This window comes from Ligilactobacillus pobuzihii E100301 = KCTC 13174 (assembly GCF_000349725.1).
GTDB lineage: Bacteria > Bacillota > Bacilli > Lactobacillales > Lactobacillaceae > Ligilactobacillus > Ligilactobacillus pobuzihii.
In genome coordinates, this window is the sequence record NZ_KB714693.1 from 279,770 (window position 1) to 337,440 (window position 57,671).

At 37.3% G+C, this 57,671-nt stretch carries 39 protein-coding genes and 1 pseudogene (1 of these 40 cut by a window edge); 30 read left to right on the forward strand and 10 right to left on the reverse strand.

What is annotated here, in order from left to right; all coding sequences use genetic code 11:
* The 5 genes from LACPOB_RS13025 to LACPOB_RS11795 form a co-directional block, all read left to right on the forward strand.
* Window positions 1–994 (forward strand): MFS transporter (locus LACPOB_RS13025; RefSeq protein WP_040532805.1); only part of this gene is annotated, 994 nt, incomplete at its 5' end.
* On the forward strand, window positions 995–1,504 hold the full coding sequence (locus LACPOB_RS0105405) for a DUF4811 domain-containing protein (protein ID WP_017867815.1): 510 nt from the start codon (window positions 995–997) through the stop codon (window positions 1,502–1,504).
* 452 nt (window positions 1,505–1,956) lie between these two features.
* Window positions 1,957–5,703, forward strand: a complete 3,747-nt coding sequence (locus tag LACPOB_RS0105410) for a PHP domain-containing protein (RefSeq protein WP_017867816.1) — start codon at window positions 1,957–1,959, stop codon at window positions 5,701–5,703.
* A 198-nt stretch (window positions 5,704–5,901) separates the two neighbouring features.
* Complete coding sequence (locus LACPOB_RS0105415; protein ID WP_017867817.1) at window positions 5,902–6,873, forward strand: S66 family peptidase; 972 nt, start codon at window positions 5,902–5,904, stop codon at window positions 6,871–6,873.
* 501 nt (window positions 6,874–7,374) lie between these two features.
* Window positions 7,375–10,218 carry a hydrophobe/amphiphile efflux-3 (HAE3) family transporter gene (locus tag LACPOB_RS11795; protein WP_017867818.1) on the forward strand — a complete coding sequence of 948 codons (2,844 nt, stop codon included), beginning with the start codon at window positions 7,375–7,377 and terminating at the stop codon, window positions 10,216–10,218.
* Window positions 10,219–10,467: 249 nt separating this feature from the next.
* Here the strand turns inward: LACPOB_RS11795 and LACPOB_RS12275 are convergent, their stop codons facing one another.
* From LACPOB_RS12275 to LACPOB_RS0105440, 3 genes are all read right to left on the reverse strand, one after another.
* The gene (locus LACPOB_RS12275) at window positions 10,468–11,013 is read right to left on the reverse strand and encodes a TetR/AcrR family transcriptional regulator (RefSeq protein ID WP_017867819.1); all 546 of its coding nucleotides are present in this window, start codon (window positions 11,011–11,013) and stop codon (window positions 10,468–10,470) included.
* A 113-nt stretch (window positions 11,014–11,126) separates the two neighbouring features.
* Window positions 11,127–11,771 carry a TetR/AcrR family transcriptional regulator gene (locus LACPOB_RS0105430; RefSeq protein WP_017867820.1) on the reverse strand — a complete coding sequence of 215 codons (645 nt, stop codon included), beginning with the start codon at window positions 11,769–11,771 and terminating at the stop codon, window positions 11,127–11,129.
* Window positions 11,772–12,238: 467 nt separating this feature from the next.
* Window positions 12,239–12,517, reverse strand: coding sequence for a hypothetical protein (locus LACPOB_RS0105440; protein WP_017867822.1), 279 nt, complete (start codon window positions 12,515–12,517; stop codon window positions 12,239–12,241).
* Between the two features lie 458 nt (window positions 12,518–12,975).
* Here LACPOB_RS0105440 and LACPOB_RS11805 point away from each other — a divergent pair.
* A pseudogene (locus LACPOB_RS11805) lies at window positions 12,976–14,069 on the forward strand (DmpA family aminopeptidase).
* Between the two features lie 124 nt (window positions 14,070–14,193).
* Here the strand turns inward: LACPOB_RS11805 and LACPOB_RS0105450 are convergent.
* Window positions 14,194–14,904, reverse strand: coding sequence for a glycerophosphodiester phosphodiesterase family protein (locus LACPOB_RS0105450; protein ID WP_017867823.1), 711 nt, complete (start codon window positions 14,902–14,904; stop codon window positions 14,194–14,196).
* 931 nt (window positions 14,905–15,835) lie between these two features.
* Here LACPOB_RS0105450 and LACPOB_RS0105455 point away from each other — a divergent pair.
* Complete coding sequence (locus tag LACPOB_RS0105455) at window positions 15,836–18,175, forward strand: ABC transporter ATP-binding protein/permease (protein WP_017867824.1); 2,340 nt, start codon at window positions 15,836–15,838, stop codon at window positions 18,173–18,175.
* A 111-nt stretch (window positions 18,176–18,286) separates the two neighbouring features.
* Window positions 18,287–19,645 (forward strand): APC family permease, encoded by a 1,359-nt coding sequence (locus LACPOB_RS0105460; RefSeq protein WP_017867825.1) that lies wholly within the window; start codon window positions 18,287–18,289, stop codon window positions 19,643–19,645.
* 776 nt (window positions 19,646–20,421) lie between these two features.
* Here LACPOB_RS0105460 and lctO read toward each other — a convergent pair.
* A complete protein-coding gene (lctO, locus tag LACPOB_RS0105465; RefSeq protein ID WP_017867826.1) occupies window positions 20,422–21,555 on the reverse strand; it encodes an L-lactate oxidase in 1,134 nt (377 codons plus the stop codon).
* A gap of 672 nt (window positions 21,556–22,227) precedes the next feature.
* Here lctO and LACPOB_RS0105470 point away from each other — a divergent pair.
* Together LACPOB_RS0105470 and LACPOB_RS0105475 are read left to right on the forward strand one after the other, a co-directional pair.
* The gene (locus tag LACPOB_RS0105470) at window positions 22,228–23,004 is read left to right on the forward strand and encodes a formate/nitrite transporter family protein (RefSeq protein WP_026142767.1); all 777 of its coding nucleotides are present in this window, start codon (window positions 22,228–22,230) and stop codon (window positions 23,002–23,004) included.
* A gap of 131 nt (window positions 23,005–23,135) precedes the next feature.
* Complete coding sequence (locus tag LACPOB_RS0105475) at window positions 23,136–25,859, forward strand: FtsX-like permease family protein (protein ID WP_017867828.1); 2,724 nt, start codon at window positions 23,136–23,138, stop codon at window positions 25,857–25,859.
* Between the two features lie 187 nt (window positions 25,860–26,046).
* On the opposite strand, the gene LACPOB_RS0105480 is transcribed toward LACPOB_RS0105475, so the two are convergent.
* Complete coding sequence (locus tag LACPOB_RS0105480; protein WP_017867829.1) at window positions 26,047–26,793, reverse strand: tyrosine-protein phosphatase; 747 nt, start codon at window positions 26,791–26,793, stop codon at window positions 26,047–26,049.
* Between the two features lie 176 nt (window positions 26,794–26,969).
* Here LACPOB_RS0105480 and scrK point away from each other — a divergent pair, with 176 nt between their 5' ends.
* From scrK to LACPOB_RS0105545, 13 genes are all read left to right on the forward strand, one after another.
* Window positions 26,970–27,842 (forward strand): fructokinase ScrK, encoded by an 873-nt coding sequence (gene scrK / locus LACPOB_RS0105485; RefSeq protein WP_017867830.1) that lies wholly within the window; start codon window positions 26,970–26,972, stop codon window positions 27,840–27,842.
* Between the two features lie 238 nt (window positions 27,843–28,080).
* Entirely contained in the window at window positions 28,081–30,681 is a 2,601-nt protein-coding gene (locus tag LACPOB_RS0105490; RefSeq protein ID WP_017867831.1) for a sigma 54-interacting transcriptional regulator, read from the forward strand.
* Window positions 30,682–30,816: 135 nt separating this feature from the next.
* Complete coding sequence (locus LACPOB_RS0105495; protein WP_017867832.1) at window positions 30,817–31,245, forward strand: PTS sugar transporter subunit IIA; 429 nt, start codon at window positions 30,817–30,819, stop codon at window positions 31,243–31,245.
* Between the two features lie 36 nt (window positions 31,246–31,281).
* Window positions 31,282–31,767 carry a PTS sugar transporter subunit IIB gene (locus LACPOB_RS0105500; protein ID WP_017867833.1) on the forward strand — a complete coding sequence of 162 codons (486 nt, stop codon included), beginning with the start codon at window positions 31,282–31,284 and terminating at the stop codon, window positions 31,765–31,767.
* 779 nt (window positions 31,768–32,546) lie between these two features.
* A complete protein-coding gene (locus LACPOB_RS0105505) occupies window positions 32,547–33,389 on the forward strand; it encodes a PTS mannose/fructose/sorbose/N-acetylgalactosamine transporter subunit IIC (RefSeq protein ID WP_017867834.1) in 843 nt (280 codons plus the stop codon).
* Window positions 33,390–33,433: 44 nt separating this feature from the next.
* Window positions 33,434–34,258, forward strand: a complete 825-nt coding sequence (locus tag LACPOB_RS0105510; protein WP_017867835.1) for a PTS system mannose/fructose/sorbose family transporter subunit IID — start codon at window positions 33,434–33,436, stop codon at window positions 34,256–34,258.
* 52 nt (window positions 34,259–34,310) lie between these two features.
* A complete protein-coding gene (locus LACPOB_RS0105515; protein WP_017867836.1) occupies window positions 34,311–35,996 on the forward strand; it encodes a glycoside hydrolase family 13 protein in 1,686 nt (561 codons plus the stop codon).
* Between the two features lie 380 nt (window positions 35,997–36,376).
* Window positions 36,377–37,279, forward strand: coding sequence for a hypothetical protein (locus tag LACPOB_RS0105520; protein ID WP_017867837.1), 903 nt, complete (start codon window positions 36,377–36,379; stop codon window positions 37,277–37,279).
* Window positions 37,280–37,341: 62 nt separating this feature from the next.
* On the forward strand, window positions 37,342–38,493 hold the full coding sequence (locus tag LACPOB_RS0105525) for a 5-methyltetrahydropteroyltriglutamate--homocysteine S-methyltransferase (protein ID WP_017867838.1): 1,152 nt from the start codon (window positions 37,342–37,344) through the stop codon (window positions 38,491–38,493).
* A 152-nt stretch (window positions 38,494–38,645) separates the two neighbouring features.
* Complete coding sequence (locus LACPOB_RS0105530) at window positions 38,646–38,996, forward strand: hypothetical protein (RefSeq protein ID WP_258420989.1); 351 nt, start codon at window positions 38,646–38,648, stop codon at window positions 38,994–38,996.
* Between the two features lie 229 nt (window positions 38,997–39,225).
* Window positions 39,226–39,576 carry a YlcI/YnfO family protein gene (locus tag LACPOB_RS0105535; protein WP_237760544.1) on the forward strand — a complete coding sequence of 117 codons (351 nt, stop codon included), beginning with the start codon at window positions 39,226–39,228 and terminating at the stop codon, window positions 39,574–39,576.
* A gap of 9 nt (window positions 39,577–39,585) precedes the next feature.
* On the forward strand, window positions 39,586–40,455 hold the full coding sequence (locus LACPOB_RS11810) for an SPFH domain-containing protein (protein ID WP_051056371.1): 870 nt from the start codon (window positions 39,586–39,588) through the stop codon (window positions 40,453–40,455).
* Between the two features lie 43 nt (window positions 40,456–40,498).
* On the forward strand, window positions 40,499–41,050 hold the full coding sequence (locus tag LACPOB_RS0105545) for a hypothetical protein (RefSeq protein ID WP_017867842.1): 552 nt from the start codon (window positions 40,499–40,501) through the stop codon (window positions 41,048–41,050).
* Between the two features lie 55 nt (window positions 41,051–41,105).
* On the opposite strand, the gene LACPOB_RS0105550 is transcribed toward LACPOB_RS0105545, so the two are convergent.
* The 4 genes from LACPOB_RS0105550 to LACPOB_RS0105565 all read right to left on the reverse strand — a co-directional run bounded on the left by LACPOB_RS0105550 (window position 41,106) and on the right by LACPOB_RS0105565 (window position 47,787).
* The gene (locus tag LACPOB_RS0105550) at window positions 41,106–41,501 is read right to left on the reverse strand and encodes a hypothetical protein (RefSeq protein WP_017867843.1); all 396 of its coding nucleotides are present in this window, start codon (window positions 41,499–41,501) and stop codon (window positions 41,106–41,108) included.
* 15 nt (window positions 41,502–41,516) lie between these two features.
* Window positions 41,517–44,153, reverse strand: a complete 2,637-nt coding sequence (locus tag LACPOB_RS0105555) for a cation-translocating P-type ATPase (RefSeq protein WP_081607045.1) — start codon at window positions 44,151–44,153, stop codon at window positions 41,517–41,519.
* A gap of 1,114 nt (window positions 44,154–45,267) precedes the next feature.
* The gene (locus tag LACPOB_RS0105560; RefSeq protein WP_017867845.1) at window positions 45,268–46,632 is read right to left on the reverse strand and encodes an FAD-dependent oxidoreductase; all 1,365 of its coding nucleotides are present in this window, start codon (window positions 46,630–46,632) and stop codon (window positions 45,268–45,270) included.
* A gap of 600 nt (window positions 46,633–47,232) precedes the next feature.
* Window positions 47,233–47,787: a GNAT family N-acetyltransferase gene (locus LACPOB_RS0105565; RefSeq protein ID WP_017867846.1), complete on the reverse strand. Its 555-nt coding sequence runs from the start codon at window positions 47,785–47,787 to the stop codon at window positions 47,233–47,235.
* A 534-nt stretch (window positions 47,788–48,321) separates the two neighbouring features.
* Between LACPOB_RS0105565 and LACPOB_RS0105570 the strand changes: the two genes are divergently transcribed.
* The 7 genes from LACPOB_RS0105570 to LACPOB_RS0105600 all read left to right on the forward strand — a co-directional run.
* Window positions 48,322–48,600, forward strand: a complete 279-nt coding sequence (locus tag LACPOB_RS0105570) for a hypothetical protein (RefSeq protein WP_017867847.1) — start codon at window positions 48,322–48,324, stop codon at window positions 48,598–48,600.
* Between the two features lie 406 nt (window positions 48,601–49,006).
* Entirely contained in the window at window positions 49,007–50,386 is a 1,380-nt protein-coding gene (gene nhaC / locus LACPOB_RS0105575; RefSeq protein WP_017867848.1) for a Na+/H+ antiporter NhaC, read from the forward strand.
* 291 nt (window positions 50,387–50,677) lie between these two features.
* The gene (locus tag LACPOB_RS0105580; RefSeq protein ID WP_017867849.1) at window positions 50,678–52,942 is read left to right on the forward strand and encodes a glycoside hydrolase family 65 protein; all 2,265 of its coding nucleotides are present in this window, start codon (window positions 50,678–50,680) and stop codon (window positions 52,940–52,942) included.
* Window positions 52,943–52,945: 3 nt separating this feature from the next.
* Window positions 52,946–53,611: a beta-phosphoglucomutase gene (gene pgmB, locus LACPOB_RS0105585; protein WP_017867850.1), complete on the forward strand. Its 666-nt coding sequence runs from the start codon at window positions 52,946–52,948 to the stop codon at window positions 53,609–53,611.
* Between the two features lie 168 nt (window positions 53,612–53,779).
* Window positions 53,780–54,727: a LacI family DNA-binding transcriptional regulator gene (locus tag LACPOB_RS0105590; protein ID WP_017867851.1), complete on the forward strand. Its 948-nt coding sequence runs from the start codon at window positions 53,780–53,782 to the stop codon at window positions 54,725–54,727.
* Between the two features lie 512 nt (window positions 54,728–55,239).
* Complete coding sequence (locus LACPOB_RS0105595) at window positions 55,240–56,919, forward strand: alpha-glucosidase (protein WP_017867852.1); 1,680 nt, start codon at window positions 55,240–55,242, stop codon at window positions 56,917–56,919.
* A 37-nt stretch (window positions 56,920–56,956) separates the two neighbouring features.
* Window positions 56,957–57,671: the start of a glycoside hydrolase family 13 protein gene (locus tag LACPOB_RS0105600; RefSeq protein ID WP_017867853.1), read on the forward strand. The gene runs 1,061 nt beyond the window's last position; 715 of the gene's 1,776 nt are visible here — the first part of the coding sequence; its start codon is at window positions 56,957–56,959; its stop codon lies off the right edge, out of view.

Genomic DNA, 57,671 nt, shown 5'->3' on the forward strand with positions numbered 1-57,671 from the left:
GGCGCCAGCGATCGGACCTACATTTTCAGGTTGGTTATTACAAAACTATTCTTGGAGAATGCTATTTTTGTCGATCATGCCAATTTCAGTTTTGGTTTTGATCTTGGGCTATTTTACTCTAAGAAAGGTTTTACCAACAGAAAAAGCACCAATCGATTGGTCGTCGGTTTTGATGTCGATCATTGGTTTTGGTTCTATGTTATTTGGTTTCTCATCCGTTGGTAATTATAGTTGGACAGATCCGATCGTGTATGTAACTTTGATCATTGGTGTAATTTTCGTGGCTTTCTTTGTTTGGCGTTCACTTAAGATCAATAATCCATTATTGGAGTTTAAAGTTTTTAAGCACTCAGACTACACGTTGTCTGTTATTTTGGTAGCTGTAGCTTTCATGTCGATGAATGGTTTTACTTTGATTTTGCCACTGTATTTACAGACCATTAGGGGAGAATCTCCGTTAGTTTCAGGATTAACTTTGTTACCTGGTGCGATCGTGATCGGGTTAATGAACCCTGTAACTGGGCGGATCTTTGACCGAATGGGGGGTCGTAATATGGCGATCACAGGAATGTTTTTATTGACCGCGACGACAGCGACATTTATTCCGGTGACTGATGAAACGCCAATTTCTTATTTAGTAGTATTCTATATGGTCCGAATGTTTGGGATATCTATGGTCACCATGCCGACAACAACGACGGGTATCAATGCCTTGCCCCTTAATTTGATCGGTTCTGGTACGGTCGTTAATAATACGATCCGTCAAGTTTTTGCTTCAATGGGAACGGCGATCTTAGTTTCAGTGATGTCTAATATTACATTAAACAATTCTCCTGCACAGACTGTTATGTCACAAACTCCGGTCTTATTTAAAAAATTGTCATTACAAGCTAATATCGTTGGTTTTAGGTATGCTTTTGTGATTTCTACTAGTTTTGCCTTAGTTGGTTTTATCTTGTCGTTCTTCTTGAAGTCTGATAAGGAGGCGCTATAAATGGGGATTGCATTACTTTTTATCAGTGTTTTGCTATTTGCATATTGCATGATTTTTATTGAGAGTGGTCCAGCTAAATATATATGGGTCACAGGTAGCGTGCTCTTATTAGCGGTTGTTTCAGTTACCTTGATTTTGAATGATACTAATCATTTTGGAATGAAGCAGATCTCAAAAACACAGGAACAAAAATTAACGTCGAGTGTAAAAAGCGATGGGCCTGAAAAGTTACTTTATAAAAAATTGGGTAATGGTCAAGAAAAAATTTATTATTATCGTACTAAAAATGATAATTCCAGAAAACTGAAGAAAACTGACCCGATGACAACTAAAGTCAGAGTTAAGCGTTCTTCAGCTAACAAACTTAAAGTTGTCAAAAACTATTGGGTTTATAAAAATAGTTGGACTAAAGTCTTTTTTGCTGGAGGTCAACCTAATCACCAATTTATTGATCAGCACGATACTTTTTTGGTAGATAGTAGTTGGCAACTTGTGGAGACAAAAAGATAAGAACAAGAGTTTTTAAAATAAAAAAAGAGGAGACGTTAGATCTGACGTCTCTTTTTTTGTGCTTGAAAAATAAAAATGAGAGACTAGATCAATGGGAGTAAGTAGGACAAATGTAAATGTGTAGCAAAGTTGGTTCAAGTAAGTGTTACAAACGAGAATGTGCTTCAAAGTTAGAGAATGTAAGCAACACAAACAGAAATGTGATACTAAGTGGACTATAGTAAGTATTATAAAAGTGAATGTGACACGGAGTCGACATTAGTAAGTATCATAACTAGAAATGTAACATCAAGTTAATGAAACTTTGCAGTACAAATGGAAATGCAAGACAGAATCAGAGAAAGTAAGTGTCACAAATGGAATGTTTTTGGCAGGTATCTAAAGTCGCATAAGTTTAGCTATAAAGTGTACAATATTAGTAGTAACAACAGTGCTGAAGGGAGCAAGATACGATGACGGGGACTTATTTCGGGATTCATAATCATACAGCGATGGGATCCAATAATCGCTTTTTAGATTCGATCAATGAAGTCGATGAAATTATTGAAGCAGCCTATTCTAAAGGTTTGGCTGGGATCTCTTTAAGTGATCATCAGACACTGAGTAGCCATGTTCAAGCAGAAAAGTTCTTAAATACACACCAGGAAAAACTGGGGGATTTTAAGGTTGCTTATGGTGACGAAATTTATTTAGTCGAACGACAAGCAGTAGAACAAGCGCGTGAAAATAAAGAAACATTACCATTTTATCATTTTGTACTAACGGCCAAAAATGAACACGGTTACCACTTTTTAAGACAACTTACGACGCAAGCATGGATGGATAGTTTCTTTATGCGCGGTATGCGTCGTTTACCCACATATTGGGATTGGTTAGAGGCAAATTTACCTGCTTACCGAGGGGATATTATTGCTTCAACGGCCTGTTTAGGCTCACAACTATCACAAATTATTTTAAATAGTTCTAAACAACAAGCACGGCAATTAGTTGATCGGTTAAGCCAATTATTTGGGTTAGAAAATCTATACTTTGAGATTATGCCAGCAGATACACCGGATCAAGTAACAGTTAACAAGGCTTTGATAGAACTTTCTCAAGAAACCGGTATCAAATACTTGATTTCAACTGATGCCCACTATGTAGATCTGCGTGACCAACAAAGCCATGAAACTTTTTTGAAATCAGAAAATCAAGCACGCGATGTTAAAGGATTCTACTCATATGCCTACTTATTTTCTAAAGAAGAATTAAACGATTATCTGCCCGAAGATGTGATCGAAATAGGGACAAAAAATTCGTTAGAGTTATTAGAGCAAATCGAAACTTATAGTTTGAAACATATACAAGAAATTCCGGCCACACGCCTGCCGCATTTCAGACAAGTTGACAAAAATAAGTTAGATATTAAATTGGCTGACTATCCGGCTATCAGCTATTTTTTTGAATCTAACGAAATAGCTGATCAATACTTTTTACGGTTGTTGATCGATGCAATGAAAGAAAAACAGCAGTCATTTGACCAGAAACATTTACAAAGGATCGATGCCGAGTTAAACGCAATCAAGGTAGTCAGTGAGTATCTGGGTGCGCCACTGTCACAATACTTTTTGACGATGCGTAAGTTGTTGCAGATCGTCTGGGATACGGGTTCTTTAGTAGGTCCTGGTCGTGGGTCAGTCGGTTGTTTTTATACGGCCTATCTTTTGGATATTACACAAATCGATCCAATCAAATATGAATTACCATATTGGCGTTTTTTGTCTGCAGAAAGAGCGGATGATCTGCCAGATGTTGATACGGATACTGAAGGTGCCAAACGTGGTGACATCATCGAAGCCTTTAAAAATTATTTTGGTAATGATCATGTGTTAAATTTCTGTACCTTTAATACTCAGGCATCGGCTTCAACGGTTTTGACAGCTTGTCGCGGCTTGGAAGTTGATTTACGAGAATCACGAAATCTGATTAATTTGTTACCCAAAGAAAGAATGGTCGCATGGCCGATCAAAGATTCTTTGTATGGTAACAAAGACAAAGGTCGGCGTCCTGCCCAAGATTTTATTGCGGCAGTAGAAAAAGTTCCACATTTGAAAGAAACAATGTTACAAATTGAAGGATCAGTACGTGGGATCTCGCAACATGCTTCAGGAGTATTGATCACTAATGAACCATATACAGAACATAATGCGATGATGAAGACACAGTCTGGATTAGAAGTTACGCAATATGATGCGGATGATAGTGCTTATCAGGGTGGTTTAAAGTACGATATTTTAACTTTAAATGCTTTGGATCGTATTCATGAAGCAATGCGTTTATTGTTACGTGATCAAAAAATCGAGTGGCAAGGAGATCTGAAGTCGACATATGATAAATATTTCGCAGTGGATCGTTTAGAAATGGATGTACCTGAGATGTTTGATATGCTATTCGATGGTGAAATTATCAATGCCTTTGAGTTTAGTAGTATGACGGGACGACGAACGCTGCTTAAGATGAACGCGCGGACTTTTGATCAACTGGTGGCTGCTAATGCGTTAATGCGTCTGACGGTGGCAGAAGGCGAACAGCCGATCGATCGTTACTTGCGTTATCGTGATGATTTGTCCGAGTGGGACACTGACATGGAAAAATATGGTTTAAATACGGATGAGATCACTTTAATGAAACAACATCTACAGAAATTTTATGGTGTTTGTTACTCGCAAGAAACGTTAATGGCCTTGACGATGGACCCACAAATTACTGGTTTTACTTTAGTGGAAGCTAATCGATTACGGAAATCGATTGCTAAAAAAAATCAAGAATTATATGAGCAAGAAAAAAAACATTTCTATGAAAAAGGTCAAAACTTAGGGACATCCGAGGCTTTATTGAACTATGTCTGGGATAGCTGTGCTGAACCAGCTAAATATTATAGTTTCAACTTAGCCCATGGAACAACCTATACTTTGGTTTTGATGGTTGAAATGAACATCGCTTACCGCTTTGGAGCAGTTTATTGGAAAACTGCTTGTTTGTCAGTTAATAGTGGTATTTATGGCGATGTCTTTACTGGTGCCGACTATGCTAAAGTCAGTCGTGCGATCGGGCAAATGCCAGGAGTTGTAGTTAATCCTGATATAAATCGCTCTGATTATGGATTTTTACCCGATAGTGAAAGAGGACGGATCTTATTTGGCTTATATCCGATCGTGGGTATCGGTAAGGATGATGCACAAAATATTATTGATAACCGGCCATACGATTCAGTGGAAGATTTCTTGACTAAAACTGAGATGACTCCTAAAAAAACGGTGACCTTGGTTAAGGCAGGTTGTTTTGATAGTTTGAATGAAAATCGGCGTAAGGTAATGGAAGATCTAGTGCGTGCAGTTACACCGCAAAAGAAAAAGTTAACGACCGTACAAGTTCCAAAAATTGCTGCTGATATACCTGCGAAATACCAAGGCCAAGTTGAATTAGTTTTATTTCGAAATAAAATTACCGGACGAAATAAAGTTCCGATGAATGAACAGATAAAGCAGCAGTTTTTCGACAGATACGAGCAGGCTTATTCAGCTGAGGCGCCCGATGGTTGGACAGCCAATGATGGAAAATTATCGATCGATGTTAAACAGTTTGATAAATGGTATAACAAACAGATCAAAGGTCTGAAGGCTTGGTTGAAAACTGAAGAGGCAGTTAGCATCGAAGCACGCCAAAATATGCGTGAGTTTTGGAAAGAAAATTGTGTGGGCAATGAGGCTTCCTGGGAAATGGAGGCTCTCTCGTTTTATGTTAAAAAACATGAGTTGGAATATACAACGATTCCAGAATTATATCATGCAGTTGATTTCAATTCATTAGGCGATGAACCAACAGCGATCGGTTGGACTAGTGGTAAGGGCCAGGCTCGTCCACAATATCAACGAAATGTAATTGCAGGAACGGTGATCGATAAAGACCCGCGTAAGAATATCATTTTTTTATTAACAAAAACGGGGATCGTTAATGTTAGGGTTGGTAAATATAACTACCGTAAATATGACAAACGAACCAAAGAAAGTCAGTCGTGGTTTGAAAGAGGAACTAAATTATTGGTAGTAGGGTACCGCAGAAATGGTGATTACTATGCAAGTGCAACTAAGAGCAAATATAAAGCGCCGTTAATGAAAATTAAAGGTTACGGACAAAAGGCCTGGGTCAAAGAAAAATGAATGGAACAAAACAATGTGTTTAAAAGGCGAGTACTAGTAGATTTTAACTTTAAGCCGTGTTTTTTGCGATTTGAGGTTAAAGGTAGCTAGACGTAAGCTTTTGTGTGGAAAAATTATCCTGAAAATTAACACACCTTGTTAAAAAATAAAGTACATTACGATGAAAATTATCTGTCATGTAAAGAGGATGGTATAAAGATGGATATTATTAAACCAGCTAGACTAAAACCTGGCGATGAAATTAGGGTAGTGGCACCGAGTGATTCCTTACAAAGAGTCGGTGGAATGCAGGCTAATTTAGGCGCGAAAAAAAAGTTAGAAGAATGGGGCTATCACGTAACTTTTGGTGACAACGTTAATGAAATGGATATGCAAGGATCATCGAGCATTACTTCACGAGTTAGTGATCTACACCAAGCGTTTGCCGATAAAAATGTTAAGGCAGTATTGTCAGTGATTGGTGGCGAAACTTCAAATGAATTGCTGCCTTACCTTGATTATGAGCTGATTGATAAAAATCCCAAGATCATGTGTGGTTTTTCTGATTTTACCGCTTTGTGTAATGCTATTACTGCTCAAACAGGGCTTGTGACGTACTACGGTCCAGCTTATGCAACCTTGAAAATGACAGGAAAACAAGGCGACTACCAAGATCGATATTGGCATCAAGTCCTGAGTCATAGCGGACAAATAAAGCTACAAGCATCTAAAACTTGGACTAGCGATGCTTGGTTTGATGATTCTATTAAACACCATTATCGAACAAATGACTGGAAAGTCTATAACTCGGGTATCGCTGAAGGGATCACAGTCGGTGGTAATTTAAATACATTATATTTATTACAAGGGACACCTTACCAGCCAATACTTGATGACCGAATAATTTTGGGTGAATTTTCAGAAGCAGGGAACTGGAAGGAACTCTCGCGTCTTTTAGCCTCACTATTACAGGTTGCGCCACACCTCAAAGCTTTAGTTTTGGGACGTTTTCCTAAAGAAACGGAAATGACTAAGGAGAGACTTTTCTATATTTTGGATAAATTTCCACAATTTAAAAAAATCCCAGTTCTTTATAACGTTAATATTGGTCATACCCAGCCGATTATGACTATCCCGCTTGGTGCAGAAGTTGAGGTAGATACTAGAAAAAAAGAGATCACAATTATTTAAGTCCTATTTTAAATGAGACATGTATTAAAAATAAGAGAGTAAAACAAAAGATGTTTTGAAGCTAGTTTGTAACGATGATTGTGTTATTTTGGGTCGTAGCAAAGAAACAGGATCATTGTTACAGTAAGTATTCAGTCTTTTAAAACATGTTTAAGGGCCTTTGATCTACCTCTATTTTATGGGGTAGATTAAAGGCCCTTTTAGAATTGCACAACTAATTATGGCACAAGCCCCGTATTTTTTAGTCACCATCTCAAGTTAAAAACTGAGCAAAACGTTGATTAACGCTTTTTTATGATGATAGCGTTCCCTAAATGAGACAGTTTTTATATCTGTCGCATTTTGATACAAATAAATAAAATTAACTCTATATTCTTTTTTCAAGCTAACTATAATAAAAAGCATTGCTTCAATTATCGGGAACTTCCAGAGTCTTAAATTTATTTTATGAATGTTAATATCTGGACGTTCACAAATGTAGAGTGGAGGTAAAGAGAGGTTATGTCTAAAATATTTGGAAAATTAAGTGCCAATATTCATCAACATGCTAAGTGGTGGATCGGAATAATTTTAGCAATAACTATCGGTTTGGCATTTGGATTACCCAACCTTGAAATCAAGATGGGTAATGATGTCTTCGTTAGTAATAATTCTGCAATTAGTAAAGATTCTAATAAATACATGCACCATTTTGGCGGTGACTCATATTATATTATGCAGTCTGGAAAACAGTCTGATATTTTATCGCATGATAATATGCAGGAATTATCCAAGTTTGATAGAAAAATCAGAGATGTTGATAATGTCCGTGGAACAACGGATTTAGTAACTGTAATGAACCAAGAATTGGCAAATGCAGGTAAAGGGAAGTCTGACAGCCTATCTGGCCAATTTGATATGAATAATTCAAAACTACAAAAAGATTTGATGAATTCACTGTCAGATAAACAAAAAAATAAGCTTCAAAATCAGATTCAAGCTAGTTTAACGGATCAACAAGAGCAACAAGTACAAAAGTATGTGGCTGGTCAGTTAAGTGACCAACAGCAACAAAAATTACAAAATGAGATCCAAGCTAGTTTATCAAATCAACAAAAGCAACAAGTACAAAGCTATGTTGTTCAAAATGTCTTAAATGATCAACAAAAACAGCAGATGGCACAAGCACAACAGTCTGGTAGTGCTGATCCTGCTCAAATGCAACAGATGATGCAAAAGGCGTTGAACCAACAACAACAAGTACAAGTACAAAAATATACACAGTCGATCCTGACATCGAAACAACAGGCTATGATGCAAAGTGCACTGAATGACCAACAGCAAGATAGCCTGCAAAAATACACTATGAGCATTTTAAATGGACAACAAAAAAATTCGATGGTTAAAACTGTTGTGCCAATGTTGCCTAAGGTTCAAAATATGTCGACAGCACTTTTACGCGATATTTTCTTAAGTGATAATGGCAAAGTTCCAAGTGAAATGGAGCAAATGTTACCTAAGAACGGTAAAATGAACTTGGTTTTGATCAATACTAGTGAAAAAGCTTCTAGCATGGATACTGACGTTCAGTTAAACCATGACATTAACAAAGTTATCAAAAATGCGAACTTTAGCGATGGCATTAAAGTTAAATTAGCTGGACAGCCAGGGATCTTAGGTCAGATCCGGACAGAAGTTTTGAGTAGTATGATCACGATGTTTGCCATTGCCATTGTGATTATGATCATTGTTTTGGCTTTGATCTTCCCTGTTCGTCGCCGTTTGTTGGCATTGTTATTCGTGGTGCCAAGTTTAATTTGGACATTTGGTCTGATGGGTTGGTTTGATTTACCAATTACTTTAGCCACGATGGCTACACTCCCGATCATTATTGGCTTAGGGACAGATTTCGGTGTTCAGTTTCATAATCGTTATGAAGAAGAATTTCGAAAACGTAAGGATGCTAAAAAAGCCGCTAAGGAATCTATCCACAAGATGGGTCCAGCAGTTGGAGTTGCTTTAATAGTCATGACTTTCAGCTTTTTGACCCTTTTCTTGTCTAGAGCCCCACTAATGCAACAATTTGGGCTGACGCTTGCAATTGGTGTGATCAGTAGTTACATTGTTGAATTTAGTTTAATGTTTGGTAGTTTAAGTCTGTTGGATTCTGACAAACGTAAGAAAAATAAAAACAAAAAAAATAAACAAACTAAAATTAAACAGCCAAGTATTTTATCTAAAGTCTTGGCTAGATACGCTAACTTTGTTACTCATCATGCGGGTATCGTAATGTTGATCGGCGTGGTCTTAGGTGTTTTTGGCTTCTCAGTTGAAAAAAATATCGATGTTGAAACAGATATTACTAAATTTATCCCACAAAACATGACAGCTTTGAAAAATACTAAGGCCTTGCAAAATAATATTGGTTCAACGACTTATATTACTTATCTTGTTGATGCAGGTGATTTGGATGTTCGTTCACAGGACAATATTCAAACTATCGATAAACTAGGTAAAAAAGTTGATAATAAGTATTCTGGTGTTACTGATGTTCAAAGTATTTCTAGTCAGTATAAATCCGCTGGTGGCAAACTTAATGCTAGCCAATCCGATATTGATCAGCAGATCAAATTATTGCCAAAAGCTTTGACAAGTACAATGATCAGTGATGATCATCATTATGCTACAATGCAATTCAAGGTCAAAGAAGACCTTTCTTCAGCTGATCAATTAATATTGATGAACAAGATAACTAAGACACTTAAGCATGGCAATGGAGATTTGAAGATTTCACCAGCTGGTGCTCAATCAATGATGCTAGTTGCGATCGATAATATTTCAGCTAACCATACATTGATCGAACTTGTAGGTTTAGCTGTTATCTTCGTGATTTTATTCTTGATTTATAAAAATTGGCGGGTAGCCTTGTATCCAGTAGTTCCGATCTTGATCGTCCTTGGTTTATCGCCATTGACCTTATGGTTGATCGGAACACCGTATAATCCATTAACTATTACACTTAGTGCTTTAGTTCTCGGGATCGGTACAGAGTTTACGATTTTGATTTTGGAAAGATACCGAGAAGAATATTCTAAGAGTCATGATACTAGGAAGTCGATCGTTCAATCTGTTTCTTCTGTTGGTTCTGCGATCACTGTTTCTGGTTTAACAGTTGTGGGTGGATTTACAGCTATCATGTTCTCTAACTTCCCTATTTTGCGTCAATTCGGGTTGATCACCGTACTTGATACAGCCTATGCCTTGATCAGTGCGTTAACGATCTTGCCAGCATTTATTTACTTGCTGCGTGATCGTAAAGAAGAAAAGAAGAATCAGCGAAATGAAGATACTGATAAAATTGAGTAGATAAGAACGTTAGACAAAAAAATAGAGCGGGACAAAAGTCGTTTTGAAGCAAGTGTGTAACGTCGTTTACGCCATTTTTGGCCGTAGCAAAGCGCAGGACAGGAATGGCGTAAATGGCAGTATATTGAGGATTCAGACTTTTGAAACGCGTTTATGCTATAAAAATTACAAGCGATAATTTGATTATTTTTAGCAAAAGAAGAGACTGGAACATTGTTTTGTCCCAGCCTCTTTTTTGTTTGAAAACAATTATATTAGTTTTTGAAATGCTTCAAATAAGAAATTTTTGACTTGTTGCATATTTTCTTTGGAAGGATTTTCAAATAGTTTAGTTAAAACTCCCATGACTGAATTAGTGATAAAAGAAACCATTAGCTCAGGATAAGCAGACTCATTTACGATTTTAACGATCATATCATTTTGCAAGTCTTTTTCTTTCAAACGAGAAGTGATGAGATCTTCAAGTATTCTAGAAAATTCGGGAAAAAATTTGCTATATTGATCAGGGAGCAGATTTTGGATCAAGTGTAAGTTTTGTACGAGGAAACGATCGATCTCAGCTAAAGTATCTCGTTGGTTTTTGTTAGCTTCTCGACTTAAACGATCGGCTAATTCTTCCAGCAAATTTTCAGCTAGATCAAACTTATCGTTAAAATAACGGTAAAATGTGCTGCGATGTATCATTGCTGCCTCACAGATCTGATTAACTGTGATGTTGGCGAAACTGTTAGTTTCTAGCAAGTCAAAAAGTGAAAGAATTATTTCTTTTTTAGTTCGTTTTTGGGTTTGTGACAATATGAGAAGCTCCTTAGTTAAAAGATGATCTATCAGTGAGCATAAGCAATAATTTAGTAAACATTTATTCTAAACATTTGCGTATGAGAAAAACGTCAATGTATTTTGACTTTTTAGGGAGTTAATCCTTTGACTAAAAAGTCGATTAAATTTTGCCGTGCTTGTTCAGTATCTTCCCAATTCTGATGAAAAATTACAAAATAATTTAGAATAAAGCCAGTAATATTTGTTGCAATATAGCCCATGATCTCAGCGTTAGTCCAATTGACCATACGCTTATTTTTTTTGAGATTATCTATGACTTTAAAGAATTCATTTAAATCTTCTTGCGAGATCGCTTGAAATATTTTTTCGCGTACCACTGGCGTATATAAAGCTTCGCTAATAAAAATCTTAAATACATCTAAGTTAAGGTTGATGAATTTAGAACGATCCTCGATCAACATGGTAATGAAGTCAAGTAATTCTAATTTTTCTGAATGGAACATTTTATTAGTTATAGCGTTCAATTCTGATGGTAAGATCTTACTCGTTAATGGATCTAAGATCGCTAGTAACAGGTGTTCTTTATCGTGAAAATGACGAAAAATACTGCCCTCTGATACGCTAGCTTTCCGGGCAATTTCGCCAGTGCTTGTATTGGAGAAGCCTTTCTGTGAAAATAGTGAGATCGCTGCGTCGATTACGGCAGATTGTTTAGTGGTCAGCTCTTTTTTGACATCTTCTTTTACATTAATAATATTTTGGTTCGTCATCATTTTATACACCTCCTATTTTTGATATGTTATATATTTATTGTGCAAAATGAATTTAAAATGGTCAAATTATTTTGACTAATTGAACTGGCGATCAGCTTCTTTTAAAAATAAGTTGATTAAGTTTAAACAAAGCTCGCGCCCCGCAGACATCGTATTTTCGACCCATTCGTCAAAGAAACTTTCTTGATAAAGGACTTTCTCGCCATTTTTATTAAAATCACTCCACAATTGTGCCACCATTGTTGTAAAATATTCATTAAAAAATAACTTTCTCTTTCATTGTTTTGTCGTAATTACAATTGTAACAGAGAGTTATTTCTCTTTTTTATCTTTTTACAATCTCACCCATAAACACTTTACGCTAACTGACCATTTTTAATTTTACCGTTAAAAAAATCTACCGTGGCGGACACTGGTAGATCTTTTTGGTAAATAATTATCTTTCAAATAAATCTTAGTAAGTTTGATCAAGCAGTTTGATTATGACTTGCATTGTTTGTGTTATAACCATAATAGAATTGAAGAATTGCTACTACGATGTTTGCAATGTTAACTGCCATCAACCAGCCAGTTAATGCTGCGACAGGTGCGGCACCGAAGTATACCCACCAACCCCAGATCAAAGCAACTACGTTGATCCATGCGAATGTCTTTTGATAGTTTTCCTGATCACGAACAAACCACATCCAAATTACGTTTACTACGAACCAAACAGCTAAAATCCAAAATGTCCAAGTATATAACATAATTCTTTCCTCCTTTGGTTGTCGTCTTGCACTCACTAAATAGTGAGTACTTACTATCTATCTACACTTTAAGTATAACGTATTTAGCTGTGTTGTCAAATTGTGGTCAACTTATTCACATAATTTGTTAAAATATAATTTTAATAGAAACCGCTTAAAGTTCTGGTATAAAGTGTTTTTTACTAAATGCAAAGAATTCATTAAGAAGGGCAAGAAAAGAAACAATAAGAACTGAGCTGGTCGATGAAGTTAGCCCAAAATAAAGTGTTCGGTTTAGTAGTATGTTTTGGCTTTTTAAATTGGTATCAAAAATGCAGTTGAGTTCTCAAACGATAAAAAACACCTCCATCTTTTAAAAAATAAAAGCTGGAGGTACATGGATATCAGTCAGGGTAAAGATTTGAGTATGCTCATGTTAAGATGGCTTTATCTAAAATTGGAATAGTGGGGGGATTTTAATGGGATTAAATAAACCATTTCTGGACCAGATCAGCCAAACAAAACCAGGAAAAAATAATTTGATCACGGATGTTCCTGGAGTAACAGTCGGGCACCAAACGCTTGTGACCGACCGTTTAAAAACGGGTGTGACAGCGATCATTCCGACTAAAAATAATGTTTTTGAACACAAACTAGCGGCCGCTGGTTATGTGATCAATGGTTTTGGTAAAAGTACGGGTTTAGTCCAGGTCGACGAATTGGGGACGTTAGAAACCCCGATAGTTTTAACTAACACTTTGTCGGTCGGTGTTGCGTATAATTATTTAGTCAAAAAAGCACTTGCTGAAAATTCAGAGATCGGATTAGCAACGGGAACGGTCAATTCAATGGTTATGGAATGTAATGATGGTGCAGTTAATAATATCCGAAATCTAGGGGTCACTGAAGATGATGTGGCACAAGCATTTTCTAGTGCTGGTAAAATATTTGCTGAAGGCTGCGTTGGTGGTGGGACTGGTATGTGCTGTTATGACCTTAAAGGCGGTATTGGTTCTGCTTCACGGCAAATTGAAATTGATGGGCAGACTTTTACTTTAGGTGCGTTAGTTATGTCAAACTACGGTTATGTTTCAGATCTTGATATCTACGACCATCAACTAGGCAACAAAATCAGTCAGCTGTCTGAATATAATAAACGAGATGAAGATGGCAGTATCATTACCGTCATTGCAACAGATATTCCATTTGATACGCGGCAATTAAAAAGGATCGCTAAACGTTCAAGTGTAGGTATACTGGTTCTTTTATTGGTAATGATTCTGGGGAGATAACGTTGGCGTTTTCGACAGCTAACCAGATCGAACATTTCCCTAAACAGCAATTAATGACTCGCCAAGCTATTTCTGATGACCAAATGGACCGTTACTTTAGGATGACAGTTTCGGCGGTAGAAGAAGCTATTTTAAGCTCACTTGTTCATGCTAAAACAACGATCGACCGTAAAGGACAGGAACGCTTAAGTTTGACAGATGCGTTGGCTAAAGTTCAACAACAAGCTAGTGGTATGGATGAGGATGTTGCTAATCTACAAGAAAAATTAGGCTTATTATAAAAAAAGTGGCTCAAACAATAAAAAGATTGCGACACAATGGACTTTTGCATCTGACATTATGTCGCGATCTTTACTTGTAGAGCTAGTTTTTTATCTTTTTTCAACCGCCAAGTCTGATGGTGGCTTAAAGCAACGTTAATTTTATTTGTGCTTCGTATTGGTCACGAAGTTTCGTAATTGTTTCAAAATCATCAGTAATGATGCCAGTTATACCATGCTTCAATAACAAGGTAGCTTTGCGCTTATCGTTAACAGTCCACACACGCTGTAAAATACCAGCTGACTGGTAATGTTTGAGGTGTAATCCGCTGAGGCCTTCTTTTTTAATTGTTTTTTCCGGGTGAAAAATTCTGTGCGATGACAGGAAATTATAGTTTTGATCTGGATCGATACTGCGACAATTTCTTAAAGTTTGAAGATCAAATGAAGAGTAGATCATTGGATGAACTAAGTTAGTTTGAGCTACCATTTGCAAAACTATTTTTTCGATTCCGGGATAATGGATCTTGTTGGTCTTAAGTTCTAAATTAGCTTGAACATCTTGGCCAGCTAATAGGTCTAAAACTTCAGCAAGCGTTGGAATCGGTCGACCATTAGCTAATTTAAAATTACGCAATTGTGCTAATGTATAGTCATGAATACGTCCACTGCCATTGGTGGTTCGGTCTAGGGTCTCATCATGGATCACTACAGGTATCTGATCTTTGGATAAATGAACATCAAATTCAATTCCATCGATCCCTTGAGCTAGTGCGTATTTGAAACCGGCTAAAGAATTTTCAGGAAATTTGACGGGGGCACCACGGTGGCCAAAAATCAGGGTATGATCAGTCATTTTTGTTCTCCTTTTTAAGATTCATATTGTTGAATAACTTGTATGAAAGGTACACAAAAAATCGGCTAATGACTTTGAAAAACGCCCATATTTTTGCGCCCTTTCTCTCCAAGTATGGGCATTCTAGCACAGCCTAGTGTAGAATTAAACTAATTAGTATGAGCAACATTAATTTAATAGGTTCTATAATATTTACTGCTTTAAGAGGAATATTAGATGCAAAAGAACGGTTATTGATCAAAAATTACTTTGTTTAGTTTATTAACGATTTTATGCACTGTTACTAGGCTGGTTTCTTTATCATTACCCAATGTTTTGCCTGTACAGCTGTGATAATGGTAGTAGCTTTACTATTAAGTATTGGCGACGCAATGATTTTGGCAGTACTAACGATGATTGTTTCAAACATTTTTTAGGATTTGGCATTTGGACACTACCGAGACTGGGACAAAACAATATTCCAGTCTCTTCTTTTGCTAAAAAATAATCAAATTATCGCTTCTAATTTTTACAGCATAAACGCGTTTCAAAAGTACGAATCCTCAATGTAATACCGACTTCAAAACGACTTTTGTCCTGCTCTCGTTTTAATTATTGGAACATTGAAAAAATGGACTTAACTTGTTATATCATTTAAATATCAAATATTAGTTTGTGGCGGCTTAGGTTTTGAATACGTTTTTTTTGTGAGTTTAGTTCTGGCTATTTTGGGGTTCAGCGCCTTATTTATCATTCGATTGGAAAGTTAGTATTTTATTCGCTATTGTATTGATTGTTGCCGTGGCTGTTAGCTAAGTGTTTTAAAAAGCAATAAATGATCGCTTTAGCTCTTCTTAGCTGATTTTTTTATTTAAGAATGGTAAATTTATATTATGCAATTTTTAAATGTTGTCTTTGTGAAATATTTGAAAGACATAGAGAGGAGCTTATGATGTTAGACCTCAAACACATCAAGAAGTATTACACAGTTGGTGATACAACAACTAAGGCATTAGATGATGTCTCACTTTCTTTTCGTGAAAAAGAATTCGTTTCGATTTTAGGTGCCAGTGGTTCTGGAAAAACAACAATGTTAAATGTGATCGGTGGACTGGACCATTATGATTCTGGTGATCTGTTGATCAATGGACAATCAACGAAAACCTTTAAGGAAAGTGATTGGGACGCATATCGGAATAACTCGATCGGTTTTATTTTTCAAGATTATAATATTATCACTCATTTAAGTATCATGGATAATGTCACGATGGGAATGACATTGAGTGGTGTCTCTAATGAAGAAAAAGAGCGGAAAGCAACAGAAGCGTTAGAACGTGTTGGGCTGAAAAAACATATGAATAAAAAACCAGCTCAGCTGTCAGGTGGTCAATTACAGCGAGTAGCGATCGCACGTGCTTTGGCTAATGACCCTGAGATCTTGTTAGCAGATGAACCGACTGGGGCTTTAGATACACAGACTAGTCATGAGATCATGGATCTGATCAAGGAGCTTGCTCAAGATCGTTTAGTGATCATGGTGACACATAATCCAGATATCGCTGAAGAATACTCTGACCGGATCATCAAGTTTAACGATGGAAAAGTTTTAGATGATTCTGAACCATATCAAAGCGGAGAGGTCAACAGCGACTTTCAACTTAATCGGACCAAGATGAGTTTTTGGACGGCCTTGAAGTTATCCTTTACCAATATCAAGACCAAAAAGGGACGGACATTTTTAACGATGTTTGCTTCAAGTATTGGAATCATTGGAATTGGGATCGTGTTGGCTTTATCTAACGGTTTTCAAAAACAGATCGATAATACACAGGCAGAAACTTTATCACAGTTTCCAATCACTATTTCACGAGTCGGTTTAGATTCACAAGCAGCAGCACAAAATTCTCAGTCTAATGGGAAAAATAATTTCGCTAAAGGCCAAACGATCAGGGCTAAAAGAAGTACAGCGGAGTCGGCGCAACATATAAACAAAATCGATGATGATTATGTTGACTATGTTAAAGATATTAAAAAATCGGCAGCTAAAGATATCGCTTATATTTATACGACGGGATTTAACTTAGTTCGTCAAGTTGATGGCAAATATAAACCAGTTACTTTTTCGAATTTAGATGAATCACAAGCACAAGATCAATCGAGTAGTGACCCAAGTTCTTCAGTTGGTGTGGGTGGGGCCGTTTATCCAACTGACCGTAACGGAAAAATGAGTTTTTTAAAGCAAAATTATAAAACACTTGCTGGTGATTATCCATCTAAGAAAACGGATATTGTTTTGATTGCTGATCAGCATAATAACGTTAATATCAATGCATTAAAGAACTTGGGCTTTGATGTTAAAAATAATCAGGATCTAAAAGCTTCTGATTTGATCGGTACTAAAGTTAAATTAATAGCAAATGATGATTTTTATCGAAAGCTACCAACTGGGACTTTTGTTCCGGACAAAAACTACCAGCAAATGGCTTCTTCAGATCAGACTAAGACATTAAAGATCACAGGTATTTTACGGACCAAGTCTAAAAATTCTGATGGATTATTGGCTAATGGGGTCGCTTATAACGATCGACTAACTAAAGAGGTCGTCGACCAAAATAAGGACTCAGCTATCGCTAATGCACAGCGTTCTAGCGAACAAAACGTTTTGACTGGTCAATCGATCAAGTCAGCTAGTCGCCCAGACTTGATGACTTATTTGGGAGCTGCAAGTGTTCCTAGTACGATACAGATCTACCCAAATAGCTTCGATCAAAAAGACCGGGTCACTAATTACCTGGATAAATACAATAAGGATAAAGCAAGTAAAGATAAGGTCGTTTATAACGATTTAGCAGGTAGTATCAGTTCACTGACTGGTGGTTTGATGGACGCGATCACGTTCGTTTTGATCGGATTTGCGGGCATCTCATTGGTCACCTCGATGATCATGATCGCAATTATTACTTATACGTCTGTTTTGGAACGGACCAAAGAAATTGGGGTCTTGAAAGCGTTGGGTGCACGTAAGAAGGATATTACGCGTGTGTTTGACGCAGAAACTACGATCTTAGGGGTTGGTTCAGGTGTCTTGGGTGTCATCGTTGCTTGGTTACTGACCTTTCCAGCCAATATTTTGTTGGAAAAAGTCACTGATTTGAGTAATGTGGCTCAGCTAAACCCATGGCATGCTATCTTATTGGTGATCATCAGTACGATTTTGACTGTTTTAGGTGGTCATATTCCGGCTCGAATGGGATCCAAGAAAGATGCTGCAATTGCATTAAGATCAGAGTAAGTTATTAAAAAATAAAAAGACAGGGAAAGTTCTAACCTTAAAGAAAAGCCAGCTCATGTAAGATAGGCTTTTCTGATACATATGCGTTAGGCGGAAATTTAAGGTGATAAAATGGCAGATAATAAGTTAAAACATAGTATTAGTACAACGGGTTTAATTGCATTAGGCTCAGGTGGTGTGATCGGGAGTAGTTGGATCTACACCAATAGTGAATTTTTTGGACAATATGGTGCAGGAGGCGAGATTTTTGGTTTATTAGCGGCTTCGCTGTTAGCCATCATGGTTTCCTTGTCTTTTGCTGAATTGTCGACTATCTACCCTAAAGCGGGTGGAGAAGTTGTTTATGGTTATGAGGCATTTGGTAAAAAAGGTGGTCTATTTGCTGGATGGGCCTTACTAGGTTCTTATCTTAGTGCGTTGGCCTTTTATGTGACTGCATCTAGTTATTTACTTTCGGAGATCTTTCCACAAATTGCGTCTGGTCCTTCTTATACCTTTGCGGGCGCTAAAGTTCATTATAGTGAGCTGATCTTGGGAGTTTTAATAACATTGTTTATTTTTGGTATCAATTATTTAGGAGCACAGTTAACTAGCAACGTCCAGATCGTATTGTTTGCTTTACTGATCATTTTGGGTTCAACTTTGGCGATCGTTGGTTTTAGTCATGGTAGCCTAAGCAATTTTTCACCTTCTTTTTACGATGGACAGGCTAAAACACCAGCGATCTTTCGCTTTATTTTACCAGCAATGACCTTTCTAACTGGCTGGGAATCGATTGGGGCCATGGCCGAAGAAGTTAAAACGCCCGCACACAAAATTGGTAAGATCGTCATCCTTTCGATCGTGTTCGCAGCTAGTTATTATATTTTAGTGCTTCTTTCTTCTGCCTGGGTCTTTCCTTGGAAAGAAACTGCACAAATGAACATGGGCTCGATCGATGCATTTAAAGCTGCTGGTTTTCCCAAATTAGGGACAGCAGCGTTCGTGATTGCTTTTTTAGGACTTGGAACTAGTTTCTTGGCACTTTTTTCTGCAGCACCACGGTTGATTTATTCGTTGGCTGAAAAGGAGATCTTACCTAAGTACTTTGCTAAGGTTCATCCTAAATATGGAACTCCTTCGCGTGCAGTTACTTTGACTTTAGTTTTAGTTCTTGGTTTAGGCTGGATGGGTAAAGGTGCTTTAACTTACTTCTTGGATATTGGCGGTTTTTTGACAGCTTTAGCTTGGGGGATCAATGCCTTTAACTTAGCTGCGATCCGTAAGAAACATCCTGAATTAAAGGGTGGCTTTCGTAATAAGCATCTAACATTACCAATTATTGGTGGGGTGATCGCAATTGTGATCGCACTAGCCACAGTTATTCCAGGTACTTCAGTTTCTTTGGTTTGGCCTTATGAATATGTTGTTCTGGGAATTTGGATCGTGATCGGTCTGGTTAGTTATTTTACAAGTAAAAAAGAAGGATAATATTATTTTGTATAAAGAAGCTTTGTTGACGCCCGATATTTGGTCGTCAGCAAGGCTTTTTAGTTTGTAGAAATAAAATTTTTACTTTTAATATTAGGAAATCAGTCGATCCTACTGCTTTATAATAAGATCTCACAAAATAAAAAAGAGATGGATCAAGGTAAATGATGCTTTGGGGAGAAAAAAGGAGGTTAAAAATACAAAATTGTGGTTATTAGGTGCCATGCTAGATATTTAATAATAAGTAACGAGCTATCAAAAGCTGGCCGATAGGCATCATTACAACAAAACGATCAACTTGCCACTGTTATTACCAAATTTTAAAGTAAGACTAGTCCGAACATAAGATAGCAAAAGGAGCGTTTAGTTGTAGTTGATTTATATCAGAGTTCATCTATTTAACATACAGCTTAGTATGATTCACGTACAAATCTGACAGTTGACGGTCTGGTTTTCAAATATTAACTAACATCCGCGCTTCACTTGTTAAATTCGAGATAAAAAATAAGGGGCTGGGACAAAACTAGCTGTGCGGTTATAAAAAGGCCATCGATCTATCCCATTAAATGAGTTAAATCGATGGCTCTTAAACGTGTTCCAAAAGATTGAAGCCTTACTGTAACAATGATTGCGTTATCCTGGTCCTTCGCTTCGCTACGACCCAAAATAACGCAATCATCGTTACAAATCGGCTTCAAAGCATCTTTTGTCTCACTCTCTAGTTTTTTATACTTAATTGGGAAAAGTGTGTTAAAAGTCTCTCTTAGGTTGCTAGATTAGAACAATTTCAAATCATTTGATGTGTCAAATGATGGGTCATATGGATTATCACGCAATTCGAAGTGCTTGATGTCTTCGATAGTTTGTGTACCAGCTAATTGCATAACTAATTTTAATTCAGATTCCATTTTTTCAAATACTTGTTTAACACCAGCGCTACCACCTGTTGCCAAACCATAAATTGCTGGACGGCCTAAAGCAACAAGGTCAGCACCAGAAGCAATAGCCTTGAAAATGTGTTGACCACGACGGATACCAGAGTCAAAGATAACAGGAACACGTTTATCAACAGCTTTAGCAACTTCTTGTAATGAGTCAAATGCGGCTGGGCCACCATCTAATTGGCGACCACCATGGTTTGTTACCCAGATACCAGAAGCACCAGCTGATAATGCACGGTCAACGTCTTCTTTACTTTGTGGACCTTTAACGTAAACAGGTAAGCCAGAGTATTCTGCGATAAATTCAACGTCTTTTGGAGAAAGTTTTTGTTTAGCTGACTTGTAAACATAGTCCATTGATTTACCAACACTGTCTGGTAAGTATTCAGCGACGATCGGTAATTTAACTGGGAAAGTGAAGCCGTTACGGGCATCAGTTTCACGGTTACCACCAACCATTGCATCAGCAGTTAAAACAATGGCTTTCATACCTTGTTCCTTAACTCTGTCTATGATGTGACGGTTAATGCCATTATCTTTACTGAAGTAGAATTGGAACCATTCTGGAGCACCATGCAAAGCATCAGTCACTTTGGGCAAGTCAACTGAAGAGTATGAACTAACTGTGTAGATAGAACCATAGTCAGCAACACCTTTAGCACTGGCAGCTTCACCTTTTTCGTTAGCTAATCTATGTGCGGCAACTGGTGCCATAATGATTGGAGCAGGAAGTTTTTCACCAGCAAATGTAGTTTTTGTTTCTGGTTCTTCCACGTCCATTAATGTATGCGGAATGATCAATTTGTGGTTGAATGAGCGACGGTTTTCGTGAAGTGTGAATGTGTCACCAGCACCACTTGCAATATAACCAAAAGCACCTTTTGGAACAACTTTTTGTGCCATTTTTTCTAAATCGTCTAGATTGATAAAATCTACAGGACCTTCTGCATTACTTGTCTTGAAATCCATAATATATAATCCCCCTTGAAATTTTCTGTTGCTTCATAAAACTTTGTAAATATAACCCCTAGCCTTAAAGAAATGCTCCATCGTAACTAAGATGACTGAAATATTTTTTGTTATGGAAATATTACTTATTAGTTACTAAGCAAAAAGTAAAGTGGAATCAAATAAATCGAAATTGTTAATTTTCACAACAACAATTAACATTATAAGCACGATAGAAATCGTTTTCAAGTGTTTTAGTGAAATTAATTGTGCAAAATATATATTTCTTTAAAAAGCTAAAAAAGCTTTGACATAAAGATATTTTTATAATATTATTACTTCATCGGTTGAAATGATAACGGTTGCATGAAAGTATTTTAACCCATTTTCACAAACTTAGCTAAAATCTAGGAGTTTTAGTAGACTTTGTGAAAAAAGCATTGATCAATGCTAAGTACTAACAATGACGATCGTATTTTCAAAAATAAAATAAATATAAGTTGAATACTCAAAAAATCATTTGAGAGATCAATGATCACTAGGCCAATCGCCTAGTAATATACATAGGGGGAAATTATAATGGAACTAGAATCACAAACAAATACTGGCATGCAGGACTTGGAAGAAGAAAGTGGCGGGATAGTTGAAGAAAAACCTGTAGCTAAAGAAGAAACAAAAGAAAAATCAGCTTTAATGCGTCAAGTTGATGCTGGAATAAAAAAGAAGGTCGAGTTGATCGATTCTAGTTTTTGGCGTTATGCTGCTCGCTCAATGCTGGCTACTCTGTTTCTAACATTAGGGACTGCAATTGCCTTCGGGACAGCGCTTGAAGCTGAAAAAATTATGCCAGGTTCGGGTAAATTTACATTTGCATTTATGTTTAGTTGGTCTTTGGTTATGATCATTTTTATGAATGCTGAACTCGGAACATCCAATATGCTATTTATGACAGTTGGTGTTTATCGTAAAAAATTATCACCTGGTAAAGCAACGAAGATCTTATTTACCTGTGTATTGTTTAACCTGATCGGTGGTATTGTTTTCGGATATTTGGTTTCATTAACAGGTGCTTTCCAAAACTTGCCGGCAGATAATTATATGTTCGCTGGTGTTGCTGGTAAATTAAGCAAGTCAACACTCCAGATCATTGTAGAAGGTATTTTTGCTAACATCGTTGTTAATACAGCGTTCGTCATCAATTTACGTATGAAAGATGATGCAGGTAAAGTTATGGCTATTATTTTCGTGATCTTCATTTTTGCTTTCCTTGGTTACGAACACGTTATTGCTAACTTCCCAGCTTTCTCATTAGCATTCTTTGCTTCTAACGGGACAATTGCTGGTATGACTGTTGGTAGTGTGATACACAATCTGATTTTTGCTTTTATTGGTAATTATATTGGTGGGGCCCTTATCATCGGTATGACCTATGCTTGGATGAATAAAACAGATACAAGTTTCATTGATTAAGAATTTAAATTTTAAGCCAAACTGTGGTAAAAAAGCCATAGCTTGGCTTTTTTACTGTTAAATTTCTAGCAAGGATGATTAAAGTTAGATATACTAAAGTGGATATAAAATTAACCTGAGGGAGTGAAAGTTTGAAAAAAACTTATTTAAAGTCAACTTTTCGTGACATTCGATTTTCCATGGGAAGATTTATTGCAATTATTCTGATCATCTTTATGGGGGTTTTGCTCTTTGTAGGTGTTAAAAGTGTCGGACCTGATCTAACTGCTAGTGCCCAAGCTGAGATCGAACGAAACAACATGTCTGACTTACAAATTATGTCGACTGGTGGATTAACGCAAGCTGATCGGGCGGCAGTTGAAAAAATTAAGGGTACTCAAGTTCAACTGAGCAAAGGCTTTGATTATTTAGAAAATAAAAAGCAGAATAACTTAAAAGTTTATTCTTATGCGAAAAGTGATAAGCAAAATAGATTAAATGTGACTAAGGGGCATTTACCACGCAGGGGCAATCAGGTGGTTATCGATAAGACACTGGCTGATGATTATCCTGTCGGTTCAAAAATTACGCTCAATGATGACTCTTTGAAAAAAACACACTATCAAGTTGTCGGTTTGGTTGATTCGCCTTTATATATTGCAAATGAAGAGCGCGGTAATACGACAGTTGGTGATGGTCAAGCCAATGGTTTTGTTTATGTACCATTTGCTAGTTTTGATACTGACGTTTATGCACAAATGTATGTTACTTTTGACGATTTAAAGGGTAAAACATATTCTTCAAATGAATATAAACGTCAACTAAATAGAAAAATAAAGAAATTGGACAATGTTTTGGACAACCGTCGCGAAAAACGACAAGTTGAATTACAAGAAATTGCTGAGAAAAAGAGCCAACCAGCTAAAAAGAAACTAGCTGAAAATCAACAGCAATTGTCTCAGTCCAAGCAAAAATTAGAGACCGGCCAAGGACAACTTGCTCAACAAGAAGGGCAGCTTAAACAACAAGAACAAAATTTAAGTGAACAAATTGGGACAAAACAAGCACAACAACAGCTTTCTCAGCCTAAACAACAACTGGCAGCTTCCAAGGCACAATTAAAGGAACAAGCAAAACAATTGCAACAAGCACAAAGTAAAATAACTGCTGGTAAGCAAGAGCTACAAGAAAAAACGCAGGTCTCAAAACCTACTTATTTGACGGACAAACGAGCAGACCTACCAGGCTTTAGTGATTATGCTAGTTTATCTGATCGGATCGATGCGATCGCTAATATTTTTCCGGTTTTCTTTTTCTTCATTGCTATTTTGATCACCTTTACAACAATGACGCGAATGATCACTGAAGATCGGCGTCAAATCGGGACATTGTTGTCATTAGGTTACAGTAAGATGGAAATTTCAGTCAAATATATTTTATATGCGTTATTAACAGCGGTAGTTGGAACGATCTTAGGTGTCCTAGTCGGTAGTAAAGTTTTACCACCAGTTGTCTTTAAGATGACCGGAGCCATGTATATTTTCCAAGATTATAAATCACTATTTTATCCGCAGTTGATCGTGTTGGCTAGTTTGGCAGCTTTATTAGCTACGGTCGGGTCGGTGATCTTAGTCTTGTTCCGTGACCTCCGAGAAAAACCGATGAATCTCTTGGTTGAAAAAGCGCCTAAAGCAGGTAAGCGGATCTTGATGGAAAAAATCACTCCGTTATGGAAACGACTGAATTTTACTCAAAAAATTACTTTTCGTAATCTTTTCCGGTATAAGTCACGGATGTTTTTGACGATTTTTGGTATCGCTGGTTGTACTGGTTTGATGTTGGCTGGTTTTGGCTTGAATGACTCGATCCCTTCACCAGGGACTAAGCAGTATACACAGATCGATCGTTATCAAGCAATGGTAACTTTAAAATCTGGGCAAAAAAATCGTGCCGCACAAGTCTTAGATAATAGTGACCAAGTTTCTGGTAAATTACCTGTGCGTATGGAGCAGGTGACTTTTAGACAAAAAGATTCAAGTAATCAGGAAGCCTCTTTGTATGCCATCAAAGACCCAAAAAAATTGTCAAATTACATTTCGTTAAATAAGCCTGGCAAAAAAGCAAATCAGTCTCTTCCTAAAAAAGGAGCAGTTGTTAGTCAACGTTTGGCACAGACCTATGATTTGAAAAAAGGTGATCATCTTCGTTTTGAGGATGAAAAAGGACGTGAGTATACGATCAAACTTGCAAAAATCACCGAAAATTATGTAGGTCATAATGTATATTTGAGTTCCGACTATTATCAAGAAGCAATAGGGAAAAAGGCTTCACTTAATTCCTATCTTGTTCGCTCACAAAAAATGACTACTAAACAACAAGATCGGTTGGCGAAAAAGCTGGCCGATACAGGACAAGTTTTAAATACTAATTATACCAAGGATCAACGCGATAAATTAGAAAAATCAGTTCAAGGCATGAGTGCGATCGTAGTTATCTTCATTGTTTTGTCAGGAACGCTTGCCTTTGTTGTTTTGTATAATTTGACGAATATCAATATTTCAGAACGCCGTAGAGAATTAGCGACCTTTAAGGTCTTAGGTTTTTATAATAAGGAAGTAACGATGTTTATTGTACGTGAAAATATCATTTTTACGATTTTCGGGATCTTATTTGGTTTTGTGATCGGTTGGTTCTTAAATTGGTTCATCTTGATTTATGCCTCTAGCAATATGATGGTATTCCCGGTTGTGATCAAGTGGCCAGGCTATGTAATTTCTGCGGTGATGACCGTGATCTTTTCTGCGATCGTAATGTGGGTCACGCACCGTAAGTTAAAACAAATAGACATGATCAGTGCACTAAATTCAAGTGAATGATGGTCAGCAAAGAAAAAGATAGTTTCTAAAAGAAGTGAGACAAAAGATGTTTTGAAGTCGTTACAGTAGGACTTCAGTCTTTTAAAACACATTAAAGGGTCGTCGATCTAACCGATTAAATGGGATAGATCGACGACCCTTTTAGAATTGCACAGCTAGTTATGTCCTAGCTTTTTTATAAATATTATTAGTTAACGTATTGGTGGCGGAACTCAGAAACAAAACTAGATTCCAAACCAAGACCTTTTTTTAGATAATTGTTAAATGAACCAAAAGATTTGTATATTGTGTCATTAGCACGTTGTAAGTATTCTGGTGCAACATTTAAAGCAATTTCTAATTCTTGTAGATCTGCAACAGTCATCGTACCTTTGAAGTGATCGATGATTTGTTTATTGGCTTCCTTACGCAACTCATTAGTTTTTAGGTAATCGGTCATAATTTGTTGGTCGCTTGCACCAGCGATTTTTAAAATCAAGGCGGCTGCAAAGCCAGTCCGATCTTTACCGGCAAAACAGTGGAATAAAACTGGTTCGTCGTTTGAAAGCAGATCTGTTAAAAAATGGGCGTAGCCTTGGCGTGCTGAATTACTAACGACCATTTGTTCATAAGTTGCCAACATGTTTTCATGTGCATCACCTGTACCGGCAACCATTTGATCCATCGAAGCTTGATTTGCTTTAGATGTTTGTAGAATATCTAAATGAGTGAAATTAACTTCTGGGATCTTGGTATCTGGCATTTTTTGAACTTCTTCTGCACTACGAAAATCATAGATCCGTTTGAGAGAGCAGGAGTTTTGCAAGAAGTCGACAGTTTCATTTGCAATGTTGACAACTTGTCCACTGCGAAAGAATATCTTAGGGGCTAAAGTTCCTGTAGAAACAGGGATACCGCCAATGTCGCGGAAATTAACTGGTTGTATTTGTGACATTTTTTCTCCTCTTTATACCATATTATTCTGTACGCTAATAATTATATTTGAAGTGAAGGTAATTAGTAAATATATTCTTGCAAGTTGTTTCAAAAATTCTATGTAAGAAATGTTACAATGAGAGAAAATTAAGATAAATTGTTCAACAAAAAATTACCAGAATAGGTGGGAAAAATATGCTAGTAGGTTCAGTTGAAGCGGGTGGCACTAAATTTGTGTGTGCTGTTGGTGATGAGGATTACCGCATACAAGATCAGATTAAATTTCCAACTACAACACCCAAAGAAACTTTACAAAAAGTGGTAGACTATTTTTTACAATTTGATATTAAAGCGATCGGGATCGCATCTTTTGGACCAATTGAGATCAGAAAAAATTCACCCAAGTATGGTTATGTGACTAAGACACCTAAACCAGGATGGGAAGACACAAATTTTGTGGGTTTTATCAAAGCCCAGCTTGATCTGCCGATTTTCTTTACGACTGACGTTAATGGTTCGGCCTATGGTGAATATGTAATGTCATTATTGGCCAATGAAAAAATTGATTCATTGGTTTATTATACTATCGGGACTGGTGTCGGTGGTGGTGCAGTGATCGGTGGCGATTTTGTTGGTAGTGTTGGCCATCCTGAAATGGGACATACTTTATTGAAACGACACCCGGATGATATAGATTTTACGGGTGTTTGCCCATTTCACGGTGATTGCTTGGAAGGACTCGTTTCTGGACCAACTTTTGAGAAAAGAGTTGGGCGCCCAGGTAAAGATGTGCCGTTAACCGACCATGTTTGGGATGTTATGGCATACTATATCGCACAAGCTGCCTTACAAGCGACATTATTATTCCGCCCAGATAAAATTGTTTTTGGTGGCGGTGTGATCAGTGAACCTGTCTTGCAAAAGGTACGTGTCGAATTTGCAAAAATTTTAAACGGCTATGTGTCACTACCTGACCTGGATAAATATATCGTGATGCCGGAAGTTAAAGGTAATGGCTCCGCAACTTTAGGTGATTTTGCCCTAGCCAATAAGTTATTACGCGAATAAAATTATTCCATAACTGGAGTAATACAAAAGGTGTTTTGAAGTCGTTGCAGTAACGTTTCAGTCTTTTGAACACTTTTAAATGCCGTTGATCTAACCAATTAATAAAGTTAGATCAGCGGCTCTTTTAGGATCGCACAGCTAATTATATACCAGACTCTTTTTTAGGAACTTTTTGTGGACTTGTTGAAAAAGTGTTTAAATAAGGTTGAGCACATTATTAATCAAATGAGGTGAGAGATTGCCTAAGGCAAAGTATCGTGTTTTAGATCAATTGAAAGAACTATTACAAAATTCTAAAAAAGTTACGACTCAACAGGTCGCTAAAAAGGCAGGACTATCGCGCGGAGTGACTAGTTCATATTTATCCAAACTGTACCATGAAGGTTTGATCATTAAGAGTGGGACTAAACCGGTCTACTGGCAAATAGCTATTCAAGGAGACGCATTTTCGGCAATGATCGGCGCTGATGGTAGTTTAAAGAAGATCGTCGATGAATGTAAGTCAGCCGTGGATTACCCTCCACATGGATTTCCTTTGATCATCACTGGGCCATCTGGTGTTGGAAAAAGTTATCTAGCTTCACTGGTTTTTAAATATGCACAAGAAAAAGGCGTGATCGCTAAGGATGCTAATTTTGCGGTCTTGAATTGTGCTGACTATGCAAATAACCCAGAGTTACTTTCATCAGTTTTATTTGGATATAAGAAAGGTGCTTTTACGGGTGCGAATACTGATATGCCTGGCTTAGTCGATCAAGCTGATGGCGGTTATTTATTTTTAGATGAGGTTCATCGCTTGCCACGCGAGAGTCAAGAAAAGCTATTTGTTTTGTTGGACTCAGGAGATTTTTATCCCTTGGGTGAAAATCAGAAAAAAAAGCACGTTGATGTCCGCTTTATTTTTGCGACAACTGAGAATTTGGATAATACTTTATTACAGACTTTTCAGCGACGTGTCCCTCTTCAGGTCCAGTTAAGTTCGATCGCTGACCGACCATTACTTGAACAATGCCAGTTGATTGAACACTTTTTCAAAAAAGAAGCCGTTGATATGCAACGTGATATCAAGGTCCCTTATGAGACAATTAAACAATTGATCAACACTAGACAAATCGGTAATGTTGGATCCTTAGCCAATCAAATCAAGCTTTTGTGTGCAGAAGCTTTTAGAAAAGGTCAGGACGCTTCAATACTCAGGATTTCTTTAGGAAAAAAAGATGGGAAATATGAAGATGATGCGAGTTGGTTGATTCGTGGGACTGAACATCATCAGCCGATTGAAAGCCAAATTACAGACTATGCTCCTTCTTTAGGCACTTTATTAAGCACTTTAGAAAAGCAAGAACAACGGCCAGGAAAAATCAACGAACAGTCGCTGACAATTACTCGCTTTTTGAGAGATACACGTAAAACGGCGGCTAATTTAGTTTTAGATAAATACTTTACTAATTATATTCGTCAAGAATTAATTCAAGCCGTACAGCAAATCAGTGCACGTTATGGTGTAGTTAAGGAAGTTTCCCAAAATAAACTGAATCGAGCGGCACAAATGATCAGTTTATTACAGAAAACGTTGGATCTACCAACAGCGTCAGCTGTCCTTGATTTAGCTAAAAAGCACTATCCCAGAACAGCTTATTTGTGCCGTAAAACGATGGAATTAGTCGACATCCGTGTTGACTCTGATTGGTTTGAGTTGTTGTTGTTATATACGATTTTTGATCATGAAGCTAGCCAAATTGAAAATCAGGACTTGTTAGCAATTTTAGTTTGTCATGGTGGTGGTATGGCTTCAAGTATTTGCTCAGTTGTTAATGATTTGTGTGGTAATTATATTTTTGAAGCTTTTGATATGCCGATCGATGTTTCGAATCAAGAGATAAGTCATCAAATTAACAACTACATTAAACAACAAGGGCGAAAATATGATGGTACGGTTTTGTTATTTGATATGGGTTCTTTAAGTAATATGTATCGTGAAGTAAAATCTTTACTTGATACTGACCTGTTAGTCATTAATAATCTTACCACTGCGGTCGCTTTAGATATTGGCTTGCAAATTCAACAGAAACAGGAATTTAAAAAAATTGCTGAAAAGGCGGAAAAATATCCAAATAGTATGAATATTCAGTATTATGAAGGGATTTCGCAAAAGCAAAATATTATTGTATCTTGTATGTCAGGGGTTGGCTTGTCGCGTGAAGTTAAGCAGATCTTGACTAGTGTTTTACAAAGTGACGTTGAGATCATTACAATGGATTATCGGGATTTAAAGACAACTTTGCAAAATCATGATCATCTATACTTTAAAAACACTTGTTTTGTTTTAACAACAGCTGATGTGCCGGAACAAAACGTGGCGGAAGTGATCAATATTTACGACATCATGGATAAAAATGGTGATAGTCAGTTACGTGTTTTATTAGAACAAATGGGTGAAAATAAACGGACGATCAATCAGTTAATGGATGAACTCTTGCGGTTCTTTACGATTGGCGGAATCAAGGGCCGGTTACGCTTTATGAACCCAGAAGTTGTTATTCCAGAGGTACAAGATATTACGGCCAAGTTTGAAGAGTATTACCACTTAAATTTAAGTGGGAAAATTAAATTGAACCTTTATATGCACATTGCGTTAATGTTTGAACGTATGATGCTAAATAATGATCGTCCTGTGCAAGAATTAGACGTCAAAGACATGCCAGAAGTGGAAGAAGAATTTTATTCAGTTGCCCGCAATATCTTTCATGATGCGGAAACTAAGTATAATATCCAAGTCGATGACTATGAATTATCGCTGATGTATGAATTATTTAAACCAATGTTGATTAAAGAATAACTGCTTAAAGAAGTGCTTAAAAAAAGAACACTTCTTTTTTTATGTTTTTAAAAAGCGTGCTATGACAGTATTTTTTAAATTTGGCACGGCTTTTGCTATATGTTAAGTGTAAATTAAAATAGGGGGTGCCAAACAGTGAATAAGTTTCTGATTGCTTCTCATGCTAACTTCGCTACTGGAGCGAAAAGTACTATTGAATTGTTTGCTGGGGAAAGCAAAAATGTCACATATATTGCAGCATATAACGAAGAAAGTGTCAGTTTGGAAAATCAACTAGATGATTTCTTTGCGGAGATCACAGAAGATGACCATGTATTAGTTTTCACTGATCTATTTGGCGGGAGTGTTAATCAGCAAATTACTTTGCGGGCTGCCAAATTCAAAAATGTATTTATTATCGCAGGTTTTAACTTGCCGATCGTTTTAGAAGCTTTGTTGTCAGCGGAACCGATCACTGAAAAATTTGTAGATCAATTGCTGCAAAGCGGAAGAGCAAGTTTGCAGAAAGTTAAATTACCTCAAGCACCAAAAGAAGATGCTTCTGACGATGATTTCTTTAGCTAAGTAAAAATGGAGCGAATACGAAAGGAAGAATAAAAAATGATACAAGCACTTAGAGTAGACGAAAGATTAATTCACGGACAAATTGCAATGGTTTGGTCACGTGCCTTAGATTTAGACGGCATTGTTGTTGCAAATGATGAAACAGCTGGAGACGACATGCAAAAGATGGCGTTAAAAATGGCTGTTCCGAGTGGTTTGAAGGTTATTATCAAATCATTGCAAGGTGCGATCGATCTTTTATCAGATCCTCGTGCAGAAAAAATGAAATTATTTGTGTTGGTTAGAACTGTTGGAGATGCTGTCAAATTAGCTGAAAAGTTACCTGATATCAAATATGTAAATATTGGTAATGTTGGTAAGGCTGTTGAAGGCCAAAAACATACATTTACTCAATTTGTAATGTTGACTGATGAAGAAATTGAAAGCCTACGTCAGTTAGTTAAATTATATCCAGAAACTGCGCTGCAGAATTTGCCAGATAACAAGAAGTTATTGGCTACTGATGAATTAAAGAAGTTGTAAACGGGAGTCTTCGCTCTGTTTTTAATAGTTGAGCTGCGTGAACCAGAAAGCTCCGCCTAATTAACTTAGACATCACGACAAGAAAGAACACTTGCCATAATGCCTAAGTCCATTAGTGCTCACTTTCTCCCGGTTCACTCCACTCTGTTTTAGTAGTTGAGCTTCGCATGGCAGCAGGTTGTGCCTAACAGACATACACACCACAATGCTAAGGATCGCATTATAGTGTGTATGCCTGATGCTTTACTCTGCTTTTATAGTCGAGCTTCGCAGCTCACAAGATTGCGCCTAGCTAACTTCATCACCACATTGAAAAAGACGCAATATGGCGCTAAAGTCCGCTAGTGCTCATCTTTTGATCGAGCTGCTTTACTCTGTTTTACTAGTCGAGCTCCGAAATTCAAACAACTCCGCTTATCCAACTCGGATCTCACAGTGCACAAAACGCACTATAAGTTCCGAGCCCGATAATGCTCGTTGTCTCCCGAATTTCTCCACTCTGTTTTACTAGTCGAGTTGCGTGAACCAGAAAGCTTTGCCTAATTAACTTAGACATCACGACAAGAAAAAACACCTGTCATAATGCCTAAGTCCATTAGTGCTCGTTTTCTCCCGGTTCACTCCACTCTGTTTTAATAGTCGAGTTGCGTGAATCAAAAGTCTGCGCCTATCTAACTTCAACAACAAGTCGCAAAAAGCACGACTTATTGTTAAAGTCCGATAGTGTTCGACTTTTAAACGATTCACTCCACTCTGTTTTAATTTAGGAGGTATAGATAATGTTATATCAGGCAATAGTTATCTCTTTAGTCGTTTTCTTAACAGTTGGCGGCCAAGAGCTATTAGGTTTTACCCAGCTTGGACGGCCGATCGTGATCGGACCTTTGGTGGGGTTATTACTAGGAGATGTTCAGACCGGACTTTTGTTAGGTGCATCTCTTGAAACGATCTTTATGGGTGTTGTCAATATCGGTGGCGCGATGGCTGCTGAACCTGGTCTGGCTAGCGCTTTAGCTGTTACATTTGCTATCAATATGGGCGGCGGCTTAGGAGTTGCCTTACCGATCGCCATTCCTTTAGGTATTATTGGTGTCGAAGTTAAAACACTGATCTATGTTTTAGTAGTTGGACCTTTCGCAGGAGTTTTTGATCGTTTAGCTGCTAATGGGCAGCAAAAGAAATATACTGGATTGCATTTTGGATTGTGGACTTTACAGTGGTTCTTATATTCATTGATCCCATTTTTTGCTATTTTAGTTGGTTCAAAAGCAACACAAAATGCAACCAACATGATCCCAGATACCATAATCAATGGTTTATCTGTTGCGGGTAATCTATTACCAGCAGTCGGGATGGCAATGTTGATGAAAATATTGTGGGAGAACAATATTTCTGTTTACTATTTCTTAGGTTTCTTGATCGTTGCTTATTTCAAGGTCCCGCTGATCGCAGTTGCTGTTATGGCAATCGTGATTGGTGTGGTTTCAGCACAAAATGACTTCAGAATGCATAAAATTGAAAAGAAAGCTGAAGAACGTGCAGCTGTGGTCACGACAGGATCGTCGACTAGTGGCGAAGCTGAAAGTAACGATGAACAGGAAAACGATGATTTCTTTAGTTAGTGGTGAAGTTTAGAAATTATCGACTTTAAGGAGGATCTAATATAATGGCTGACAAAAAAGAATTAACAGCAAGAGAGAAAAAACTTTTACGTCAAATGTATTGGCGTTCATTCACACTTTATTCAGCAGTTACACCTGCTAAGCAGGGCGCTTCTGGTTTCGAATATACGATGATGCCTTTCATTAACGAATTTTATGATGATGAAGAAGAAAAGAAACAAGCTATGGTACGACACAACTCGTACTTTAACAGTAACTTAGCCTTAGTTCCGTTTATTATGGGTGTTACTGCTTCGATGGAAAAAGAAAATTCAGAGACTGAAGATTTCAACACTGATTCGATCAATGCTATCAAAACTAGTTTGATGGGGCCATTAGCTGGTATCGGTGACTCAGTTTTCTGGGGTGTTTTAAAAGCAATTGCCGCAGGTGTTGCAATTGGTCTTGCCAAATCAGGAAATATTTTAGCTCCGATCGTATTTCTATTGATCTTTAACGTACCAGTGCAGTTGATCCGTTGGTATAGTGGAAAAATGGGTTATACTCTGGGGTCAACTTATATTTCTCAATTATATGAGAATGGTTTGATCAATATTTTGACAAAAGCTGCAAGTACGATCGGTTTAATGATGGTCGGTGCCATGACCAGCCAAATGGTGAAACTTGATATCAAGTGGAACATGGTCGTTGCTGGTAAAAAAGTTTTAGAAACACAGAATGTTTTGGATCAAATTTTTAAGGGTTTATTACCTTTATTGATCACTTTGGGTTGTTTTTACTTAATCAAGAAAAAGAACGTTTCACTAAATACACTAATTTTTGGAATTATTATTATTTCCGTGTTGGCATCTTTGGCAGGCATCGTTTAAGCAATAATTTTTAAAGTAAACGTGAGTGTTTTTATTGGGAACGGAGGAAATTATGAATTCAGAATGGTGGAAAAATGCGGTCATTTACCAAGTTTATCCGAAAAGTTTTAATGACAGTAACAATGATGGTTATGGTGACATTAACGGTATTATTGAAAAGTTGCCTTACATTAAATCATTAGGTGTTGATGCTATCTGGTTAAATCCGCTCTATGTATCGCCTCAAGTAGATAATGGTTATGATATTGCTGATTATCGCGCAGTTGATCCACGTTTTGGGACCAATGAGGATCTTTATCGCTTGATCGATGAAGCGCATAAGTTAGATTTGAAGATAATCATGGATCTTGTAGTGAATGGAACATCTGATCAGCATCGTTGGTTCAAAGAGAGTTGTAAGTCAAAAGATAATTATTTTAGTGACTTTTACATTTGGAAAGATGCAAAGGCAGACGGTAGCGAACCTAATAATTGGGGTTCTAATTTTTCTGGATCAGCGTGGGAGTGGAACGACCAACGGCAACAATATTATTTACATTACTACGCAAAAGAGCAACCTGATTTGAATTGGGAAAACCCACGTGTTCGTGAGGCAGTCTTTGACTTAATGCGCTTTTGGAAAGCAAAAGGGGTCGATGGTTGGCGTATGGACATCATTACCTCAATTTCTAAAAATCAGGAATTCCCTGATAATCCAGCTAAACATAATGAAAAGTATGTGGTGGCTAACCAGGATAATGGTCCACGGATGCATGAATTTATTCATGATATCAATCAGGAAGTCCTAGCACCATTTGACATGATGAGTGTGGGTGAAGCACCAGCTTCAAAAAGTATCGATGCTCGGCAGTTGGTTGACCCTAAACGTCAAGAACTAGATATGGTCTTTACTTTTCAACACATGCATATAGATCGTCAAGAAAATGGGGTCAATGGCCGCTGGGATACTCAGCCAGCTGATATTGTCTTGTTGAAGAGCATTTTAAGTGATTGGCAAAATGCTATGCGTGATCATGGTTGGAATGCTCTTTATTTTGAAAATCATGATCGTGCACGAACTCCTTCCCGCTGGGGGAATGATCAAGAGTATCGGTATGAAAGTGCGACAGCTTTTGCGACTGTGTTGCATTGCTTACAAGGCACACCGTTTATTTATCAGGGTGAAGAGATCGGAATGACTAACCCCGATTTTAAATTAGATGACTACGAAGACGTCGAATTACGGACTAACTACCGCCAGTATGTTGAAGAACAACAAACACTTTCACCAGAGGCTTTTTTGAAAGCTGCACATCAAATCAGCCGTGATAATGCACGGACTCCGATGCAATGGGATGATACGCTTAATGCAGGCTTTTCTGAATCTGAATCGTGGTTTAAAATCAATGAGCGTTATCCAGAAATTAACGTCGATAAAGATCAAAAAGCGCAGAAATCAGTCTCAAATTACTATCGTGACCTGATCAAGTTACGACACAATAATTTGATTTTACGCGATGGGACCTATGAACTAAAAAACGCTGCAGATCCTGATGTTTTTGCTTACGAAAGATGTTTAGGAGAACAGAAATGGACGGTTGTAGTTAACTTGAGTGATAAACGATTGAAACGCGCAAAATATTATACGCCCAACTTAGATTCTAAAGTCGTGATCTCGAACTATCATAAGACAAAAGCTAGTGACTCCGATGAAATTTTAGAACCATGGGAAGCCATTGTATTTGAAGATCAGATATAATATTTAAAGCTGTTTTGAAGCTGATTTGTCACGGCGGTTCATATGTTGATTCCTAACAAAGCGAAGAACAATAATAAGGATCGTTGTTACAGTAAGGTTTCAGTCTTTTGGAACACGTTTAAGGGCCGTTGACTTAACCATTTAAGTGGTTAAGTTGATGGCCCTTTTAGTATCAACGGCTAGTTATGTCTCAACCTTTTTTATTATTAAATCGTAAGGTTTGAGTAAAAAGACAGATAGGTCTCATGATTCTTATAAATAGTTGCTACACCGGTATTACTATAAGGTTTGTTTTTGCTGATTCTTTCAGATAAAATATAATTTATAGGAAGAAAAAGGTCCGAGTAGGTTATTTTCCCGGATAATAGGGGTGTAAATCAATGAAACCAGAGTTAATGATCTCTAAAGATGTAATCACTATTGATACTAAAACGGCTTTGAATGGTGAAGATGTCTTGCATTTGACTAGTGCTAAAGCAATCGACGACCGAACAGGGCAAGATATATCGTCTAAGTTGTTGGTTAATATGACTAATGTCGACTTAGGACAAGCAGGAATGTATGATGCAACTATTTCGATTTTAGATGAAAATGGCAACCTGCAACCATTACGCGAAATCGCAATTAAGATCGTAGAAAATACTGCAGACCAAAATGCGTATAGCCAACAGTCACAACGGAACATGCGTCGTCACTTCACTGAACCAACACAGCTGCAACAACAGTCAAAGGTTCAGCAACAACCACAACAACGATCAATGCAAGGAGCTGAACAGACGGCTGACAATGGGCAACAAAAACCACGTAAAAAGAAAAAGGGCTGCTTAAAGAAAATAATTTATTTGTTACTGGGTATCTTAGCGATTTATCTAGTTTGGACTGGGATCAGTTATCATCAGACACGACAAGAAGTCGACGATCAAGGTAGTCAAATCGCTGAATTGCAGCGTAAAAATGATTCGTTAGGCGATCAATTAGATACTGCTAACACACAAATCAAAGAATTACGTAAAAATTATAAAGCAACTAAAAATGCCGTCAAGAATTATAAAAAAGATGAAGACGGTTATCGCCAACAGTATGTGTCCCAGATGCAGCAGGTTTCGCAAAGTTTATCTTCACTGAAACAACAACTAGATAATCAGACCCAACAAAGCGGCTTTTTATATAATGTTTTGAATGGCCGCTTAGATAACTTACAAACAACTGTTAATCAAATGATCAGTGCTCGATCGGCAGAACAAGCGCAAAATATTTTGGACAATTACAAATGGTATAAGTAGTTGTAGCTAATTTGGATCTTTAAATGTGAGTACAAATAATTTCGCAGAAAGGTGACTAAATAATGACAGTTAGAAAACATCAATATTTTTATACCTACGATACAGTGGGGAGCTTTTTACGCCCAGAAAAGTTGAAACAAGCGTATGGCCAAGTTGAAAGTGGAGAAATCAGTCCAGAAGAATTTACAGAGATCCAACATGACGCTACCAAAGAGCTGGTTAAAAAAGAAATAGCTCATGGTTTGCATGTAGTTTCTGATGGGGAATATAACCGTAAGAACTTTTTCATTGATTTCTTAGCTGGTTTAAAGGGAGTGAAAGTTGTTCCCAATGGATTTAAACTAAATTTTAGTGGTCAAGAATTAGTTGATGATGGTTTAAAATTAGTTGGGAAGATCGGATATAACCCAGAACACCGTTTTTTTACTGACTACGGTTTTTTACAAAGTATCATTCCAGCAGATGTTCAAGCTAAAGTGACGATTCCTGCTCCAACACCGTTGTTGTTTGAAGGAGAATTTTCTGTCATTAGTAATTATCGTGACTTTTATACCAGCCGCGAAGAATATTTGGCTGATATTTTGAAAGCCTATCAACAAACGGTGGCACATTTCTATGAATTAGGTTTGCGTTACTTGCAGTTAGATGATCCATGGTTATTGGGTGTAACTTTACCGATTGCAGGTATGCAAGGTAATGAAAATGGTGAACGTGTTGAAAAACTAGAAAATGAAATTGTTTCTGTGATCCAACAAATCATTGAAACGGCACCCGAGGATATGATCATAGCGACCCATATTTGTCGTGGAAATTTCCATTCTGCATCCCTAGGCGGTGGCACTTATGCTTCTATTACTAATGTTTTGCAACAATTACCCTATGATGCGTTTTTCATGGAATATGATGACATGCAAGCTGACGGTGATTTTGAGCCATTAGCGAAGATCCACCGGGCACAGCCGCAAGCAGTCTTTGTTTTAGGGTTAGTGACGACTAAATCTGCACAATTAGAAGCAAAACAAGATTTACAACATAAAATTTTGCAGGCGATGGATGTAGTACCATTGCATAATTTAAGCTTGTCACCACAATGTGGATTTGCTTCAACTAAAGAAGGCAATGACTTAAATGAAAAGCAGCAATGGGACAAAATCGATTTGGTCGTGCAAACCGCACGAGATACGTGGAAAACAGACGCTTGTCGCTTTGATTGAACGTTTAGTTTCAAACTTTAATTATATAAAAGCCGATCATTTTGTGTGGTCGGCTTTTTAGTATGCACAGTTTTTGTATTTTTTAACGCAAAAATATTGATTAGTGGTAGAATAAAAGCAGTGATAGAAAACAAAAAGAATATATATTTGGAGTGATCTATTTGGCTAAGTTTAGCGATTATTATCATAAGATCCCCGCGACGTTCGCCATCGTTAGCATGTTTGAGTTCGTGCTGTCGTTGGCGCTCATGATATATTTGCCGCGGGAGATTCCCATACAAATGACTTTGAATGCACTAAGTTTATATGGACAACCAAAATTTTTAGTGTTTGTCTTCCCGGTACTTACGCTTTTGTTGTCATGGCTAGGTAATGATGAGAAGATCGGGAAAATTCAGTCGCCATTAAAAGCGATGACTTGTGGTGGTTTACTGAGTTTGGTTCAACTGATCTTGACTATTGAGGCAGCGGTTTTCTACTTCGCAGTCTTTAATGTTATATAATTGAATATTTATTTGTCGTGGTGACTTCTGCATAAGGCAGAGGTCTTTTTTGTATCTAAAATTAGGATCGCACAGCTAATTTTGTCCCAGTCCTAAAAAGTTTAGACCCGCGTTTTTAGAAGCTCGTTACTTTAGTGACGAAGTAAATCATATCTTTAAACTTATAAATTTACAAATAGGGTTATTTTGAGATATAATATCAATATGATATCAAATAGATGGTAGGAAGGTGAAAACCTTGTCGACAAAAATGACGACCATTCGATTTCCAGAAGATGTATATGAAAAATTAAAAGAACAAGCTGCAGCAAAGCATATTAGTATTAATCAAATGGTTGTCGAAAGTGTAGAACAGTTATTAGAAGATTCACAGACGAATAGTTCGACAATGGAAAGTCGTTTGATCTTAAATCAAGTAGTAGCTCCAGATAAAATTTTTGCAGATAGTGGGCTAGTTTTAGTTAATGGGATCTATTATCGTTATTTAACTAGTGATAACCAATCTATTAAATCCGATACTGCATATTTAATAATTGAGGCTACTGGAAATATTTTAACGATCAAGCCAATTCAGAAATGAGGTAAGGATATGCCATTTGGAATAAAAATAGTGCCCCAAAATTGTCAGGGGCTAGTAGAAATGTTTGGAAAATATAAGCATACAGTGGAATCAGGATTACATTTTTATATTCCGTTTGTTCAAGGGATCCGGACAGTTAGTTTAGCAATGCAACCGATCGAATTACCGCATTATTCGATCATTACAAAGGATAATGCAGAGGTATCGACCTCAGTCACTTTGAACTATCATGTGACTGATTCAATGAAGTATGAATATAATAATACAGACTCAGTTGAATCGATGGCTCAGTTAGTGCGGGGGCATTTACGTGATATTATTGGTCGTATGGAACTAAATGACGCTTTAGGGTCAACAGCACGGATCAATGCTGATCTAGCAAGCGCAATCGGGGACTTAACTAATACTTATGGTATCAATGTTGACCGGATCAATATCGACGAACTATTGCCATCAGATGAGATCCAGCGTGCGATGGATAAACAGTTGACCGCTGACCGTGAACGGATCGCAGCTATCGCACAGGCTCAAGGTGAAGCGGAATCGATCCGTTTAACAAATGAAGCGCAAAATAATGCACTGATGGCAACTGCTAGTGCCCAAGCACAAGCTACTAAGACACGGGCAGATGCTGAAAGATACCGGATCGACACAGTTCAAGCTGGTTTAAGTAATACCGACCAGCGTTATTTCAAGAACCAGTCGATCGCAGCATATAGTGACTTGGCTAAATCACAAGCTAACATGGTAGTCGTACCAAATGATGACAACAGTAATTTTGGGCAAACTTCAGTTCTAGCTCAAGCAATCAAAGGTAAAAATACTGTTAATGAATCTGATGACCCAAAGAAAACAGATCAGGGAGATCAAGCGCAATAGGAAATCACTTTGAAAACTTGTACAAAGCAAGGGAGTCGATGAGATGAGCGTAATTAGCATAATTTTTTTGTTGTTATTAATATTTGTGATTTTTATCGCTATCATTTGGCTAGCCCAAAAAGTTAGCAAGACTTTTGTAAATTGGAGTTCTCCTGCGAATACTAGTCCTAAGGAAACAAAAACAAGTGAAAAAATCAGGGGAGAGCCAAGTACTAATAACCTGGCAGGCAAAATGGTGCGCCAACAAAATCGAAAAAGTCAACGTCAACGGAACAAAGCAGTTCCAACTGAGGCTAATGAAAGTGGAGTACAGTATACGCCGGATGGGCCAATTTTCCATGCTAGACATTATCGGAGTTCTCATATTACAGATAACTTAGTTAATGAACCGCATAGTTATCAGACCAATAATGGAACATATGGTAAAGAGTCAGCCGCGCGTTACCGTACTAAACAAAATGCAAAAAAACGGACGCAAAATAGGCAAAGTCAAAGTAAAGGTAAAAAGATGATGGATTCGATCGCTGATTCATATTCGCAAAGCATGCAATATTCAGAGGGTTACCAGCAGGCTCTTAAACGAAGTAAAAAATAGCAATAAAAAAGCTCTAGTTGTCATACTCATTGAGTAAGCAACTAGAGCTTTTGGTTTAGTCAGTTTCGTCTTTACCGATCGGAACCAACTTGGCTTCACCATAGTAGTGTTTGGCTAGCTTATTTGTGGGTTTTAATTTGTAAGATTTATTGGACTTTTTGATCTCAAAATTTTTAGTTGGTGCACGATGGGAAACCCCGCTTTTGTCTCCCATAATAAATTGAGTCGATCCGTCTTTTTTTTTCTTGAGCTTATAGCCGTAGGTTTTACTGTTGTCATTTTTAACAAACGTGACATGTTTACTATTAAATCGAACGGTGGATGCTGGAGAATCCACTTGTTGCGCGGTAAATTCCCACTTTTGGCTCTCTAGATCTTTTGAAATTGAATTGCTGCAGCCAGCTAAATTAACTACAAACACTAACATGACAAAAATTTTTAGATAAACCAAGTCATCACATCCTTATTATGACTGAACAGTTCTTTTTTCTTTCCTTAAGCTAAAGCGCTTATTGATCTCAAGTAAGATGCTTGGAATGAAGATACTGATTATGACATATATCCAAGCGGTACTAGAAAGCGCGGTGAAACCAAAGACTTCTCTTAAGCCAGGAAGCGTTGCAATTGCGACAACAACGAGCATCGTAGCCAGTAAACCAATATTTAGTGGCATATTATTCGTAAACGTTTGAGATGTAAGTTTGGAACGAGTTTTGATCACGTAGATATCGATCATTGAACCTAAAGCCAATACTAAGAAAAGCATTGTTCGTGCAAATGTAATGCTTGAATTGGAAAGGCTGAACAAGCCAATACTAAAGATCGATAGTGTCAAGACCGTAAAGACTACAGCTCGGAAAGTAACTCTTTGTGCTAAACCATCGGCAAAAATACTTGTTTTCCGATTGACTGGAGCTTTTTCCATATTATTACCTTCAGATGGTTCACGACAGATATAGAAACCAGGGATACCATCGGCTAGAACGTTGATCAACAAGAGTTGCTCTGCTAAGAGTGGTGAACCCCAACCCATTGCAACTGCAAAAATCATCATGAATAACTGCGCGAAGTTGACACCGATCAGGAATTCAACGGCCTTCAAGATATTTTGATAGATTGTCCGTCCGACTTCGACTGCAGAGACGATCGTTTCAAAGTTATCATCGGTTAAGATCATATCAGCAGCTTGTTTAGAAACATCAGTCCCTGTGATACCCATGGCGATCCCGACGTCCGCGGCTTTAATAGCAGGTGCATCATTGACACCATCACCGGTCATGGCGATAGTTGAGTCATTAGCCTGCCAAGCTTTAACGATCCTGATCTTATCTTCAGGCGAAACACGGGCATAAACTTTAATATTTTCGATATTTTTTTGTAGTTCTTCATCACTAAGGTTACGTAAGTGACTCCCAGTTATAACGCGGTCATTTTTCTCACAGATTCCCATTTGTGTGGCGATCGCTTTAGCAGTTTCAGGATGGTCACCAGTGATCATCAAAGTTGTGATCCCGGCATTTTTAGCTTTTTTAATTGCGGTGATCGCTGCTGGTCGAGGTGGATCAATGATCCCGATCAAACCAGCAAGTTTAACGGGAATCTGAGTAGCATCAAGCGGACCATTCGGTTTTTCATCTAAGAGGGTATAACCGACGGACAAAACACGTAAAGCTTGCTGAGCAAATTGTTTGTTAACACTTTGGACTTGTTTAGACTGTTCATCAGTTAGTTGAACAGGTAAACGGTCGATCGCACCCTTTACGACCAAAAGGTATTTACCATAAGGTGTTTTATGCAAAGTTGCCATGAGTTTCTTGTTTGAATCAAAAGGATCTTCATCAACTCTAGGATAGTCTTTTTCTAATTCAAAACGTGTGGTATTAGCTTTTTCCATCCAGTGGATGATCGCCAATTCAGTCGAGTCGCCCATTTCAACTTTTTCACCGTCAACTTCTTTGATCTGTGCATCAGTTGCTAAGCCCATGAAGCGCATTAATTGAAATTCTTTAGAATCTTCTGAAACTTCACTAGAAGTTGATTCTGGAGCATTTTTAGGAACCCAGTATTTGGTAACTGTCATCTGATTTTGTGTAAGTGTACCTGTTTTATCGGACGCGATCACATCAATACTACCGACTGTTTCCACAGAATTAACTCGACGCATGATCGCATTTTTCTTGGACATTTTAATAACACCATAAGACAAACTGATAGTAACGATAATAGGCAATGTTTCAGGCACGGCAGCAACTGCTAAAGAAACACCCATGATCAAACCGGATGAAAGATCAAAACCACGGAAGAAAAACCCGATGATAAAGATCAAAACACCACCGATCAGCGCAACAGTTGTTAAGCGTTTGGAAAGTGTGTCTAGTTTTTCTTGTAGTGGAGTCTTCTTTTTGGAAGTCTGGTTTAATAAACCAGCGATCGAACCAAGTTCAGTATCCATCCCAATGGCAGTTACTACCATTACTGCGTTACCTTGAACTACGCCAGTACCGGAGAAAGCTTCATTATATCTTTCACTGATTTCTTTAGATGGCTTTATTTCATCGTTAGTTTTTTCGACTGGTTCACTTTCACCAGTTAAAATCGATTCATTGATCGTTAAGTTATTGGCAGTTAATAGACGGCCATCTGCGGGAATTTGATCACCTGCACTTAAGACAACTAGATCACCAACGACTAAGTCTTTGGATTCGACAGTTTGCCTTATCCCGTCACGGATCACCGTTGATTCACGGACATTCATATCTTTCAGAGCAGCTAAAGCCTTCTCAGCACTTTTTTCCTGATAGATACTGATCGAAACGTTTAATACTAAAATCCCGCCAATAATTAACGGCTGGCTCCAACTTTCATGACCAGTAGCTGCTAAATAAGTGGATAAAATGACAGCAAAAAGCAATACTAATGAAGCAATGTCAGACAAATGATGTCCAATCTGCTTGAAAATGTTATCTTTTTTTCCTTCTTGTAATTCGTTAATACCTGTTTGCTGCCGCGTGGTAACTTCTGCAGCAGTTAGTCCTTTTTCACTAGTATTATAGTAAGCGAGTACTTGCTCATTAGACGAGTCTTGATTCGCCAATAAAATCATCCTTTCAATTTAAATAGTTGTTGTTGAGATCGATCGTAAAGCTGTCAAAGCAAGTTAGCAAGACTTGTCTAGCAGTAATAGAATTAGTTGAAATTCAACTAACCATTTTCATAAATTGAAACGAAAACTAAATGTAACTGAGAATTGTATTTAGTAAAGAATTTTTAGTTGGAGATGAAGTTGAAAATAATGTGAAACTCCTATTAAAAAATCACAGAGCGTAAAAACTCGACTTGAAGATAAAAAATGCAGACTGCCAAGTTTTAAAGCTCGACTATATTAACAGAGTGAAGTGTAGCACAGCGAAGACAAGGTTCAGCAAAAAACTTGGAACCTGAGTTATGTCTAATGATGAAAAGTAATTTTGTCTTACAAAGGCCAACCTAGAAATGACGGACTAATGTAAGACCTCATAGAAAATAAGTGGCAATCTTTTATTTGTCACCAAAGGATCTGTTGAGAACTCACCAGCATTTATTGAAAGTAGAGTAACTTAAATAAGCCTTAGACATGCTTAACTTACTGTCTAAAATTACCAAACTAAAAAGTATGCAAAAATTGCAAAATCTCGTCTACTAGTGAGTAAAATATCTGTGGGATAGTACCCTGTTAATTACAACGAATATAATAGGTTGAGTAGTATAACCATGTGGGATGTTTGTTGAAAAACTCATCGTGATTGTTATGCGTTGCATAATTAAATGGGAATTACTTTAATAGAGGTTAAACTCGTGTGAATTTAATTCTTATAATGAAAATGTTAAATTGTAATGAAAGTGAATGGTCATGCATAAAATGCAGTGATCAAATTAGAAATGAACTTTCAGAAATGATTTACAAGTCGTTCAAATGCTTTGAACAGCTTAAAGGTTGAAAGATGTTCAACTTTACTCTATTAATGCTATCATTTTTTATAAGGCACGTCAAACTTTACCTATATTTTTTTAACAAAAATATAAAAAGTAACTAAAATTGTGAGTTTAAAAAACGGAAGTAAGACAAAAGATGTTTTGAGACACGTTTAAGGGCCGCCGATTTAACCCATTTAGTGGGATAGATCGACGGCCCTTAACTGTACAGCTAGTTATGTCCCAGCTCAGATTTTCTAGGCCGCTTAAACCTTGCCTAAGTCACGTAATGCTTGTTGAGCGGCAAGATTCATAATGTTCCAAGGACGGTCAAAGCCTGGCTGGAAGAAAAAGTCAGTGTATGCTAGATCTTCTAAGGTCAATTTAACTTGAATGGCTAAAGAAATAGTATTAATGTTTTGTGTGGCATCTTGCGTCGACAAAACTTGGGCACCTAATATCCGAGTTGTTTGTGGATCGTAGGTCAATTTGAACCATACTTTAGCATTACCATTTTCTTCTGGAACAAATGGTGGTCGGAAAGTATCAGTGACTAATGTTGACTTAGTTTTTACACCATACTGACTAGCCGTGCCTTCTTTGATACCAGTCGATGCAAAGTTATATTTGAAGACGGATAAAGCGCTCGAGCCTGAGACAAAAGGAGTTTTCGCCTCGATACCCACTGCGTTTTTACCTGCGATCCGCCCTTGACGGCGAGCATTTGTCGCCAAAGCGATCGGTGATTTAGTCCCGTCTGTCGGTGCAAATTTAACTAAGGTTGCGTCGCCGACTGCATAGATATCGTCAGCACTGGTTTTTTGATGGTCGTCAACATTGATCATACCATGATCATCTAAGTCCAAAACGTTGGCTAACCATTTTGTATTTGGCTTGATCCCTGTAGCTACGATCACTAAGTCAGCCGGGTAAGTTGCTTGGTCTGTGACTACTTCTGTTACCGTATCATTTTGACCAGAAAAGCTCTTGATTCCTTGACCAGGAGCAGCTTTGATATCATGTTCTTCCATTTCTTTGGTAAGGATATCAGTTAATTCTTCATCCAAGTATTTGGCTAACATCCGAGGTAACATATCAACAACGGTGACATGTTTGCCGGCTTTAGCAAAAGCTTCAGCAGCTTCGATACCGATATAACCTGCACCAACCACGACAACATTTTGGATGTCAGGATCGACAGTCCTTTGTTTTAATTTAATGGCCCAGTCACGCCCACGCATTGCATAAATATTTTTTAAGTCATTTCCTGGCACTGGTAGTGTAGCAGGAGTCGCACCTGGGCTTAAAATTAATTTGTCATATTGTTCGTCACGTTCTTTGTTATGAGCATGGTCGATCACATGTACACTATGTTTTTTTGCATCAACTGAACTAATTTCTGTTTCTGTGAATACAGAAACACCCTGTGCACGCATACCAGCAGGTGTTGCATACCTGACATCATTTACATTTTTAACAACGCCTTCTAGATAAAGTTGCATCCCGCAAGATAAGAAGGAGAGAAAATCTCCTTTTTCATACCATTGAATCTCGGCGTCAGGTTGGTCAGCTAAGACTTCACGAACAGCTTCATAACCACCGTGTGATGAACCTACTACGATAACTTTCATAAAAAACGTCCTTTCTATTAAGCAAAAGAGTGAAGTGAAATGTTTAGAAAACAAACATATCGGACTTTCAATTTAAACATCTAGTTTGAAATATGATATGCTGTTTTGCTTGTTTCACGTAAATCGATTATTACTAACAGAGTAATAGCAAGTACTGTCAGACATCTCGCGATCACATGGTGATTTTTACTTTTGCAATGTGATGACGGATTTTAGACAGTATTACCAATTTGTCGGATCTCTAAAAATGAATGTGAATAATGTTCCTTTACAGAAAATGATCTTTAAATCACATATAAAACGATTTTCAAAACAAAAACATGATTTTAACTTGGCATAAATTTAACCATACAAAAACACTAATAAGTAACGGACGTCCGAAATCAATACTGATCAATGCTTTCTATATTCTATAAAGTAACACATAAATTCTTGTGATTAAAGTAAATGAATTTGTTAAATTTATTTTCACAAGCAAAAAAACGGCTATCAAGATTGTGCGCAACCTAATCATAAGTCGTGAAAAATATTTTTTGTGAAAAATAAAAAAGCTTGCCATTTTTGGACAAGCTTTTGAAAATTTATAAATTGTGGTTGTTCTTAGCCGGCAATTTTAATATTAGATGAACTATCTTGGTTGATAACTTTTTCGTAAACAAAACATTCATCTGTCGAACCATATACACCAACTAATACGCCGACTTTTTTAAAGCCTGACTTGGCGATCACATGTTGCATAGCGTCATTGTTTTTATGGGTATCGATCCGGATACTCTTGATCTCAGGGTGGTTTTGCATGATTTCTTCCACCACTTTTTCGAATAATTGAGTCGCATAGCCATGGCCACCATGGGATGAATGAATCGCAACACGGTGTATCACGATGTAACCGTCGGTATCTGTTAGCCACTGTCCTTGCATTTCATCATAGACGTGGTCTGGTGCGGGTACTAAGGATAAAGCACCAATTGTTTGCTCGTCAGTTGATTTGGCTAAAAAGGCAAAGCCGTGTTCAATATCATATTTAACATGTGCACGTGATGGGTAGTCACCTTGCCATTGATTGACACCTTTTTCAGCTAATTGATTACGCCCATCAGCTAAAATTTCGATAATTTTGTCTAGATCTTTCATTTGTGCGCGACGTAGTTTCATGTTTATTCCCTCTTTCAAAAAATAGAGTAGAGCAAATCAAGCAGAAGGCTGACACAGATTTTAGTACTATAATGCGATTTTTAGCATTGTAGCCTTAAAGTTAGTTGAGTACAACTTTCTGTCATCAAAGCTCGGCTATTAAAAATGATCAGCTATAAGTCAGTTCAAGTGCTAGATTATTGCTTAGTCATTTTAACGTAAACTGTTTTTTAGCAATCGTCAGAGTGTGGACGATTAAAAAATGATGTCTTATAACTGCTGATTAAAAAAATACATTAAGAATTAACATTATTACCGAAAATCTGAGTAGATGCAAACAATTTTTTTGAACATTAGAAAAAGTTAATATAAATCACTAATGAAAAGTGTTGCATTTTCTAAACAAGCACTAATAATTGCACTATAAATTTATTAAATAATTAGTTTTTAGGTATTAAGTAGTAGAAAAGTTTAAAAAGTGTGGTAAAATAATGGTTGCGGTATCATTACTGATAAAACAATGTTTAATAAAAAGGATGGGAGGAGAAAAGAAATATGCCAAGTGGAATTTTCATAGTAGCTCAATGTGAGTGTTTTAGCTTAGAATTGGATTTAAATAAATTGATTATTTCACAATATTTCTCCGATCATTGCCGGTCTGACAGAAAATTTCAGCTTTCTATGTTAGAGGTTTTAAGCTTCTTAGACATTGTAGATAAATTTAATACGGAACAATATAAAGTCTATCATGAAAACGTTGATTCCTATTGGTGCCATCGTTTGTTAAGATACATTGAGGAAAGTTATCTGGTTAAAGAAATCGAATTAAGCTAATTTAGAAAACATGTTAAAAAATTTTCTTGCTTTTTTTTAGCATTCAATTTAAACTTAATTTAATATTTAAAGGTCAATTACACTAAGTAGCTATTTTATCTGGGTGTCAGGAAGTTGGTGGGGGCTGCGAACCAATCAGGGTAGATGTGCGAAATACCGTAATATTGATGACACTGGTTAATAACTAGAATCCATTATCTTCTAGTGAGTGGTGTGTTTGTGTACACACAAAGTGGGTGGTACCACGGTTAAAAACCGTCCCTATTGCATATAAATTGCAGTAGGGCGGTTTTTTTATGCCTTAGAAAGGGATTTAAGTATGTTAAGAACGACAAACGGGGGTATTGCCCGATATTAGTCAATTAGTTGATGTCAGAAATAATACAATTAAAAGAGGTTAACTAAGATGACAAGAAAAAATTTTAAATTAGGGTTAGTTGAAGCAGCACTTATTTTGATAGTAGTACTCGCGATCATGGGCTATGGGATGATCGGGTTAAAATTATCACCGCAGGTCCCAATTTTATTAGCGATGACAATAGTAATCTTTTGGGCCAAAATTAAAGGTGTCAGTTGGGATGATATTAATGACGGGATCCAAGATGGAATCAGCAAAGGGATCATACCGATCGTAATGTTTATTTTGATCGGTGTGATGATCAGTACCTGGATCGCGGCGGGGACGATCCCAACTTTAATGGTTTATGGTTTTAAAGCTTTAAATGCCCGCTGGTTTTTACCAACAGTTTTTCTGGTTTGTGCAGCTGTGGGTGCGGCAGTAGGAAGCTGTTTTACGGTGGTTTCTACTGTCGGGATCGCTTTTTTTGGGATCGGAGTGACGATGAATTTTGATCCAGCTTTGATTGCAGGTGCAATTGTTTCTGGTGGGATCTTTGGCGATAAATTATCCCCTTTATCCGAAACTAATAATTTGTCTGCGGCTGTCACTGACGTCAGTTTATTTGACCACATGAAGACGATTTTGTGGTCAGCGCTGCCAGCGGCTTTGTTTGCGACGATCATTTTTGCTTTTCTCGGCATGGGACATGACCAAGCCGATCTTTCACGAGTTAGTATTACTGTGGCAGCTTTGAATAGTAATTTTAATGTTTCATTCTTTACCTTAATACCGATTATCTTAATTTTCATTTGCGCTTTTCTTAAAATGGGTGCTATTCCAACAATGCTGTTGAATGTCTTGATTTCAACAGCTTTGATGGTAGTTAATAGTGGTAGGTTAAGTATGAAAAAAGTTTCTGATATTATCATTAAAGGATATGTTGCACATACAGGTAATAAGGAAGTTGATCTGTTATTGTCACGTGGTGGGATCGATAGTATGATGTCAACTGTTGCCTTGATCGTGTTGACTTTAGCACTTGGAGGCTTATTGGTGCACTTTGGGTTGGTAGCCACTGTTATGGAACCCTTGGCTAATAAATTAAATAGTCCTTTGAAGTTGGTCTCAGCTGCACTGGCAGCATGTATTGGTGTAAATTTATTTGTTGGGGAACAATTTCTATCGATTATTTTGCCAGGGCGAGCATTTAAGCAGACTTTTCAAAATCGCGGCTTGTCTGCTGGTGCTTTAGGCCGTGTACTTGAAGATGGTGGAACGGTGATCAACTACTTAGTACCTTGGGGTGTTGGTGGTGTTTTTATCGCCAATACTTTAGGTGTTCCAACATTGAACTATCTCCCATTTACGTTCTTTATTTTATTATGTCCTGTGTTTTCGCTGTTGAGTGCAATAACGGGGATCGGTCTGCAAAAAGATGCAATTTGAATGTATCAGTTTAAATTAAAATAACTCTAATTGATAGTAGACTATGACAAACATTTTACTAAAAGTTTGTCATAGTCTTTTTTTCTTAAAATCTGTTATCGGTAACATTGTTAATATGGCGCGAACCTTGTCAGAACGGGCGAGAAAACGATTGCTAGTAGTTTTTCGCAATGCTATTATAAGTTGCGTAAATATAGCGTTAACATTATTGACTGAATAATGATCAACTAGTCATTAGGTAAGGTTATTGACTTAGTAATTAAAATAGCAGGAGAAGAGGGGTTATTGGTCATGAAACGAATCTTTGAGGTTGACCCATGGAAAATCGTTACGCATTCTTTGGACAAAGATAACAAAAGACTACAAGAAAGTATTACGAGTATCGGAAATGAATATATGGGAATGCGTGGCATGTTTGAAGAAAAGTATTCAGGAGATACGCATCCAGGAATATATTTAGGTGGTATTTGGTATCCAGATAAAACTCGGGTTGGTTGGTGGAAAAACGGCTATCCCGAGTATTTTGGAAAGGTTATTAACGCCGTTGATTTTGTTAGTGTGGATATTCAGCTTGATGGCCGTTCGATTGATTTAGCTCAAGATAAATTTTCAGATTTTACTTTGGAATTAGATATGAAATGTGGCTTGCTAAGTCGTAGTTTTATTATTCATCGAAACGATACTTCGGTCAAAGTTAAGTCAGAACGTTTTGTCAGTGTAGCCTGCAAGGAACTATATGCTAATCGCTTACGGTTTGAAAATTTAGGAGAAAAACCTGTTGAGATTTGTGTAACTTCACTGCTTAATGCGAATGTCTTTAATGAAGATGCCAATTATGATGACCAGTTCTGGAATGTTTTGGATAAACGATCCATGCAACAAGCGCTAACAATGACAGCACAAACGATTGAAAATGACTTTGGGACGCCTCGTTTTACGGTTGCTATGAAGGCTATACATCAGACTTCTTTGAAGTATCAAAATAATTTAGAAACTGCTAAGTCTGTTTCGGCCTGTTGGCAAGGTAAACTTTTTGCCAATGAGAAAGCCGAATTTGAAAAGAAAGTGATCGTGACTACTTCGCGTGATTATTCGGATCGTTTTGTAATGGAAGAGGCTGCAGAAAAATTGAGCAACAAACAAGCAGTACAGTCATTTGAACAACTATTAGCGGCTCATGTTTTAGTTTGGGCAAAGCGTTGGGAAAAATCTGACATTGTGATCGATGGTAATGACGAATCACAACAGGGGATACGTTTTAACTTATTCCAGCTATTCTCAACCTATTATGGTAATGATAGCCGGCTTAATATTGGTCCCAAGGGTTTTACAGGTGAAAAATATGGTGGTGCCACTTATTGGGATACCGAGGCTTTTGCGGTGCCATTTTATTTGGGTGCGGCATCTAGCAAAGTTACCAAGAATCTATTACAGTATCGCCATAATCAATTGGATGGAGCATACCATAACGCCAAACAACAAGGATTAGCTGGTGCATTGTTTCCAATGGTGACCTTTAATGGGATCGAATGCCATAATGAATGGGAAATCACCTTTGAAGAGATCCACCGAAATGGTTCGGTTGCGTACGCTATTTATAATTACACACGTTACACAGGTGACCAAGAATATGTTCATCATAACGGTTTTGATGTTTTAGTTGGGATCGCGCGTTTTTGGGCTGATAGGGTCCATTATTCAACGCGAAAGGATCAGTACATGATTCATGGTGTGACTGGACCTAATGAATACGAAAATAATGTTAACAATAATTGGTACACCAATATGTTAGCTAAATGGTGTTTACAATACACAGAAAAAATCGCACAAGAAGTGTCTGAAGAAAAAATATCCGACTTGCGTGTGACTGATGCAGAACGACAAAGATGGGCTGAAATCAGTGAGAAAATGTATTTGCCTTATGATAAAAAATTAGGTGTTTTCGTACAACATGATACTTTCTTAGATAAAGATCTAACACCAGCTAAAGAATTACCGCAAGATCAGCTACCACTCAATCAACATTGGTCTTGGGACCGTATCTTACGTTCGCCATATATTAAACAAGCTGATGTTTTGCAGGGAATTTATTACTTTATTGAGCAGTTTAGTGAAGCACAAAAAAGAAGAAACTTTGACTTTTATGAGCCATTAACAGTACATGAATCTAGTCTATCAGCCGCAACGCACTCGATTTTAGCCGCTGACCTGCATAAAGAGGAAAAAGCGTTTGAAATGTATTCACGCACAGCACGGCTTGATCTAGACAACTACAATAATGATACTGAAGATGGTTTGCACGTTACTTCTATGACAGGTTCTTGGTTAGCAATCGTGCAGGGCTTTGCAGGTATGCGGGTCAGCGATGATAAATTACATTTAGCTCCATTTGTGCCACAAGAATGGAAAGGCTATTCTTTCAGGCTTAATTTCAGAAATAGATTACTCAGTGTTGTTGTTGGCGCAAAAAGGACTGAATTGACCTTACTTGCAGGTGCCCCACTAGAGGTTATTTTAAATGGTGAACCGGTCATAGTTAAAATGGAGGAAAATTAGAAAATGAAGGGCGTGTTGTTTGATTTAGACGGTATTTTGACTGATACGGCAAAATTTCATTTTGCTGCCTGGAGTCGTTTAGCTCAAGAAGAATTAGGAGTTATTTTACCAGCAGAATTCGAGTCTGAGCTAAAAGGGGTCAGCCGAGTGGACTCATTGGTACGCATTATGGACTATGCTGGGATCATGAATAACTATTCTCCAGCAGAAATAAAAAAATTAGCTAATAAAAAAAATGATTATTACGTTAAAGCTATTAGTAGCTTAACTCGAGCAGATATTTTACCCGGCATCACTGAATTTTTAGATGAATTAACAGAACACCAAGTGGCCTGTGCAATTGCTTCAGCTTCTAAAAATGCGCCACTGATCCTAAAAAATTTAGGTTTAAGTGATTACTTTGCAGCAATTGCGGACCCAGCTAAAGTTGCCCATGGCAAACCCGCACCAGACATATTCCTAGCAGCGGCTGATACATTAGGGATCGACCCCAAGGAGTGTGTAGGGATCGAAGATGCAGTTGCTGGTGTAACAGCGATCAAGGCGTCTGGAGCATTGGCGATCGGTGTGGGAGATACCCAAGAATTAAAAGAAGCTGATATTGTTGTTCCAACAACAAATGAGCTTGACTATAAATTGTTGACGCAAACATTTGCAGAAAAATATTAAAAAGTATAAAAATGACTGACAGTTTTACTGGCAGTTATTTTTAGTTAGTTTCTAATAGTGTTTTGAAAGAACCATTAGAAATTATATTGAAGGAATTGTCAAAAGACTTTATGATAATAAATAGGAACTAAATGTTAGGATAAGTTAATTTTAAAGAGGGAGTTATTAATGACGACTTTAAAGGACGTGGCAGATCAGGCGCATGTTTCACGAATGACGGTTTCACGTGTGATCAACCATCCTGACAAAGTGACTGAGGAAGTTAAGCAGTTAGTTTATCAGGCAATGCATAGTTTGAATTATCATCCAAATGCGATGGCACGAGCGTTAGTTAATAATCGTACACAAATCATTAAGTTGCTAGTTTTAGAAGAAATGACGACTGTTGAACCTTATTATATGAATTTATTGACGGGGATTTCAAAGGAATTAGAAGAGCATCAGTATGCATTGCAACTGGTGACTGAAAATAGTTTTGAAATTGGTACTTGTGATGGGTACATTATTACAGGTATGCGTGATGAAGATTATCAGTGGATCAAAGAATTGAAGTTACCATTTGTTTTGTTTGGTGAAAATCGCTATGGATATGACTTCGTTGATTCTGATAATAAAATGGGTGGACAAATTGGTACACGATATGCGATTCAAAGAGGGTACAAACATTTGATATATGTTGGGATCGATTTGGCCGAGCCATTTGAGTATTCACGTGAAGCTGGATATATCCAGGTAATGCAAGAAAATGGACTTGAACCGCAGATCATTCGGAGTACCAATCATTCGACGCAAATGCAAAATTATATCACGGAACACTGGGAGAAATTTGAGGAAAATACTGTTTTTATTTGTGCTTCAGATCGTTTGGCTCTGGGGACTGAACGGGCAATTTTAACACAAAAAGGTAGTATCCCTGATCAATATGGTGTTATTGGCCATGATAGTGTTTTTTTAGACCAAGTGGCTTTCCCTAAATTAACTACTATCAAACAAGAAGTCGATAAAATGGGGGAACTTTGTGCCAAAATGTTACTAGATAAGATCAATAATGGTAACCAAGCACAAGGCAAATGTGTGATCGATCCACAATTGGTTATTAGAGGAACCACAAAATAAATAATAATTAGTAATTATATACAGACAGTGAGGCAAAAGATGTTTTGAAACCGAGCTGTAAACACGATTGCATTATTTTGGGTCGTAGCAAAGCGAAAGACCAGAATAAGGATTGTTGTTACAGTAAGGCTTCAAGCTTTTGGAACACGTTTGAGAGGCTGGGACAAAACAATATCCCAGTCTCTTCTTTTGCTAAAAATAATCAAATTATCGCTTGTAATTTTTATAGCATAAACGCGTTTCAAAAGTCTGAATCCTCAATGTAATGCCATTTACGCCATTCTTGTCCTGCGCTTTGCTACGGCCAAAAATGGCGTAAACGACGTTACATACCGGCTTCAAAACGACTTTTGTCTCGCTCTCTTTAGAATTACACGGCTAGTTATGTCCCAGCTCCTTTCTACTGTCATAATATGCTAATAAATCCTGTTATCGATAACATCTGAGATTAGCTTGCTTTATGCGATAGGATTATTTAAATTTAAAGTAGATAAATTAGGGAGGCTACAAAAATGAAAGCAGTTTCTAATGGTGAGAGAATTATTTATCAGATTTATCCAAAGAGCTTTATGGATTCGAATCATGATGGGATTGGTGATCTAAATGGTATTACTTCGCGTCTAGACTATCTAAAGGCGTTGGGCATCAATACATTATGGTTGAACCCGATTTTTGTGTCTCCACAAGTTGATAATGGTTATGATGTATCAAATTATTTTATGGTCGATCCGACTATAGGTACGATGGAAGATTTTGATAATTTAGTTAATGCTGTCCATGAGCGGGGAATGGAATTGATTTTAGACTTTGTTTTGAACCATACTTCAGACCAACACCCATGGTTTAAAGATGCGATTTCAAATCCACATAGCATTTACCGTGATTATTACTTATGGCAAAAAGGACAAGATGGTCAGTTACCGAATAACTGGGGTTCATTTTTTGGAGGTAGTGTATGGGAAAAAGATCCAGCTGGTAGTGAAGAGTATTATTTCCATCTTTTCGCTAAAGAAATGCCCGATTTAAACTGGGCTAACCATGAGTTACGTCAAGCAATGCTTGATATTGCTAAGTTTTGGTTAAATCATCAAGTTGATGGCTTTAGATTAGATGCTTTTATACATACAGCTAAAGCTAATTTTGAGCAAAATGTCTTTTCGGGCGATTTAAATGAGCCACAGCTAGCAGAAGAATACTATGCAAATATGCCCCAAGTTCAAGCATACTTGTCGGAATTTATTCACGCACTAAAGGAGGTCAAGCCGGATATCTTTATTTTAGGCGAGGCTGCTAGTGCAGATATTGATTTAGTAGAAAGTTATACAGATCCTAACCGTTCAATGTGTGATAGCGTGGTGACTTTCCGATATTTTTCGGATGATGACCAACAGAAATTTATATCGCAATTGCCACAAGAAGGGCAGCCGCATCTTTTAGATACGGTGAAATTTAAAAAAACAATGGTCGAATGGCAGACTGCTTTACAGGGTTGGAGTTATCCAACTTTATATTGGAGTAATCATGATCTCCCGCGGATCTTAAATAAATTAATGGTGGGTCCTGATCACCAAAAAGACCTTGCTAAGATGTTGGCAGTATTGATGTATTTGCAACGTGGAATCCCATGTATTTATTATGGTGAAGAATTAGGGATGACTGCTGGCAAAATAGTTGATCCGACTGACTTTGAAGATCCATTTGCTTTAGCGTTTATGGAAGTTGGTTTAAAACAAGGGTTTGATAAAGATGAATTGTTAGCAAGTTTGTCAGCTAGTCATAAGATGGGTGCACGTAGTGTAATGCAGTGGACTGATGGTGTATATGCTGGTTTTTCTGATGAGCGACCATGGTTAAATGCAACTGGCAATGACGTCAGTGTTTTGTTAGAAAAGCAAGATCCGAATAGCATTTTGAATTTTTATTCTCAGGTTCTAGCCATAAAAAAAGAGCAATTATATACATTAGGAAAAATTGTTTTTGATGTACGTACTCAAGATATTTATGCATATAAACGTTCATTCGATACACATCAAGCTTTTATTTTTTGTAATTTAACGGACAAAAAACAGGAAATAACACTACCAGAACCAAATTTAAATTTACGCATCAAGATAAAAAATCAAGCTAATCTAGACCGTACTAATGGAAAAGTCATCTTAAAAGCATATGGTACGATCGTTTTAGATAATTAAAAAACAGATTGTTTTAAAAACGGAGGAAAAGATAAGTATGGAAACTGCAGCAGTATATCATCGTCCTGATAGTGAGATGGCATATTTGAAAGATCATGATCATTTTCAGATCCGTTTAAAGACTAAGCATGATGACGTGGTCAAAGTTGATTTATTGTATGGTGACCCTTATGGAACAAAAGTTAACGAAAAAGATGAAGGCAACTGGGAACACCGAGTTATTAATATGAAACGGACTTATCAAACTAAAGAAGTTGATTATTGGATCAGTGAGGTGACTTTGCCACTTCGCCGTTTACAGTATGCATTTCATATTTACGGTCGAGATGGTCAAGAATATTTATACGATGATCGCCGGATTTATCGCTATAGTGAAAGCGGTTTAGATAAATTGTCATGTTTTCGGATGCCATATCTGCATGAATGCGATCGAATCAAGACACCTGAATGGGTTCGCAATACAGTATGGTATCAGATTTTCCCTGAGCGATTTGCTAATGGTGACAAATCCAATGACCCTAAAGAAACTTTAGCGTGGGGAAGTAAAAAGCCCACACCAGAAAATTTCTTTGGTGGTGATTTGCAAGGGATCATTGATCACTTAGATTACTTGAAGGAACTGGGGATCAATGGTTTGTACTTATGTCCGATCTTTACGGCACGTTCTAATCATAAATACGATACGATCGATTATTTTAACGTCGATCCTGCTTTTGGAGATAAAGAAACTCTAAAAGAATTGATCGATCAGG

What these genes read in the sequence shown, in the direction of transcription:
- LACPOB_RS0105565 (WP_017867846.1), bottom strand. Translation starts at nt 47,787, where the DNA reads ATGAAACTACGTCGCGCACAAATGAAAGATCTAGACAAAATTATCGAA.
- LACPOB_RS0105505 (WP_017867834.1), top strand. Translation starts at nt 32,547, where the DNA reads ATGTTATATCAGGCAATAGTTATCTCTTTAGTCGTTTTCTTAACAGTT.
- LACPOB_RS0105520 (WP_017867837.1), top strand. Translation starts at nt 36,377, where the DNA reads ATGAAACCAGAGTTAATGATCTCTAAAGATGTAATCACTATTGATACT.
- LACPOB_RS0105510 (WP_017867835.1), top strand. Translation starts at nt 33,434, where the DNA reads ATGGCTGACAAAAAAGAATTAACAGCAAGAGAGAAAAAACTTTTACGT.
- LACPOB_RS0105450 (WP_017867823.1), bottom strand. Translation starts at nt 14,904, where the DNA reads ATGACTGATCATACCCTGATTTTTGGCCACCGTGGTGCCCCCGTCAAA.
- LACPOB_RS0105430 (WP_017867820.1), bottom strand. Translation starts at nt 11,771, where the DNA reads ATGATGACGAACCAAAATATTATTAATGTAAAAGAAGATGTCAAAAAA.
- LACPOB_RS0105580 (WP_017867849.1), top strand. Translation starts at nt 50,678, where the DNA reads ATGAAACGAATCTTTGAGGTTGACCCATGGAAAATCGTTACGCATTCT.
- LACPOB_RS0105570 (WP_017867847.1), top strand. Translation starts at nt 48,322, where the DNA reads ATGCCAAGTGGAATTTTCATAGTAGCTCAATGTGAGTGTTTTAGCTTA.
- LACPOB_RS0105480 (WP_017867829.1), bottom strand. Translation starts at nt 26,793, where the DNA reads ATGTCACAAATACAACCAGTTAATTTCCGCGACATTGGCGGTATCCCT.
- LACPOB_RS0105525 (WP_017867838.1), top strand. Translation starts at nt 37,342, where the DNA reads ATGACAGTTAGAAAACATCAATATTTTTATACCTACGATACAGTGGGG.
- LACPOB_RS0105405 (WP_017867815.1), top strand. Translation starts at nt 995, where the DNA reads ATGGGGATTGCATTACTTTTTATCAGTGTTTTGCTATTTGCATATTGC.
- LACPOB_RS0105440 (WP_017867822.1), bottom strand. Translation starts at nt 12,517, where the DNA reads ATGTTATATACTTGGACATTTTGGATTTTAGCTGTTTGGTTCGTAGTA.
- LACPOB_RS0105545 (WP_017867842.1), top strand. Translation starts at nt 40,499, where the DNA reads ATGAGCGTAATTAGCATAATTTTTTTGTTGTTATTAATATTTGTGATT.
- LACPOB_RS0105555 (WP_081607045.1), bottom strand. Translation starts at nt 44,153, where the DNA reads ATGATTTTATTGGCGAATCAAGACTCGTCTAATGAGCAAGTACTCGCT.
- LACPOB_RS0105470 (WP_026142767.1), top strand. Translation starts at nt 22,228, where the DNA reads ATGCGTCAAGTTGATGCTGGAATAAAAAAGAAGGTCGAGTTGATCGAT.
- LACPOB_RS11795 (WP_017867818.1), top strand. Translation starts at nt 7,375, where the DNA reads ATGTCTAAAATATTTGGAAAATTAAGTGCCAATATTCATCAACATGCT.
- pgmB (WP_017867850.1), top strand. Translation starts at nt 52,946, where the DNA reads ATGAAGGGCGTGTTGTTTGATTTAGACGGTATTTTGACTGATACGGCA.
- lctO (WP_017867826.1), bottom strand. Translation starts at nt 21,555, where the DNA reads ATGGATTTCAAGACAAGTAATGCAGAAGGTCCTGTAGATTTTATCAAT.
- LACPOB_RS0105455 (WP_017867824.1), top strand. Translation starts at nt 15,836, where the DNA reads ATGTTAGACCTCAAACACATCAAGAAGTATTACACAGTTGGTGATACA.
- LACPOB_RS0105410 (WP_017867816.1), top strand. Translation starts at nt 1,957, where the DNA reads ATGACGGGGACTTATTTCGGGATTCATAATCATACAGCGATGGGATCC.
- LACPOB_RS0105515 (WP_017867836.1), top strand. Translation starts at nt 34,311, where the DNA reads ATGAATTCAGAATGGTGGAAAAATGCGGTCATTTACCAAGTTTATCCG.
- LACPOB_RS0105415 (WP_017867817.1), top strand. Translation starts at nt 5,902, where the DNA reads ATGGATATTATTAAACCAGCTAGACTAAAACCTGGCGATGAAATTAGG.
- LACPOB_RS0105595 (WP_017867852.1), top strand. Translation starts at nt 55,240, where the DNA reads ATGAAAGCAGTTTCTAATGGTGAGAGAATTATTTATCAGATTTATCCA.
- LACPOB_RS0105590 (WP_017867851.1), top strand. Translation starts at nt 53,780, where the DNA reads ATGACGACTTTAAAGGACGTGGCAGATCAGGCGCATGTTTCACGAATG.
- scrK (WP_017867830.1), top strand. Translation starts at nt 26,970, where the DNA reads ATGCTAGTAGGTTCAGTTGAAGCGGGTGGCACTAAATTTGTGTGTGCT.
- LACPOB_RS0105460 (WP_017867825.1), top strand. Translation starts at nt 18,287, where the DNA reads ATGGCAGATAATAAGTTAAAACATAGTATTAGTACAACGGGTTTAATT.
- LACPOB_RS0105500 (WP_017867833.1), top strand. Translation starts at nt 31,282, where the DNA reads ATGATACAAGCACTTAGAGTAGACGAAAGATTAATTCACGGACAAATT.
- nhaC (WP_017867848.1), top strand. Translation starts at nt 49,007, where the DNA reads ATGACAAGAAAAAATTTTAAATTAGGGTTAGTTGAAGCAGCACTTATT.
- LACPOB_RS0105560 (WP_017867845.1), bottom strand. Translation starts at nt 46,632, where the DNA reads ATGAAAGTTATCGTAGTAGGTTCATCACACGGTGGTTATGAAGCTGTT.
- LACPOB_RS11810 (WP_051056371.1), top strand. Translation starts at nt 39,586, where the DNA reads ATGCCATTTGGAATAAAAATAGTGCCCCAAAATTGTCAGGGGCTAGTA.